The 57,671-nt window shown below is 67.1% G+C and carries 48 protein-coding genes and 4 pseudogenes (1 of these 52 running past the window's edge); 29 read left to right on the forward strand and 23 right to left on the reverse strand.

Features of this window, described 5'->3' with window-relative positions:
- Positions 1–50: 50 nt before the first annotated feature.
- Positions 51–570, forward strand: a pseudogene (locus IPK27_17935) (Sua5/YciO/YrdC/YwlC family protein).
- 722 nt (positions 571–1,292) lie between these two features.
- On the opposite strand, the gene IPK27_17940 reads toward IPK27_17935, so the two are convergent.
- The 6 genes from IPK27_17940 to IPK27_17965 all read right to left on the reverse strand — a co-directional run bounded on the left by IPK27_17940 (position 1,293) and on the right by IPK27_17965 (position 5,041).
- Positions 1,293–1,532: a hypothetical protein gene (locus tag IPK27_17940; GenBank protein MBK8069429.1), complete on the reverse strand. Its 240-nt coding sequence runs from the start codon at positions 1,530–1,532 to the stop codon at positions 1,293–1,295.
- Positions 1,533–1,806: 274 nt separating this feature from the next.
- Positions 1,807–1,989, reverse strand: coding sequence for a hypothetical protein (locus IPK27_17945; GenBank protein ID MBK8069430.1), 183 nt, complete (start codon positions 1,987–1,989; stop codon positions 1,807–1,809).
- Positions 1,990–2,101: 112 nt separating this feature from the next.
- Positions 2,102–2,347, reverse strand: coding sequence for a hypothetical protein (locus IPK27_17950; GenBank protein MBK8069431.1), 246 nt, complete (start codon positions 2,345–2,347; stop codon positions 2,102–2,104).
- Between the two features lie 575 nt (positions 2,348–2,922).
- Complete coding sequence (locus tag IPK27_17955; GenBank protein ID MBK8069432.1) at positions 2,923–3,444, reverse strand: MFS transporter; 522 nt, start codon at positions 3,442–3,444, stop codon at positions 2,923–2,925.
- Positions 3,441–4,091 (reverse strand): MFS transporter, encoded by a 651-nt coding sequence (locus IPK27_17960; GenBank protein MBK8069433.1) that lies wholly within the window; start codon positions 4,089–4,091, stop codon positions 3,441–3,443. The genes IPK27_17955 and IPK27_17960 overlap by 4 nt, the downstream gene beginning before the upstream one ends.
- 5 nt (positions 4,092–4,096) lie before the next feature.
- Positions 4,097–5,041, reverse strand: a complete 945-nt coding sequence (locus IPK27_17965; protein ID MBK8069434.1) for a DUF808 domain-containing protein — start codon at positions 5,039–5,041, stop codon at positions 4,097–4,099.
- 164 nt (positions 5,042–5,205) lie between these two features.
- Between IPK27_17965 and IPK27_17970 the strand changes: the two genes are divergently transcribed.
- Positions 5,206–5,772: a hypothetical protein gene (locus IPK27_17970; protein ID MBK8069435.1), complete on the forward strand. Its 567-nt coding sequence runs from the start codon at positions 5,206–5,208 to the stop codon at positions 5,770–5,772.
- Positions 5,773–5,776: 4 nt separating this feature from the next.
- Entirely contained in the window at positions 5,777–6,562 is a 786-nt protein-coding gene (locus tag IPK27_17975) for a HAMP domain-containing histidine kinase (GenBank protein MBK8069436.1), read from the forward strand.
- 236 nt (positions 6,563–6,798) lie between these two features.
- Here the strand turns inward: IPK27_17975 and IPK27_17980 are convergent.
- The 3 pseudogenes from IPK27_17980 to IPK27_17990 form a co-directional block, all read right to left on the reverse strand.
- Positions 6,799–8,215, reverse strand: a pseudogene (locus IPK27_17980) (ATP-binding cassette domain-containing protein).
- A gap of 164 nt (positions 8,216–8,379) precedes the next feature.
- A pseudogene (locus IPK27_17985) lies at positions 8,380–9,004 on the reverse strand (2OG-Fe(II) oxygenase).
- Positions 8,997–9,550: pseudogene (locus IPK27_17990) on the reverse strand (NUDIX hydrolase). Before IPK27_17990 ends, IPK27_17985 begins: the two co-directional pseudogenes overlap by 8 nt.
- A 183-nt stretch (positions 9,551–9,733) precedes the next feature.
- On the opposite strand from IPK27_17990, the gene IPK27_17995 reads away from it, so the two are divergent.
- Positions 9,734–10,651 (forward strand): hypothetical protein, encoded by a 918-nt coding sequence (locus IPK27_17995; protein MBK8069437.1) that lies wholly within the window; start codon positions 9,734–9,736, stop codon positions 10,649–10,651.
- Positions 10,611–11,066, forward strand: coding sequence for a hypothetical protein (locus IPK27_18000; protein ID MBK8069438.1), 456 nt, complete (start codon positions 10,611–10,613; stop codon positions 11,064–11,066). The genes IPK27_17995 and IPK27_18000 overlap by 41 nt, the downstream gene beginning before the upstream one ends.
- Before the next feature lie 9 nt (positions 11,067–11,075).
- Here the strand turns inward: IPK27_18000 and IPK27_18005 are convergent, their stop codons facing one another.
- Positions 11,076–11,990, reverse strand: a complete 915-nt coding sequence (locus tag IPK27_18005; protein MBK8069439.1) for an exodeoxyribonuclease IX — start codon at positions 11,988–11,990, stop codon at positions 11,076–11,078.
- Entirely contained in the window at positions 11,990–12,583 is a 594-nt protein-coding gene (locus IPK27_18010) for a nitroreductase (protein MBK8069440.1), read from the reverse strand. The genes IPK27_18005 and IPK27_18010 overlap by 1 nt, the downstream gene beginning before the upstream one ends.
- Positions 12,584–13,301: 718 nt before the next feature.
- Between IPK27_18010 and IPK27_18015 the strand changes: the two genes are divergently transcribed.
- From IPK27_18015 to IPK27_18025, 3 genes are all read left to right on the forward strand, one after another.
- Positions 13,302–14,858 carry a Re/Si-specific NAD(P)(+) transhydrogenase subunit alpha gene (locus IPK27_18015; protein MBK8069441.1) on the forward strand — a complete coding sequence of 519 codons (1,557 nt, stop codon included), beginning with the start codon at positions 13,302–13,304 and terminating at the stop codon, positions 14,856–14,858.
- An 11-nt stretch (positions 14,859–14,869) separates the two neighbouring features.
- A complete protein-coding gene (gene pntB, locus IPK27_18020; GenBank protein ID MBK8069442.1) occupies positions 14,870–16,282 on the forward strand; it encodes a Re/Si-specific NAD(P)(+) transhydrogenase subunit beta in 1,413 nt (470 codons plus the stop codon).
- Between the two features lie 92 nt (positions 16,283–16,374).
- Positions 16,375–17,076, forward strand: coding sequence for an NAD(P)(+) transhydrogenase (Re/Si-specific) subunit beta (locus IPK27_18025; protein ID MBK8069443.1), 702 nt, complete (start codon positions 16,375–16,377; stop codon positions 17,074–17,076).
- Between the two features lie 9 nt (positions 17,077–17,085).
- Here IPK27_18025 and IPK27_18030 read toward each other — a convergent pair whose 3' ends face one another.
- Positions 17,086–17,529: a hypothetical protein gene (locus IPK27_18030; protein MBK8069444.1), complete on the reverse strand. Its 444-nt coding sequence runs from the start codon at positions 17,527–17,529 to the stop codon at positions 17,086–17,088.
- Between the two features lie 65 nt (positions 17,530–17,594).
- A complete protein-coding gene (locus IPK27_18035; GenBank protein ID MBK8069445.1) occupies positions 17,595–20,690 on the reverse strand; it encodes a diguanylate cyclase in 3,096 nt (1,031 codons plus the stop codon).
- 123 nt (positions 20,691–20,813) lie between these two features.
- Here IPK27_18035 and sufT point away from each other — a divergent pair, with 123 nt between their 5' ends.
- Together sufT and IPK27_18045 are read left to right on the forward strand one after the other, a co-directional pair.
- Complete coding sequence (gene sufT / locus IPK27_18040) at positions 20,814–21,365, forward strand: putative Fe-S cluster assembly protein SufT (protein MBK8069446.1); 552 nt, start codon at positions 20,814–20,816, stop codon at positions 21,363–21,365.
- A 104-nt stretch (positions 21,366–21,469) separates the two neighbouring features.
- The gene (locus tag IPK27_18045; GenBank protein MBK8069447.1) at positions 21,470–21,979 is read left to right on the forward strand and encodes a macro domain-containing protein; all 510 of its coding nucleotides are present in this window, start codon (positions 21,470–21,472) and stop codon (positions 21,977–21,979) included.
- A gap of 147 nt (positions 21,980–22,126) precedes the next feature.
- On the opposite strand, the gene IPK27_18050 is transcribed toward IPK27_18045, so the two are convergent.
- The 3 genes from IPK27_18050 to IPK27_18060 all read right to left on the reverse strand — a co-directional run bounded on the left by IPK27_18050 (position 22,127) and on the right by IPK27_18060 (position 29,621).
- Positions 22,127–22,381, reverse strand: a complete 255-nt coding sequence (locus IPK27_18050; GenBank protein MBK8069448.1) for a hypothetical protein — start codon at positions 22,379–22,381, stop codon at positions 22,127–22,129.
- Positions 22,382–22,394: 13 nt separating this feature from the next.
- Complete coding sequence (gene pbpC / locus IPK27_18055; protein ID MBK8069449.1) at positions 22,395–24,461, reverse strand: penicillin-binding protein 1C; 2,067 nt, start codon at positions 24,459–24,461, stop codon at positions 22,395–22,397.
- A gap of 258 nt (positions 24,462–24,719) precedes the next feature.
- Entirely contained in the window at positions 24,720–29,621 is a 4,902-nt protein-coding gene (locus IPK27_18060) for an alpha-2-macroglobulin family protein (GenBank protein ID MBK8069450.1), read from the reverse strand.
- A 293-nt stretch (positions 29,622–29,914) separates the two neighbouring features.
- Here IPK27_18060 and IPK27_18065 point away from each other — a divergent pair, with 293 nt between their 5' ends.
- From IPK27_18065 to IPK27_18085, 5 genes are all read left to right on the forward strand, one after another.
- Entirely contained in the window at positions 29,915–31,063 is a 1,149-nt protein-coding gene (locus tag IPK27_18065; GenBank protein MBK8069451.1) for a hypothetical protein, read from the forward strand.
- A complete protein-coding gene (locus IPK27_18070; protein ID MBK8069452.1) occupies positions 31,057–34,647 on the forward strand; it encodes a DUF11 domain-containing protein in 3,591 nt (1,196 codons plus the stop codon). The genes IPK27_18065 and IPK27_18070 overlap by 7 nt, the downstream gene beginning before the upstream one ends.
- A gap of 18 nt (positions 34,648–34,665) precedes the next feature.
- Positions 34,666–36,684, forward strand: coding sequence for a caspase family protein (locus IPK27_18075; protein MBK8069453.1), 2,019 nt, complete (start codon positions 34,666–34,668; stop codon positions 36,682–36,684).
- A gap of 100 nt (positions 36,685–36,784) precedes the next feature.
- A complete protein-coding gene (locus IPK27_18080; GenBank protein MBK8069454.1) occupies positions 36,785–37,330 on the forward strand; it encodes a DUF1249 domain-containing protein in 546 nt (181 codons plus the stop codon).
- Between the two features lie 151 nt (positions 37,331–37,481).
- Positions 37,482–38,204 carry a CsgG/HfaB family protein gene (locus IPK27_18085; protein ID MBK8069455.1) on the forward strand — a complete coding sequence of 241 codons (723 nt, stop codon included), beginning with the start codon at positions 37,482–37,484 and terminating at the stop codon, positions 38,202–38,204.
- 418 nt (positions 38,205–38,622) lie between these two features.
- Here the strand turns inward: IPK27_18085 and IPK27_18090 are convergent, their stop codons facing one another.
- The 5 genes from IPK27_18090 to IPK27_18110 all read right to left on the reverse strand — a co-directional run bounded on the left by IPK27_18090 (position 38,623) and on the right by IPK27_18110 (position 44,950).
- Positions 38,623–40,851, reverse strand: coding sequence for a hypothetical protein (locus IPK27_18090; GenBank protein MBK8069456.1), 2,229 nt, complete (start codon positions 40,849–40,851; stop codon positions 38,623–38,625).
- Positions 40,848–42,605, reverse strand: coding sequence for a pseudouridine synthase (locus IPK27_18095; GenBank protein ID MBK8069457.1), 1,758 nt, complete (start codon positions 42,603–42,605; stop codon positions 40,848–40,850). The genes IPK27_18090 and IPK27_18095 overlap by 4 nt, the downstream gene beginning before the upstream one ends.
- A gap of 220 nt (positions 42,606–42,825) precedes the next feature.
- A complete protein-coding gene (gene scpB / locus IPK27_18100) occupies positions 42,826–43,482 on the reverse strand; it encodes an SMC-Scp complex subunit ScpB (protein MBK8069458.1) in 657 nt (218 codons plus the stop codon).
- Positions 43,482–44,336 carry a segregation/condensation protein A gene (locus IPK27_18105; protein ID MBK8069459.1) on the reverse strand — a complete coding sequence of 285 codons (855 nt, stop codon included), beginning with the start codon at positions 44,334–44,336 and terminating at the stop codon, positions 43,482–43,484. The genes scpB and IPK27_18105 overlap by 1 nt, the downstream gene beginning before the upstream one ends.
- Positions 44,333–44,950 (reverse strand): threonylcarbamoyl-AMP synthase, encoded by a 618-nt coding sequence (locus IPK27_18110; GenBank protein ID MBK8069460.1) that lies wholly within the window; start codon positions 44,948–44,950, stop codon positions 44,333–44,335. The genes IPK27_18105 and IPK27_18110 overlap by 4 nt, the downstream gene beginning before the upstream one ends.
- A 151-nt stretch (positions 44,951–45,101) precedes the next feature.
- On the opposite strand from IPK27_18110, the gene IPK27_18115 reads away from it, so the two are divergent.
- From IPK27_18115 to IPK27_18125, 3 genes are read left to right on the forward strand one after another with little or no spacing between them, the layout of a single operon-like run.
- Positions 45,102–45,377, forward strand: coding sequence for a BolA family transcriptional regulator (locus IPK27_18115; protein MBK8069461.1), 276 nt, complete (start codon positions 45,102–45,104; stop codon positions 45,375–45,377).
- Positions 45,374–46,183 carry a peptidyl-prolyl cis-trans isomerase gene (locus IPK27_18120; protein MBK8069462.1) on the forward strand — a complete coding sequence of 270 codons (810 nt, stop codon included), beginning with the start codon at positions 45,374–45,376 and terminating at the stop codon, positions 46,181–46,183. The genes IPK27_18115 and IPK27_18120 overlap by 4 nt, the downstream gene beginning before the upstream one ends.
- A 39-nt stretch (positions 46,184–46,222) precedes the next feature.
- Complete coding sequence (locus tag IPK27_18125) at positions 46,223–46,876, forward strand: methyltransferase domain-containing protein (protein MBK8069463.1); 654 nt, start codon at positions 46,223–46,225, stop codon at positions 46,874–46,876.
- 27 nt (positions 46,877–46,903) lie between these two features.
- Here IPK27_18125 and IPK27_18130 read toward each other — a convergent pair whose 3' ends face one another.
- Positions 46,904–47,734, reverse strand: coding sequence for a PhnD/SsuA/transferrin family substrate-binding protein (locus IPK27_18130; GenBank protein ID MBK8069464.1), 831 nt, complete (start codon positions 47,732–47,734; stop codon positions 46,904–46,906).
- 29 nt (positions 47,735–47,763) lie between these two features.
- Complete coding sequence (locus IPK27_18135) at positions 47,764–48,642, reverse strand: folate-binding protein YgfZ (protein ID MBK8069465.1); 879 nt, start codon at positions 48,640–48,642, stop codon at positions 47,764–47,766.
- A gap of 45 nt (positions 48,643–48,687) precedes the next feature.
- On the opposite strand from IPK27_18135, the gene IPK27_18140 reads away from it, so the two are divergent.
- From IPK27_18140 to IPK27_18190, 11 genes are all read left to right on the forward strand, one after another.
- Entirely contained in the window at positions 48,688–48,864 is a 177-nt protein-coding gene (locus IPK27_18140; GenBank protein ID MBK8069466.1) for a DUF1674 domain-containing protein, read from the forward strand.
- A gap of 96 nt (positions 48,865–48,960) precedes the next feature.
- On the forward strand, positions 48,961–49,341 hold the full coding sequence (gene sdhC / locus IPK27_18145; GenBank protein MBK8069467.1) for a succinate dehydrogenase, cytochrome b556 subunit: 381 nt from the start codon (positions 48,961–48,963) through the stop codon (positions 49,339–49,341).
- An 11-nt stretch (positions 49,342–49,352) separates the two neighbouring features.
- On the forward strand, positions 49,353–49,748 hold the full coding sequence (sdhD, locus tag IPK27_18150) for a succinate dehydrogenase, hydrophobic membrane anchor protein (GenBank protein MBK8069468.1): 396 nt from the start codon (positions 49,353–49,355) through the stop codon (positions 49,746–49,748).
- The gene (locus IPK27_18155) at positions 49,745–51,535 is read left to right on the forward strand and encodes a succinate dehydrogenase flavoprotein subunit (protein ID MBK8069469.1); all 1,791 of its coding nucleotides are present in this window, start codon (positions 49,745–49,747) and stop codon (positions 51,533–51,535) included. The genes sdhD and IPK27_18155 overlap by 4 nt, the downstream gene beginning before the upstream one ends.
- 98 nt (positions 51,536–51,633) lie before the next feature.
- A complete protein-coding gene (locus IPK27_18160; protein ID MBK8069470.1) occupies positions 51,634–52,419 on the forward strand; it encodes a succinate dehydrogenase iron-sulfur subunit in 786 nt (261 codons plus the stop codon).
- 168 nt (positions 52,420–52,587) lie between these two features.
- Positions 52,588–52,815 carry a succinate dehydrogenase assembly factor 2 gene (locus tag IPK27_18165; protein MBK8069471.1) on the forward strand — a complete coding sequence of 76 codons (228 nt, stop codon included), beginning with the start codon at positions 52,588–52,590 and terminating at the stop codon, positions 52,813–52,815.
- Positions 52,781–53,227, forward strand: a complete 447-nt coding sequence (locus IPK27_18170; protein ID MBK8069472.1) for a hypothetical protein — start codon at positions 52,781–52,783, stop codon at positions 53,225–53,227. The genes IPK27_18165 and IPK27_18170 overlap by 35 nt, the downstream gene beginning before the upstream one ends.
- A gap of 2 nt (positions 53,228–53,229) precedes the next feature.
- Complete coding sequence (locus IPK27_18175; GenBank protein ID MBK8069473.1) at positions 53,230–54,474, forward strand: lipoprotein-releasing ABC transporter permease subunit; 1,245 nt, start codon at positions 53,230–53,232, stop codon at positions 54,472–54,474.
- Complete coding sequence (gene lolD / locus IPK27_18180; GenBank protein ID MBK8069474.1) at positions 54,467–55,153, forward strand: lipoprotein-releasing ABC transporter ATP-binding protein LolD; 687 nt, start codon at positions 54,467–54,469, stop codon at positions 55,151–55,153. The genes IPK27_18175 and lolD overlap by 8 nt, the downstream gene beginning before the upstream one ends.
- A 19-nt stretch (positions 55,154–55,172) precedes the next feature.
- On the forward strand, positions 55,173–57,476 hold the full coding sequence (locus IPK27_18185; protein MBK8069475.1) for a DNA internalization-related competence protein ComEC/Rec2: 2,304 nt from the start codon (positions 55,173–55,175) through the stop codon (positions 57,474–57,476).
- 157 nt (positions 57,477–57,633) lie between these two features.
- Positions 57,634–57,671: the 5' end (the start) of a hypothetical protein gene (locus IPK27_18190; protein MBK8069476.1), read on the forward strand. 1,138 nt of this gene lie beyond the right edge of the window; 38 of the gene's 1,176 nt are visible here — the first part of the coding sequence; the start codon lies at positions 57,634–57,636; its stop codon lies off the right edge, out of view.

Genomic DNA, 57,671 nt, shown 5'->3' on the forward strand with positions numbered 1-57,671 from the left:
GCATCTTCGCAGCCAAGGGACGTCCGCGGATCACCCGCTGATGATCGTGCATCTGGCCAGCGTGGACCGGGTGGGCGACTGGGCGGGCGAGTGCCGCCAGCGCGCGCGCTGGCAGAGCGTTCTGGCCCGGCCCGCTGACGCTGGTCCTGCCCCGCCGGCCCGACCTCCCGGTCAGCCTGCTCGCCGGGGACGGGCTGGACACCCTCGCCGTCCGCCAGCCGGACCACGTTCTGGCCCTCCCGCCTGCTGCACGCGTTCGGCGGCCCGCTCGTCGCGCCGAGCGCAAACCGGTCCGGCCGCGTGAGCCCGACCACCGCCGCGCACGTGGCCAGCGAGTTCGCCGGTGTCGACCTGCTCGTCCTCGACGGCGGCCCCTGCACGGTCGGCCTGAGTCGACGGTCGTCGTTCAGGCGGGCGCTGCCGCTGTTGCGCCCGGGCGAGCATTGCAACCAGCGCCATCAGAAGCCCCGGTGGTTGGTCGCTGGCACTGCGAGGATGCTGAAGGCCCGCTTTGCGCGAGCGGGCGACTCGCCAGCGCACTACGCGCCCGGCAAGCCACGCTCAGACTGAGTGGCGCCATCGAGGGTGGCGCGCTGTCTCAACGATGCGGGCGCCGACATCGCTTTATGGCTGGTCAGCGGGACCCTTGCCGCAAGGCTGCAATAGTGGACCAGCACCACGCCGACCCGGCCGGCTGGCCGCAGGCTGTGCATACGCGCTGCATCGCTGGATGCAGGCCCGGCCGCGCCGTAATGGTGGTGCTGCCGCCGGTGGTGAGACTGGGCGGCGGTGCACGATCAGCTGAGCCGCGCGGCAGTACCCGGCGGCGAGATCGTGCCCTAAACCAAATCGCGCACCGTTCGCGTCTGCATGCCGACGCGCTGTTCCTATCGCTTCCGCGCCGTTTCGAACCGCGGACCGACCCGAAGGAGAGCCGACAATGAACAAGCTGCGTCCGGAAGATCTGGCTGCTGGCCGCGGGCCTGCTGCTGCCGCTGACCGCCTGCAACACCCGTGCGGGGCGTAGGCAAGAACCTCGAAGCCGACCAGAAGATCGGGAGACACCGCGAAGAAGTGAGCCTCAGGGCAGCGGCGCCGGATCAGCGCGCCGCCGCCAGGCTCCAGCGCACCGCGATGACGAAGTCACCAGCGACACCGCAGCCAGATCGCCCCACAGCCAGGTGGTGCCGCCGATCTCCTCGGCCAACATGCGCGCGCGTCCGAAGCCGGGTGCAGCGTTCGATGGTGTCGCTGAAGATGTCGTGGCACGTACAGCAGGCTCATCACGCCGATCAAGCGCAGCGGCGAATAGTCGCTGGCGACCGGCGGTAGCCAGCGGGCGATGACCAACATCGCGGCGGCCGTACCGATGCCGTAAGCGAGCCCGAAAGGCATTGCCGCATAAAAACACGGTGGCGAAGCGCCATGCACAGCGCCACGCTGGCGAGGATCGCGCGGTCATGCCGGCTGCGGCTGCTGGCGACCAGCAGCGCAGCGCCGATCACCAACGAGCCGAGGTAGCCGGCGCTCAGGGTCGAAGCGGTTTCCGCCCGCGCTCGGCACCTCGCCGCCGCGGTCGACCGTGACTTGCATCACCACGACCCACCGCCAGTCAGCGGAGTCATCGCCGCGTGTGCGGACTCGTGGAAGAACACCGCGAGGTTTCCAGCGGCGCGGTCAAGCCGAACCGCGGAAATACGCGAGGCACTGCGGCGACCAGGCTCAGGCCGGCAAGTATCATCAGCGGATGCGGTTCAGGAGTGCCGACGGACATCAGGGCGACCTGCGCGTGGACGGATCAGTAGATTACAGGCTATCAAACGCGAAAGGCAAGCAGATGGCCCGCTTCCGCGTTTCAGGCGTGTTGCGAGACTCGTCCAGCGCTCCCTGGCTCAGGGCGCCAGCGGAAAGCGCCACCAAGGCTTCGCCGGGCGGGTTATCGTGCTCGCGCACCAGGCGCAAATCAAGCCGACCATTGCCGAGGTTCACCAACGGCGCCTGCGGCGTTACCGCCAATATCGACATCACCGGCCCGCGTTTTCGGCAATCACCACATCCTCGATATCCGCCGTGCCGTAGTTCAGGACGGTGGACGCCAGCGTTACGCCTTCATGGCGGCGCAGGCTGAACTGCCCTGGAAAGTGGTCGAATTCAGCCAGAGCTTGCCCCAGTTGACGATGGTGCCGGCATCGCGCGAGGCGCCGGCCACCGTGTTGAAGCTGATCTCGCAATGCGACAGGCGCATCTCGCCGTAGTTCTCGACGATGGCCGAGGCGCCGCGCGCGGTGCTGTCGACCAGCGCCACCCGGCGCAGTTCGGTGGTGCCGTGGTTGCGGATCGAGCCCATCGAACCTTCCGCGAGGATGACCTGCTCGAGTCGCAGATGACCCGTTTCGGCGACATGGAACAGGCGAAATCGCTGTTGGAATAGCGCCGCAGTTCGGCGCCGTTGCCGCGGATCACGATCGGCGTGGTGATCTCCGGCAGCGCGGCCTTCTGGTTCTCGGCATTCACCTTGTCCAGCGAGTACAGCCCACGCTCCAGGGTGATGATGTCTGCTTCGGGTGTCTGATTGGCGGCGTTGATCGCGGCGACCAGGCCATCGGTCGATTCGACCGGGAAGATGGTCGTCGATTGCGCCGAGGTCGACACGAGCAGACCGGTGAGGGTGGCGGTGAGCAGGGTGCGATTCAGCGTCATGCGGTTCTCCTGGCACGAGATGTGGCGGATGAATGCATCATGAACCACAAGGTTTAGTGCGATCCATCAGCGGGCGCCGAAATGTGACGGAAATCGCGGCAAAGGCGCGAAAAATCAGACGAACGGCCAGATCCGCGAGAGCCTGACCCCACGGTCAGGTATGGGTCTGAATGGGAGTCGCGGCGATTGATCGCATATATCGAACGGGGTGATTCGAAATCGTCAACATTCGTGCGCGTCGCGCCTTGGCAGGCTCACCCGTGATGCGAGCAGCGCCCCGGCCAGGGAGATCGCCGCGGCGCCAAGAAAGCTCGCACGGCCATCGCCGAGTTCCCACAGGGCGCCCGCCAGCAATGCGCCGAGTACGCCGCCGAGGCCTGAGCTGAACCCGTACAGCAAGCCCTGACCATGCACGCCGGTCCGCCCGGGAAAGAACTGGCTGATCGCCTGCATGCTGGTGCTGTGGAAAGCGGCGAAAGTGAAGGCATGCCCGAGCTGCGCCAGGCCGATCGCCAGCGGGTAGTGCGGCAGCATCGCGGTGACCACCCAGCGCAGGCTGCCGATGGCGAAACAAACGACCATCAGCCGCCGCGGATCGACTCGCGCCTGCAGGCGCGGGATCACCAGGAACATGCCGATCTCGGCGATCACGCCGATCGACCACATCAGTCCCACCGCCTGCGGCGCGTAGCCGTGCCGGTCCAGGTGCAGCGACAGGAACACATAGAAGGCACCGTGGCTCAACTGCATCGCCAGGGCGGTGGGCCAGGAAGATCCAGAGCGGACGCTCGCGCCAGCGCGGCAGCACATCGGTGCGGAAGCCGCCGCCGGACTCCTTTGCCAGCGTCGGCGCGTCGTCGTTGATCCACGCGCCGCCACCAGCAGCGCGCGAACACCGGCAGCAGGGTGGCGACCAGCCAGCCGTAGCCGAGGATCTGAGCAGCCAGCCGAAGCCCAGGTTGGCCAGCACGAAGCCCACGGATCCCCACACCCGGATGCGCCCGTAGGCCGATTTGCGCTCGCCCAGTCGCGCGAGCGTGAGCGCCTCGAACTGCGGCATGATCGCGTTGTAGACGCTGGCATAGGCCAGCATCACCAGCACCACGCCCGCAAAACCGAGCGGCAGCAGGAACAGCGCGAAGCAGGCCAGCGTAGCCAGGCGCGCCCGCGCGCAGCACCAGGATCGGACGGGCCGCGCGCGCGGTGGCCAATCCCCACAGCGACGGCGCCAGCACGCGCGAGCCGTACCACAGGCTCATCACCACACCGATCTGCCAGGCGCTGAGCCCGCGCGTCTCCAGGTACGGCGCGAAATAGGGGGCGAAGGCGCCCAGCGCGCCGAGGTAGGCGAAATAGAACGCCGACAGCCGCCAGTAGGGAACGCCAGCCAAGGCGGTCAGTGCGCGCTCGCGCCCTTCTTGCCGAACAGCTTCTTGCCCAGGCCCACGATCGCGAGCACGATCGCACCTGCAATGATGCCGATGATGGCCTCCAGGGCGATTGCGGTCAGCAGGTTCAGCGCGCTGCCGCTGGCGCCGGCCACCGCGCTCGCATGTTCGACGAAATGGTGCAGCGCCGGCACGCCATGGACGATGATCGCGCCGCCGACCATGAACATCGCCGCGGTGCCGAGCACCGACAGCGACTTCATCAGCAGCGGCGCCGCGCGCAGGATCAAGGCGCCGAGCTTGCGCTGCAGCACCTTGCCCGCGCCCTCCATGCGGTTCAGGTAGTAGCCGAAGTCGTCCAGCTTGACGATCGCACCAACCAGGCCGTAAACGCCCACCGTCATCAGGATGGCGATGGCGCACAGCACCGCGACCTGCTTGCCGAAACTCGCGGCGGCCACGCTGCCGAGCGTGATCACGATGATCTCGGCCGACAGAATGAAGTCGGTGCGCACCGCGCCTTTGATCTTCTCTTTCTCGAAGGCCACGAGGTCCACTTTCGGATCGGCCACCGCGTGCAGCAGTTCCTTGTGATGCTGCTCGTCTTCCGCCGGGCTGTGCAGGTATTTGTGCGCCAGCTTCTCCACGCCCTCGTAGCAGAGGAACAGGCCGCCGAGCATCAGCAGCGGGACGATCGCCCACGGCGTGACGGCGCTGATGGCCAGCGCCGCCGGCACCAGGATGGCCTTGTTGATCATCGAGCCCTTGGCCACCGCCCAGACCACCGGCAGCTCGCGTTCCGAGGCCACGCCCGCCACCTGCTGTGCGTTGAGCGCGAGGTCATCTCCGAGCACGCCGGCGGTCTTCTTCGCGGCGACCTTGGTCATCACCGCGACGTCATCGAGCAGCGTGGCGATGTCGTCTAGCAGCGCGAACAGGCTGGAACCGGCCATGGCGAGTCTCGCAGGCAGAAGGATGGCCGCGGAGCATAGCGGCTGGCGCATGCCCCTGCGGTGTGGCCGATGTTCCGGTCTTCGCGCGCTTTGCAGGCGCAGGACGGCAGACTACGCATCGCCGGGTACCCGCCTGGCGCCCGAATCGACCTTGGATCGGATCCATGCCTCATTCCAGACCCTCCGGCCTGCGCGCCAAGCTCGGTGTCGCATTCATCCTGCAGGCGGGCCGCCATCTCCTGCGGTACGTGCTCGGCGTCTACGCCGCCGCGGCGGTGCTCGAAGACGTGCTGATCAAGCGCGCGCTGCGCGAGGAGACTGCGCACTACGTCCAGTTGCTCGAACGCAATCCGGTGCACCTGACACCGGATACCCACAACATGAAGGGCTACATGCAGCGGCCTGGCGACACCGACGAGGTGATTCCGGACAACCTGCGTGGCCTCGGCCCCGGATTTCACGTCCTGCGGCAGGGCGGGAGCCGGGCGCTGGTGTTCGTGTCCGATGCCAAGCCGGGCCGGCTGTTCCTGGTGATCGACCAGGCGCACATCGGCCAGCTCGCGCTGTTTTTCGGCCTGATTCCGCTGACCCTGGTGCTGCTGTTCATCTACCTCGCCACCTGGCTTACCTACCGCCTGTCGCGGCGCGCCATTTCACCGGTGATCTGGCTCGCCAGCGAAGTGCGCGGCTGGGACCCGAAGAATCCGGACTTCAGCACCCCTGGCCCCTGAGCGCATGCCACCCGGAGATCGAGGGCGAGACCGAGGCCTCGCGGAGGCCATCTATGGTTTCGGCAAGCGCATCGGCGAGTTCGTCGAGCGCGAGCGCATCTTCACCCGCGACGCCAGCCACGAGCTGCGCACGCCGCTGACGGTGATCAAGATGGCCAGCGAGGTGCTCATCAGCGACGGCCAACTGGACGACTACGGCATGCGCAACGCACAGCGGATCGCCGCCGCCGCGCGCGACATGGAGTCGCTGATCGAGGCATTCCTGCTGATGGCGCGCGAGGCCGAGAACGCTCTGCCGGCGGACGATTTTGCCGTCAACTCGGTGGTGCACGACGAGATCGAGCGCGCCGAGGCGCTGGTCGGCGACAAGCCGATCAAGCTGGAGCTGGTCGAGCGTGCGCAGTTCCGCCTGCACGCGCCCTCCAAGGTGGTCGCGGTGCTGATCGGCAACCTGATCCGCAATGCGGTGGCCTACACCGACCAGGGCCACGTCCGGGTCACGGTGGAACTCGGCATGGTGACGGTCGAGGACACCGGCGTCGGCATGTCCGCGGAGGACCTCAAGCAGATCTTCCAGCCCTTTTTCCGCGCCAAGCACGGGCGCCGTGGCGGCCATGGGGTCGGACTGACCATCGTCAAGCGCCTTTCCGATCGTTTCCAGTGGCCGATCGAGTTCGAGAGCGAGCCGGGCAAGGGGACCACCGTGCGCGTGCGCTTCCCCATTGCGCCCAGGTCAAGTGCGCGAGCGATCCGCGCGCCTGAGGAGGCCGCACCGAATTGGCGGAAATGACTGAACAAGAGACGTCTTGTCCGCAAAGGACGCAAAGGGCGCAAAGGAGAGCCAGTTTGCTGTAAGGCCTGCGTTGGAGATCGATGGCGACCAGGCAATCACACTCGTTGCAATGACCACAGCGTCAGCGCAGGACGCACAGAACATCTGACCGGCTTTCCTTTGCGTCCTTGCTTCTCCCCTTTGCGTCCTTTGCGTCAAACGCTCTTTGGTTCGTCCGGGCAAAGGCGCGAAACTCACACCAGCTGCAACCGCGCCAGTTCGGCGTACAGGCCGCCCTGGGCGAGCAGTTCCTCGTGGCTGCCCTGGGCGACGATGCGGCCGGCGTCGAGGACCACGATGCGGTCCGCCTTCTTTACCGTGGCCAGGCGGTGCGCGATCACCAGCGAGGTGCGACCGGCCATCAGGTGTTCCAGCGCGTGCTGCACGGCGCGCTCGCTCTGCGCGTCGAGCGCGCTGGTGGCCTCGTCGAGCAGCAGGATCGAGGCGTCGCGCAGCAGCGCGCGGGCGATCACCACACGCTGCTGCTGCCCACCCGACAGACGCACACCGCGCTCGCCAAGATACGTGTCCAGTCCCTGCGGCAGCGCGGACAGGAAGTCCCAGGCCTCGGCCGCGCGGGCGGCGGCTTCCACTTCCTCGCGGCTGGCTTCGGGCCGGCCGTAGCGGATGTTCTCCAGCGCGCTGGTGCCGAAGATCACCGGATCCTGCGGCACCAGGGCGAACAGGCGGCGCAGGTCAGCGACGCGTAGTTCGCGCAGGTCCACGCCGTCCACCCGGATGCAGCCCTGGTCGGGATCGTGGAAGCGCAGCAGCAACTGGAACAGGGTGCTCTTGCCGGCACCGGACGGTCCGACCAGGGCGACGGTCTCGCCGGCACGGATTTCGAGGTCGATGCCACTCAGCGCCGGCGTGTCCGGGCGCGAGGGATAGCGGAAGCCGACTCCGTCGAAGCGGATCGATTCCCGGATCGCAGTCGGCGCCGCGTCCGGAGTAGCGGGATCGGCGATCTTCGGCGTCATCTGCAGCAGTTCGGCGAGCCGGCCCATGGCGCCGGATGCGCGCTGCACATCGCCCCAGACCTCGCTGACCGCACCCACCGAGCCGGCTGCCATCACCGCATAGAGAACGAACTGGCCAAGTTCGCCGCCCGACAGCGTGCCCGCCAGTACCTGCTTGGCGCCGATCCACAGCACCACCGTGACCGCGCCGAACACCAGCACGATCACCGCCGCCGTCAGGCTGGCGCGCATGCGAATGCGGCGCTTGGCCGTGGCCAGGGTGCGCCGTACCGCATCGCCGAAGCGCGTCGACTCGCGCGCCTCGGCCACATTCGCCTGCACGGTGTGGATCGCATTGAAGGTTTCGCCGGCAATCGCCGACGAATCGGCGATGCGGTCCTGGCTCTCGCGCGAGAGTTTTTCCACGCGACGCCCGAAGATCAGGAAGGGCAAGGAAATAGCGGTCTACATAGGCCGCATTCGCCTTGGAGAAACCATGGTCGATCATCTGCCCGATCGCGCTCGGCAGGGACAGCGAGGCCACCGATGCCACCAGCAGGAAGCCCAGGGCGCCTGCGATCAGGCCGCGATAGGGGCGCAGGAAGGGCGCGAGCGCCGCCAATGGCTTGATCGATCGGGACTTTTCGGACACGGATTGGGCGACGTTTGGCGCGCGGCGCCGGGGAACCGCTGTTCATGGGGGCGGAACCGACCGACGCAAGTGGCCAGGTGCGCCCGCGGAGCGGCGGTCGGATGGGCCATCGGATTGCCCCTGGCGGCCGCAGAACCTGACTCGCAACGCGTCCGGAGGATTCCCTACAGTGGCAGCGTCCGCGCCGTCCGCCGGCGCATCCAGCACGCCACGCTGTAGCGATCTCGTTGCGTTGCCAGTACCTCGTGTTCGATTTCGCCGCTCAGGAACAGCACCAGTTGCCCGGGTTCCGGTGCGATGTCGATCGAGACCTCGCCGTCCGGGCCTTCCAGGTAGATGCGCAACTCGCCACCAAAACGCGGTTGCCAGGGGTCGCCGAGGTGGATCACGGCGGAGACTGCGCGCGCGTCCTCGTCGCGGAAACGGTCGAGGTGGCGGCGGTAGGCGCCTCCTGGTGGATAGTGGGCAAAATGCGCTTCGCTCGCAATCAAGCCCAGGTACAGGCGCTCATTCAGTGCGGAGCGCAGGCCTTCCAGGCGCGCCAGGAGGACGCCGGACGCACGGCGCCGGATCGTCCGGTTCCAGCCACTGGATCGAATCACCGCGTACCTCGGTTGTGCGCAGGGTGGCATTGCCGCGGCCCACGCGCGCCGGGGTCAGGACGCCTGCGGCGGCGCGCGACCTGGCGGTGTCGAGCAGTGCCTGCCGCAAGTGCGTGTCGAGCCAGTCGCCCACCACCAGCCAGCGGTCGGTGGCGAGGGCGTCGGCGATCCGGTCGTGGTCAGTCACGCGCGTGCGGCTCACCGCGGGCGTCGCGCTCCAGGAAGTAGATGCCGGCGTAGACCTTTGGATCCACGGCGTAGCCTTCGGCCATGCGCTCGGCGACGAAGCGGGCGACGCCGGCGCGCGGTACCTCGTGCACCGTGATGTTCTCGTCCCCGGCACCGCCGCCCGCGTGCACGCGCGTGAGGCCGGTGGCGCGCACGAAATGCATGACCTCGGTGGTCATGCCCGCAGAGCTGGACCGGCCATGATCGACTCGATGTGTTCGGCCTGCCAGCCGGTTTCCTCCAGCAATTCCTGCGCTGGGCGCTTTCGCGCCAAGACTCGTCGGCGAAGGCGCCTCATCGCCGATCAGGCCGCCGGAAACTCCAGGGTACGCGACTGGATCGGGATGCGATATTGCTCGACCATGAGGACGGTCTCCGCGGGCGTGATCGCCACGATCACAACCGCACCCTGGGGGTTCAGTCGCTCCGCGTACTCCCAGTTCCCGCGCCGACACAGGCGAAGGTGATGGCCGGCGTGAAGGACCTGCGAAGACTGTTGGGACATGGGCGGGAACTTTTGCTGTGGTCGAGAGTCAGCTTGCAACCGCGATAATGCCATTGCCGCCGCTCGCTCCAGCGCGACGCGTGCCTTTCCTTCGTCTGCAGTCACTTTCGAACCGGATCCATGAACTCCAAGACTCTGCTGATCAGCCTGTCCGCTGCCGCGCTCTGGTGCGCAGCCTCCTCGGTGTCCGCCCAGGCCTTGCGTCAGGCACCGCCGCCGTTGCCCACCGATACCGAGGTCGAGCTGGCAAAGATCAGCGATATCAACGAGTTGATGCGCCGCGCTGACGAGTGGAAGGGCAACAAGGATTTGCGTCGATACACCTATGCCATGGAGCGCCTGCTGAAGTTGCGCCCCTACAGTCCGACCTTTCTGTACCGGCTGTCGGAGGCGTACGCGATGCAGGATCAGAAGACCAAGGCATACAACCTGCTGATCCAGGTTCAGAAACAAGGGCTGGCGTTGAACCCGGAGGCGGACAAGGATTTCGACCCGATCCGCAACACCCAGGTCTTCCAGTACGTCATCGACGGACTCAAGGTAAATGCCACGCCCTTCGGTGAGGGAAAGGCAGCGATCACCCTGAAGGATGCGCCGGAGCTCATCGAGAGCGTTGCTTATGACGCCAAGCGCAAGCGCTTCCTGGTCGGCAGCGTACGTACGGGTGAGATCATGAGCGTAGCGATGGACGGCAGTGTCAACCTGTTCACGTCGCCGGTCCGCACGCCGGCGCTGCGGAGCGTTTTTGCGCTCGCCGTGGACGACGCCCGCGGTTTCCTGTGGGTGGGTACGGCCGGGGCGCCGCAGTATGAGAAGCACCGCCCAGAGGAACTCGGCGGTGCGGCGCTGCGGAAGTTCGATCTGGCGAGTGGCAAGATCCTCGAAGCCTATCCGATGGCACCCGGTGAGACCCCACGGATGTTCGGCGCGATCACGGTTGCCGCCAACGGGACGGTCTACGCCACCGACGCGATTTCGAACGTGGTCTACCAGGTCCAGGGCGGCGAGATGCGCACGTTGTTCGCGGTATCCCGGATCGACCAGCCTGCGTGGTCTGGCGGTGAGTCCGGACCAGCGGTACCTCTACTTTGTGGACTATGAACTGGGATTGCGTGTCGCGGACCTCAGCAAGAGCGAGATCCGCGAGCTGGCGATGGACTTGCAGAATCTGGGTGGCATCGACGGCCTGAGCTACTACCAGGGCCAACTGATCGCCGTGCAGAACGGCACCATTCCCACCCGCGTCATTCGCATCAAGCTCGGTGACGACCGCGTCTCCGTCGTGGGCGTCCAGCCGCTGGAAGCGAACAAGGACGAACTGGTGATGCCGACCTTCGGCACGTTGGTCGGCGATGACTTCTACTTCATCGCCAACAGTCAGCGTGACGTCTACGCAGCGGATGGCAAGCCGATGGAAGGCGTGCTGCCGGAAGATCGCGTGCTGTACAAAGTGTCGGCACGATTCGCCTGGGAGACGGCCGTGAAGGGTGGCCAGGTGGGCGCTCCGGCGAAGTAAGCGCCGGGGTCATGCCGCGCCGGCGTGGCGGGCCGCGATGGCCTCGGCACGCCGGCGCAGGAAGGGGCCGAATCCCAGGTTGTCGAAGAGCGTGCGCAGGGCGTCCAGGTCGGGCGCCCGCGGCTTCAAGGCGGCAAGGTCCGCTGGCACCGGTGCCTCGCAATGGATGGCACTCAGGCGTCGCGACAGATAGGCCTGCTCACGTTGTGCCACAAGTCTGGCCTGCAGCGCCTTTGCACCCCGAATACCGATTCTCTCGACTTCATCGATGCGCCGGTAGATCTCGTCGAGATCTCCGAAATGCTGCAGCAGCCGGGCGGCACCCAACTGCCCGATGCCGCGCACGCCGGGGATGTTGTCGATCGGGTCGCCGGCCAGTGCGAGCAGATCGACCATTTGCTCAGGCCGCACGCCGAAGCGCTCCTTGACCGCTTTGCGATCGAAGCGACGGTCGCGCCCGAAATCCCATTGTTCGTCGCCTTCACCCAGCAACTGGGTCAGGTCCTTGTCGGCCGAGATGACCAGGACCGGGTGCCCGTGCGTGCGCGCCACGCGCGCCAGCGATCCGATCAAATCGTCGGCTTCGAAGCGGGCATCCGCGTGCGTGCTGGCGCCGAGGTGCCGCGCGATCGCGCGGCAGTGCGCGAACTGGCGCAACAGCGCCTCGTCGGGCGGTTCGCGATTGGCCTTGTAGGCCGGGTAGATTTGCTGGCGAAAGCCGCTGCCCAGGGATTCGTCGAAGCAGACGGCGAGGTACTTCGGTCGCAGGTGTTCGAGCAGCTGCAGCAGGAAGCTGGCGAAGCCCTGCGCCGCATGCGTCGGCCAGCCCTCGCGATCGCGCCAGTCCGGCGGCAATGCATGCCAGGAGCGGAAGATGTAGAGACTGGCATCGACGAGGCAGACGCGATCGCCGTTCCCTCCCATCACAGTGCCGGCATGTCGGCCGGCCGCCAGTCGCTGACGATCTGCTCGTAGCGCGGGCGCTCCCGGTCCGGGACGTCCGCCTTCGGCGTGCCGACATGGATGAAGGCCACCACACGCTCGTGCTCCGAGAGGCCGAGCAGGCGCGTGGCCTGCGCATCGTGTGCTGGCCACCCGGTGACCCACTGGGCGCCGTAGCCGAGTGCGCAGGCGCCAATCAGCAGGTTCTGCGCCAAAGCGCCGGCGGACAGGAGTTGCTCCACCTCCGGGATCTTGTGCCCGGGCGTGATCCTTGCGATGACCACCAGCGACAGCGGCGCATGCGCGAAGCGGTTCAAGTCCTTGTGCCGGGTGGATTCGTCGAGTTCCTCGCCGCGCGCCTCGCGTAGCGCCACCAGGGCGCTTCCGAGCGCCGGACCGGCCGCTCCGTGGATCGTGAGCAGCCGCCACGGTTGCAATTTCCCATGGTCCGACACGCGCACTGCGGCCTCGACCAGCGCGCGCAGTTCGATCTCGGTGGGGGCGGGCATGCCGAGCAGCTTGGCCGGCGTCGAGCGGCGCGAGGTCAGCGGGTGCAGGCGGGTTTCGATGCTCATGGCGGCAGGGGCGCGCGGCGATGCGCGGAGTCTACGTCGATGGGGCCCGGGACTCGACTCGGGACTCGGGGAAAGTCCCAGTCGCCCCTGCCGGTGCGCTTGTTCGCGCAGCGAACCGTGACTCTCGCAAGATCGCGGACTGTGTATCTGGACGCAAAGGACGCAAAGGACGCAAAGAAGATCAAACGCGATACAGCGTTGGGGTACCCCCGGCACTTGAGGTCTTTGCGTCCGTTGCGTCCTTTGCGTACTCAATCACAGGTCGTCGTTTGGCGCAGGAAGAAAATTTCATATAATTCAACAACCTGTGGCATGTTCGGTGAAAAACGCAGGGAAAAGGTGCCTTGGCGAGATCTGGCGACCCTGCCTGGGAAGGTGCTCCCCGCTGCGTTCTCTCCGCTCTTCCACTCCGCTCTCTGCGTCCTGCTTCTGGCATCGGCCATCCGCATCCCCAGTCCAGGCCGGTTGAGGCCTCGGCGCGCTTGGGATGCTGTCGCCGTGTGTGGCAGACTCGTGAAGATCGATGGACCCCGTCCGGGGATCGATCGAGGGCGGAATCGTGGGGGTTCCCGTTGCTCCAGCGCTGTGTAGTTCCCGGGCTGCCGGCTCCGCCCGGGCGCGCCACCCGTCATCGATCCGGCGAGTCTTCGTGTTGCGCCTGGCGCTTGCAGTCCGCACCGTTTTTGCCATGCTGACGAAACGAGTTAGGGAGAACTGAATGTCACTGACTATCGGAGTTCCAAGAGAGATCGTCGCAGGCGAAAAGCGCGTCGCGACCGTCCCCGAAGTGGTCGAGAAGCTGATCAAGCTGGGCTTCAAGGTCGCGGTCGAAGCGGGCGCCGGCGATGCCGCCAACTGCAGCGACGACAGCTACCGCGCTGTGGGCGCCAGCATCGTCGAGGCCGCGCCGCAGTTGTGGGCGGAGTCCGACATCGTCTTCAAGGTCGCCGTTCCGACCACCGAGGAAGTCGGCCTGCTGCGCGAGGGTGGCACCCTGATCGGCTTCATCTGGCCGGCGCAGAACCCGGAACTGATGCAGCAACTGGCCGCGAAGAAGGCCACGGTGCTCGCCATCGACTCGCTGCCGCGCACCCTCAGCCGCGCGCAGAAGATGGATGCGCTGACCTCCCAGGCGGGCGTTGCCGGGTATCGCGCGGTGATCGAAGCCGCCAATGCTTTCGGCCGCTTCTTCAACGGTCAGATCACGGCTGCGGGCAAGGTGCCGCCGGCCAAGGTGTTTATTGCCGGCGCTGGTGTTGCCGGCCTGGCCGCGATTGGTACCGCCGCGGGCTTGGGCGCCATCGTGCGCGCCAACGACACGCGCGCGGAGGTGGCCGACCAGGTGGTCTCCCTCGGCGGCGAGTTCGTCAAGGTCGACTATGAGGAAGAGGGTTCCGGTGGCGGCGGCTACGCCAAGGTGATGAGCGAGGGCTTCCAGAAGGCCCAGCGCGAGATGTACGCCAAGCAAGCGCGCGAGGTGGACATCATCATTACCACCGCGCTGATCCCGGGCAAGCCGGCGCCGCGGTTGATCACCGCGGACATGGTCAAGAGCATGAAGCCCGGCAGCGTGATCGTCGACATGGCGGCCGAGCGTGGCGGCAACTGCGAGTTGACCGAGCCCGGCCAGGCGGTGGTCCGGCATGGCGTGACCATCGTCGGCTACACCGATTTGGCCAGCCGCCTGTCGAAGCAGTCGTCCACCCTGTACGCGACCAATTTGTTCCGCCTGACCGAAGAGCTGTGCAAGACCAAGGACGGCAAGATCGACGTCAACATGGAGGACGATGCCATCCGTGGCCTGACGGTCATCAAGAATGGCGAGATCACCTGGCCGCCGCCGGCGCCGAAGGTGGTCGCGGCGCCGCCGGCGGCGAAGCCCGCCGCACCGGCGCAGAAGAAGAGCGGCGGCCACGGCAAGGCGAGTGAGCCGGCATCGGCGAAGGCCACCGCCGGGATGTTCGCGGCCGCGGCACTGATCTTCTGGTTCATCGGCGCGGGCGCGCCGCCGGCCTTCCTCGGGCACTTCACGGTCTTCGTGCTGGCCTGCTTCGTCGGCTACATGGTCGTCTGGAATGTCACGCCGGCGCTGCACACGCCGCTGATGAGCGTCACCAACGCCATCAGCAGCATCATCGCGATCGGCGCCCTGATCCAGGTGGGGCCGGAGGGCCTGATTCGCTGGCTGGCGGTCACTGCCATCGCACTGACCGCGGTGAATATGTTCGGCGGATTCGCCGTCACGCAGCGCATGCTGCAAATGTTCCGTAAGTAGGGGATACGCGAATGTCTGCGAGTCTGGTCACTGTCGCCTATATCGGAGCGATCATCCTTTTCATCCTGAGTCTCGGCGGGTTGTCCAACCCCGAGACCTCGCGTCGCGGCAATCTCTACGGAATCATCGGCATGACCATCGCCGTGCTGGCCACGGTGTTCGGTCCGCGCGTGACGATGGCCGGGATTCCGTGGATCGTCGGCGCCCTGGTCGCGGGCGGTGCGGTCGGCCTGTATGCCGCGCGCACCGTCAAGATGACCCAGATGCCCGAGTTGGTCGCGCTGATGCACAGCCTGGTCGGCTTGGCGGCCTGCCTGGTCGGCTTTGCCAGCTACATCGATCCGTCCGCCTCGGCGGGGCTCACGGATGTCGAGAAGACCATCCATGAGGTCGAGATCTACGTCGGCATCCTGATCGGCGCGGTCACGTTCTCAGGCTCGGTCATCGCCTTCGGCAAGCTCTCCGGCAAGATCGGCGGCAACCCGCTGCTGCTGCCGGGTCGCCACTGGATCAACCTCGCCGGCCTCCTGGTGGTGATCTGGTTCGGGCGCGAGTTCCTGCATGCGCACACGGTGGCCGAGGGCATGACGCCGCTGATCGTGATGACCACGGTTTCGCTGCTGTTCGGCATCCACATGGTGATGGCCATCGGTGGTGCGGACATGCCGGTGGTGGTCTCGATGCTCAACAGCTACTCGGGCTGGGCGGCGGCGACCGGCTTCATGCTCAGCAATGACTTGCTGATCGTGACCGGCGCGCTGGTGGGTTCGAGCGGCGCGATCCTGTCGTACATCATGTGCACGGCAATGAATCGCAACTTCATCAGCGTGATCGCCGGCGGCTTTGGCACCACCAGCGGGGCTGCGGCCTCGGCGGGTGCCGCCAAGCCGGCGGGCGAGGTGGTGCCGATCAGCAGCGCCGAGACCGCCGAACTGCTGCGCGAGGCCAAGAGCGTGATCATCGTGCCGGGCTATGGCATGGCGGTGGCGCAGGCCCAGCACACGGTGTACGAAATCACCAAGCACCTGCGCGAGAAGGGCGTCAACATCCGCTTTGGCATCCACCCGGTGGCGGGCCGCATGCCTGGCCACATGAACGTGCTGCTGGCCGAGGCCAAGGTGCCCTACGACATCGTCCAGGAAATGGACGAGCTGAACGACGATTTCCCGAACACCGATGTGTCGATGGTGATCGGTGCAAACGACATCGTGAATCCCTCCGCGCAGGACGACCCGGCCAGCCCGATCGCCGGCATGCCGGTGCTCGAGGTGTGGAAGGCGAAGACCTCGATCGTGATGAAGCGCAGCATGGCCTCCGGCTACGCGGGCGTCGACAACCCGTTGTTCTACAAGGAGAACAACCGGATGCTGTTCGGCGATGCCAAGAAGATGCTGGACGAGGTCCTGGCTGCGCTGAAGGGCTGAGGCCGGTTGCCGCATCGGGGGCCTCTGGTGATGCGCCTGCAGAGGCTCCCGGCTGCAGCTGACACGCTGCGCGGATTGCGGCGTGTGCGGCCATGATCGCCGCCATCGATTGGCTCCTGCCGCTGCTCGCCACCGCGGTCGCCGCCAGCGCAGTCTGGATCCATCGCCGACGCGCTGGCGTCAAGCAGCTTGTCGCGTCGCACGTCGCATTCGCCGGGGGCACGGCGTTGGTGATCGGTGCTGTCGGACTCTTCCGGGCGGCGGCGGCTGCGAAGGCAGCCACTGGGCTGGTCGAGATGGAACAGGCGGCCGGAGAGTTCGGTTTCGCGCGGGCATTGCTCGCGTTGGCCGGTGTGCTGACCGGTACGACGGCTCTTGCCGTTTCGCTGGTGGTCCTGGCCAGGCTGAAGTGGAACTCCCGCGCGTTCCGTTTCGGCGGTCAGTGGCGCCTCAACCTGCTCCTGCTGCTCGCCGCTGGCGTGCTCGGCGCGATGGCCGCCGTGCAGCTGGATGAGCGATTGATCATCGGGTTTGGCCTTGTCTGCCTTGCCTTGGGCGTGGGCGTGGCGCTGCCGGTTGCGCCGGCTGACTTCTCTCGCGCGCTCTGGTCCGGCGCTGCCATGGCAGGCCTGGCATGGGTGTGCACAGGACTCGCGCTGCGTAGCCCGGTGTTTGCCATCGCGGGCATGGTGGTCGGTGTCTTCGGCGTGCTGCGGATCCAGGCGGCGATAGTGGCGGAGGGCTCGATCCGCGACGCGCTGGCCGGCCATTCGGAACCCTCGGTCCGCCCTTGACCGCGCCCGTCAGCGGCGCCGCGGCCGGGAACTCGCGCCTTCGCCTGGTATCCTCCAGCCGAGCACCAAAGCGAGCGCCACGGCGATGGCATAGCTCGCCATGTCGGCGGCGCCCGCGTGCGCACGCGTCACTGCCCAGGCCATGTCGATGCCGATCACGCGGATCGCATCTGGTAGTTCCAGGCCCATCTGGCCGGCGATGAATCCCGCCGCGATCAGGTAATTCGCATGCGCCGAGGTCAGCAGCACCAGCAGCGCGCAGACGAGCGCCCGCAGGGCGCCCGGCGGGTGGCTGTTGTAGCGCAGCAGAGCCGCCAGCAGCAGCGCGGCGAGTGGCGCCATCCATGCGGCGTGATTGCCCGCGGCGAGCGCCAGCAAGGACCACAGCGCGCCGAGTGCTGCCGCGGCGAGCAGCGCCGCACAGGTGCCGAGCAGGAAATTGAGCAGGCGCATGGATCCAGGGCCAACCGCGGGCGCCGCATGATGCCAGCACAGCGGTCCGGCGTGCCGCCCCCTTGTCAGTGCGTGTCCTGTCCGCCGGGGCGGGGGCGGGTGCGCTGGTAGGTTTCCAACGCCACCAGGCCGGCATGGGCCAGTTCGCCCAGACGGCCGCTGACCCCGCCGCGGAAGTCGCGAGCACGCGCATGGGCGCGGGCGTGCACGATCGCCCAGCCGTTGCGTTCGCTCGATTTGATGAGGTAGAGCGCGGCATCGGCCAGCTCCAGCGCCAGATTCCAGTCGTCGCTGTCACTCTTGTCGGCCAGCGTCGGGAACAGCGCATAGCCGATCGACGCCGTCAGCCGGGTGCGCAACGCACCGCTGGGCGCAAACTCTTTCTGCGAGATAAGGCTGCGCAGGCGCTCGCAGAACTGCGCCGCGTCCGCGATCGATTCCGCTGGCATCACCAACATGAATTCCTCGCCACCCCAGCGCAGCGGGATGCCATCCTCGCCAGCAAACTCAAGCAGCAAGGAAGCCAGTTGCCGCAGTACCTCATCCCCGGCGAGATGGCCGTGGACGTCGTTGATGCGCTTGAAATGGTCGAGGTCGATGAGCACGAAGGCCAGGCGGCGCTGCACGCCGTCGCCGGCCGCGCGGCGCCAGTTACCCATGTAGTGCGCAAGGAAGCGCCGGTTGCGCAGCCCGGTCAGCGCGTCGGTGTGAGATTCCTCGACGAGCGCACGGTTGGCTGAGCGCAGGCGCTCGTTGGCGCGGTCGAGATCGGCGGTGCGCTGGCGCACCAGTTCCTCCAGTGCGTGCTCACGACGCAGCGTCCGTTGCCGGTATCCGAGCCAACCGAGCACCAGCAGCGCCAGGGACAGCAGCACCAGCAGGGCCCGGAACCACCACGCCCGGTACCACGGCGGCACCAGGCGGAACTCGATGGTCGCCGGGTGCGGACTGTCGAGCCCCGCACTGCTGGTGGCCACCACCTCGAAGCGGTAATGGCCGGGGGCGAGGTTGGTGTAGTACGCGGTCCTTCGCGAGCGCGCCGAGCGCCAGTTGTCGTCGTAGCCCTGCAGGCGGTAGCGGAAGCGCAGGCCGGTCGGGTCCTGCAGCGCCAGTCCGGCGTACTGGATCGTGACGTCGCCGCTGCGCCCGTCCAGGGTGAACGGCCCCGGGCCTTCGTAGGTCACGCCGAGATGCTCGATGGATTCGGCGACGATCGGTGGCGACAAGCCGCTTCGCCGGACCTTGGCCGTGTCCAGGCGGAGCACGCCGTCCAGGGTCGGCAGCCATAGCTCGCCATTGCTGCGTGCGATGCGCGCCTGCGCGCCACCGTTGCAGCAGCGAGAGCGCAGTGCGCCGGCATGGCTGTCGCCGGTCTGGACGATCATGTCGCCAAGCACCCGGCCCCCTTCGGCGTGATATCGATCCAAGTCACCGTGGGCGATCCGGTAGACGCCCTCGGGACTGGTCACGTAGACGAAGCCGCTGTCGCTCGCCAGTGCGAACGCGCTGTTGTAGGGCAACCCTTGCCGGGTGGTGATCTGGCGCAGGCTGTCGGGTGCGCCGACGAACAGTCCGGCATCCATGGTGGCCACCAGCAGCTTGCCATTGCGCCAGGGCAGGATCGCGGTCACCAGCGCGGGTACCAGTTCCGCCGGTTGGTCGATGCGACGAAAGCGACCGTCGATGCCGCGGTACAGCCCGCGCTCGGTGCCTACCCAGAGCTCGCCACGTTGCGACTGCGCAAGGGCCCGGATCCGGGTCTCCATCAGGCCACGTTCGGCTGCATGCAGGCGCAGTTCGCCTTCGTCCTGCTCGTACAGGCCCTGGCTGGTACCGATCCAGTAGTGGCCGGGCGCCTCCTCGACCACCGCGCGGATGCCCGCCCGGGCCAGCGGTTCCCAGAGCGGATCACGCCGCAGCTCGCGGCCGTTCCAGCGTGCCAGGCCGGCGCGCGTGCCGATCAGCAGGTCGCCGTCGCGGGTGCGGAACAAGTTGTAGACAGACGAGTCCGGCAGCTCGCGCGTGCTGGTGATCAGGCGGATGCTGCCATCGGGATCGAGGCGCTCGACCCCGCTGTTGGTGCCGACCCAGAGGCGCCGGCTGTCGTCGGCCACGACACTCCAGACAAAGGGATCCGACAGACCGTCTTCTACGTTGAAGCGCGCCACCCAGCCATTCCACACGCGGGCCAGGCTGTGGGTCAGGCTCCCGATCCACAGATTGCCCTCGCGATCTTCGAAAAAGGAAGCGATCCACGCGGTACCGGGGAGATTCGACGTCAGGCACGGCTCCAGTCCACGACGCGGGTGATAACGCCATGCGCCTTCGGTAGTGCCGATCCACAGGTTGCCGTCGCCATCGCGATAGAGCGCTTCGACGCGGTGCTGCGCCAGTGGGGCAGCCCAACCTGGCTGCACCCAGCGCGTATCGTCGAGCTGGAGGATGCCGCGACGGGTTCCGGCGTAGAGACCTTCCGGCGCGGCCAGGAGCGCGGTCACTGCCGGCGCTTCGTTTGCTCCCGGCAATGGGTACAGGCGCACGCGCGCGCCATTGATCTCGTGCACCTCGCGGTTGCTTGCGGCGTACACCGTGCTGCCGTTGCGGGCGATCGCACTCACCGGGAGATCGCGCAGGCCCAGCAACTGCACGCCGGTGGCATCGATGCGGTACAGGCCGCGGTCGGTTCCAGCCAGCAGTTGGCCGTCGATGTCGTTGGCCAGGGCCGTGACCGCGACATCGCGCCCCGGTTGCAGCTCGATCCCGGCCCACAGACTGTCCTGGTAGCGAGTCAGTCCGCGTGAGGATGCAAACCAAAGGCTGCCGTCGCTGCCCAGATGTACCTTGTCGATGATGTTTGCACGCAGCGCTGGCGTATTCTCGACGTTGTAGACACGAAAGCGCACGCCATCGAAACGGGCAACCCCGTTCTGGGTGGTCAGCCACAGATAGCCGGTGGCGTCCTGGGTGATCGCCAGCACCGAGAGCTGCGGCAGGCCGTCCTCAATGCTCCAGCGGTCATGGATGTACTGGCGGAAGGGCTTGTCCGGATCCAGCGCCCATCCGGGCAGGGACCACAGGCAGAGCAGGAGGCACCACCAGACCCGCGGCCCGGGCAGGCGCGTGCGGGGAAACGTCGCGGTGGCCGCTAGGCTTGCCTGCACGGTTCCATCCGGGATGGTTGAATGCGCGATTGTAGTCAGAACCTGCAGCCGCGACATGCGGTCGCAACATCCGCAGCGCAGGCGCGATCGGCCATCGCGCGGCAACAACGAGATCAGCACGACATGTACAGCAGAACCAGCGAACCGGTGAAATTCGAACGCAACTGCGCCGCAGTGATGGTGCCCAGCGGCGATGCGGTCGAGCTGCCGGCCGGCAGCGTCGGTTACATCACGCAGGCACTCGGCGGCGCCTTTACGGTCTATGTCGAGGGCAACCTGTTCCGCATCGCCGGACAGGACGCCGACGCGATCGGCAAGACACCACTGCCCTTGCCGGCCCTGGCCGAAGGGGCCAGCGATGCTGACGTCGAGGCCTTGGTCTGGGACCAGCTGCGCACCTGCTTCGATCCCGAAATCCCGGTCAACATCGTCGAACTCGGACTGGTCTACGAGTGCAACCTGTTCCGCCTGGACGACGGCCACCGGCGGGCGGAGATCAAGATGACCCTGACGGCCCCGGGCTGCGGCATGGGGGAAACCCTGGTGAGCGACGTGCGCTCCAAGGTCGAGCTGATCCCCACGATCAGCGAGGCCGATGTCGAGCTGGTGTTCGATCCGCCCTGGAACCAGAACATGATGAGCGAGGCGGCCAAGCTCGAAACCGGGATGCTTTAGGGAACCGCGGAACCATTTGATCGGGATCAGGACGCGGGCCTGCGCGCGCTTGCAGCATGGGTCATCCGCCGGCCATGCCGGCTCATTCCCGGAGCGAGAATCCCATGATCCGATTCGTCAGTGGCGACATCCTGTTGAGCCAGGCGCAGGCCATCGTGCATGGCGTGGCGCCGAACGATCCTTTCGCCCACGGGCTGGCGCATGAACTGCGCGAGCGTTGGCCGTCGATGTACAAGGATTTCCGCCACTTCTGCCAGACCCGCCATCCCGAGCCCGGCACGGCGTGGACCTGGAGCGGGGCGGGCGACACCCACGTGATCAGCCTGTTCACCCAGGAAGGCAGCTATGGGCATGGCGCCAAGCCCGGTCGCGCGACGGTCGCGCACGTCAACCACGCGCTGCGGGCGCTGGTCGCGGAGATCCAGCGCGAGGGCTACCACAGTGTGGCCCTGCCACGTCTGGCGACCGGGGTTGGCGGGCTCGACTGGGCCGATGTCGAGCCGCTGATCGAGGCGCACCTGGGCAAACTCGAGATTCCGGTGATCGTCTATTCCCAGTACCGCGCCGGCGTCGCGGCCGACGAAGGCCTGGCGAAACGCGCCGCCTTGTCTTGATGCCACGAGCGCCCGGCCATGCCGGACGCTCGCTGGGCGTCGCTGAGGCTGAAAGGAGATGCTTGACCGCGCCTTGGTTTCCGGTGCTTCCCCCAAGGGGCGATCGGACCGTTGTTTCCTGGGTCAATGGAAAACGACCGGCGGATTTCAATTCAAGAACGTCCGCACGCGCACGCTGGCGGATCTCCCGGCGGCATCCAGGGCCACCAGGTGCTGGTCTCCGCAGCTGTCGAGCTTCAGGTCCAGCGGAGCCGAACCCTGCGTCTGGCCAGCCAGACGGTCATTCAGCAACCACTGGATCTGGCCGTCCGTCCCCAGGGCCTGCACCCGCACCGTGATCGGACCGCTGCGGTTGCTCGGGGTGCGCAGCACGCTGCCGTCGTTGATGCCAGCGATACGCAAGCCCGTGCTGTATTCATCCGGTGTGCAGCCTTTCGCCAAAGGTGGCAACTCGCTGCGCTGGCGGGTCGCTTTGGAAAGCCAGGGGTAGGCGAGCGCCGGCCAGCGCGCCACGGTGACCAATAGCGCGTCCGCCCGGTGGCAGCTCAAGTTGCGCCGCAGCGCATCCGGATCTCGCCAGTACTGCAGCAGGCCGCCACGCCAGGTATCGATTTCGCGATCGGGGAAGGTCGGTGGCAGCGTGCCGGCCAGAACCCAGGCAGGCCAGCGCCGATGGCAGTGCGCGGGCTCGGTGTCGGCCTCGCTGCGCCCTGAGCGGCCAGCAGATCGGAACTTCGGTCACGCTCGCCGGTGGTGGTGCGAGATCGCGCGTGCGCCGGCTCGGCAGGCTGTCGGCGATCTCGATCAGCAGCGGCAGCGCAGTGATGGCGCCGAACTGGCCGGGCAGGGGAGTGCCGTCGGGACGCCCGATCCAGACGCCCAGAGTGTACTCGGGCGTCACCGCCAGCGCCCAGCTGTCGCGGAAGCCGTAGGAGGTCCCGGTCTTCCAGGCCAGGCTGACGCGGCTGGCGGTGTCGAAGCTGCGCGTGCCGAGGTTGTCGTTGGGGTCGCGCTCGAGCATGCGGCGCACGATCCAGGCGGCTCCCGGACTCATGAGGTAGCGCGATTGCAGCGGCTCCTCCAGCCTGAGGCGTGGCCGCGCCGCGAGTCCGTCGCGCGCCAGCGCGAGATACGCGCCGACCAGTTCCTCCAGCGTCGTCGCGCCGCCGCCCAGGATCAGCGCGAGGTTGGGCACGGCACCGTCGGCCATGCGCAGCTTCAGGCCGGCGTTCTCCAGCGTCGACGCAAAGCGCACCACGCCGACGCGGTCGAGCAGGTCCACGGCTGGCACATTCAGCGACAGGCGCAGCGCCTGGGTCGCGCTGACCGGGCCCTGGAAGCGCTCCATGAAGTTGCTCGGCTGGTAGCCGTCGAAGGACTGCGGCGCGTCGATCAGCAGGCTCATCGAATGGATCAGGCCCTGGTCCAGCGCCATCCCGTAGAGAAAGGGCTTGAGGGTGGAGCCGGGCGAGCGCGCGGCCATGACCATGTCGACGTGGCCAGCACGCGTGGTATCGAGCAGGGCGGCGGAACCGACATAGGCCAGGGTCTCGGCGCTGGCATTGTCGACCACCATCGCGGCCACCGAGTTGCGCTCCGGCAGGCGGCGCAAATGCGCCTCGACGCGCGCCTCGACGCGCTGCTGCAGCGCGGCGTCGATGGTGCTGCGCACGATGCCGCCGGCATCGGCGCGGGCGCGCAGTCGCTGAGCCAGCAGGGCCGCGCGCATCGGCGCGCGCAATTGGCGTGCGCCCACCTGCTCGATGCGCGCATCGTCGCCGCGAGCTGCGCTCCACTGGCCCAACTCGACCAGGCGCGCGATCACCTTGTCGCGCGCGCGCTGCGCCGCCTGCGGATGCCGGTCCGGCCGCAGCCGGCTGGGCGCCTGCGGCAGCACCACCAGCAGCGCGGCCTCGGCATCGCTGAGTTCGCCCACGGGTTTGCCGAGGTAGGCGTGGCTCGCGGCCTGGACGCCCTCGATGGCACCGCCGAAGGGCGCCAGGTTGAGGTACATCTCGAGGATCTGGCGCTTGTCGAAGCGCCACTCCAGTTGCAGCGCGCGCCACGCCTGCATGAGCTTGCCGAGCGGCGTGCGCGGGATCGGCTCCAGCATCCGCGCAACCTGCATGGTCAGCGTGGAGCCGCCGGAGACCACCCGGCCGTTCATGGTCGCCTGCGCCAGCGCGCGGACCAGGCTCGCCGGATTGACGCCCGGGTGGCGGAAGAACCAGCGGTCTTCGTAATGCAGCAGCGCGGCCAGGTAGGCCTGCGATACCTCGTCCAGCCGCACGCGGTAACGCCAGACCCCATCGCGGTCGGCAAAGGCGCGCAACGGCGTCCCGTCGCGCGCCAGCACCAGCGTGCTGCCGGGCGCGTCGATGCGCTCCAGCGGCGGTGGAAACAGGCGGTCTGCGGCATGGACCAGCGCTGCGGCGAGCAGCGGCAACCATGCCCAGCGGGAGCGCAGCCAACGGGTGCTCATCGTTGAACGGCGCTGGTTGTTGGCGGCAAGAGCCGATGGGCGTAGCCCGGAGTGCGCGCACCGCGCGCTCTCCGGGTACTTGCCGCAAGCACCCGGAGAACCGCTGCGCGGTACTCCGGGCTACGCCACGGAAAGGATCGCGCGCGGAGCCCGCTCCCACAGGGCGGCGGCGTGCCGGCTCTGGCTGCCAACAGCCGACAACCAACAACCAACAACCAGCCTTGCACGCTCAAGAACACAAGCCGTCCCCGCCACTCCTCACGGCCCAGGCGACACCACCTTCAGCCGCGAGGCCGGCGTGCCGGTGATCGCGCGGAATTCGGGGCGGTACATGTCCTCGACGAAGGTCGCCGGGATCAGGAATTCGCCGGGCGACACCGCGCGCACCAGATAGTACAAATTGACCTCGCCGCCGGCTTCCAGCGACACCGCGGCGATATAACGGTCCTCGCGGTACTCCTGGAAACGCACATTGGCCGAGTAGCTGCGCCACTCGTCGAGGTTGGTGCCCTCGATCACCAGATCTGCCAGCTGTTTGCTGTCCATCAGGTTGAGGTTCTCGATCTCCAGGCCGCCGGGCAGCGCATCGATGACCAGCGCGTCGGCCAGGCGTTCGCTGGCGCTCACCTTGATGTGGACCACCAGGCCCTCGCCCTCCTTCAGGGTGTCGCCTTCGAAGGCGCTGCCATCATGGCGATACCAGTTCACGTCGAGGCTGACGCCGTTCGCCATCGCCGCGGGCGGGGTGGCGGCGATGCCGACCGTGTCCTGCACCAGGAAGTAGCTGGAAGCGCTGTCGATGGCGAGCCGCGCGCCTGCGTTCAGGTCCTCGATGACCAGGTCGCGCGAGAACCAGCCCGTGGTGGCGAAGCCCTCCTCGATACCGCCGATCGCCAGTTTGCCGCTCAACTTGTCGGCCTTGCCCGCCAGCGCCCGCGCCAGTTTGACCAGTGCCAGCGAGTCGTGGGTGCCGATCCAGCGGGTGGACTGCGCTTCCTGGCCGACCTTGAGCACGCGCTGGCGCTCGGCGTCGCCGAGGAAGCCGTGCTGGGCGGCCAGTGCGAGCGTGCCCGCGCGGTCGCCGAGGCCGCTGAAGTAGTCGCCCCAGTAGTCGTTGCCGCGTGCGTAGATCTCGCCGAAGGCCAGCTTGGCCGCAGCGTTGGCGCGCTCGCTGTCGCCCGCGAGTTTCAGCGCCACCGCCAGGCGCATCAGCGGCAGCGGGCCGCGCGCCTTGTCCTTGCTGTTGTCGTAGACGTTGCGCAGGGTCCCGAGCGGCGCCTGGTTGACGCGTGCCAGCACCATGCCGGCGTGCGCGTTGAAGCCGATGCGCATGTGATCGCCGATGTCGCCCCAGCCGCGATCCCAACTGATCGCGCCGCCGGACAGCAGGTCTTCGCGCAGGCGTTCCAGCGATTTCTGCATCACTCGCGCCGGCACCGTGAAGCCAGCCGCCTCGGCGTCCTGCAGGAACTCGACCACATAGGGCGTGATCTGCGGATCGGAGTAGTCGCTGCTGCCGGGCCAGAAACCGAAATGCCCGTTGTCCAGTTGCATCGAGGCGATCCGGTCGATCGCGAACTGCACATTGGCGCGGCGCTTTTCGGCGTCGACCGCCGGCATGCCCAGCGCAGCCGCGCCGGCTTCGTCCAGCAACACATAGGGGTAGCCCTTGCTGGTGGTCTGCTCGATGCAGCCATAGGGGTATTCGAGCAAGTCGCCGACCAGCTTGCCAACCGGCAGCGGCACCCGCGTCGACGCGCTGACGCGCGAGCGCACGGTGGCCGGCAGCAGGCCCTGGGTGTTGGCCGCGAGATCCACATTGCCCGGGCCCTTCAGTTGCTCGACCCGCGAACGGCGCTCGGTGGGGTAGGGCGAGCGCACGTTGATTTCCCATTCGCGCACCAGCCGGATGTCGCCGGCGCTGGCCTCCAGGCGGAAGCGGCCGATGCCGGTGTCGCCCAGCGCGTTCAGCGGGAAGCGCAGGGTGCTGCGGGCATTGTCGGCCAGCGTGAGTTTGCGGCTGGCGTCGCCGATGGCGATCGGCGAGTCCGCGCTGAACTTCACCTCGACCGCCTGGCTGGCGCCGGAGAGGTTCTGCAGATCGAGCGTCAGCGTGGCGCGGTCGCCCGGCGCCATCACCCGCGGCGTGCTGACTTCGGCCACCAGCGGCGCGCGCACCAGGGTTTCGGTGCTGGCCGCGCCGTAGCGGTCGGGACCGAACACCAGCGCGGAGACGCGCAGTGCACCGTTGAAATCGGGTACCGGCAGCGACACCTCGGCCTTGCCTTGGGCATCGAGCTGCACCCGGCCGCTGAACAGGTCGACGGTCAGCACCTTGGCGGTTGGACGGCGCGCCTGCGGCAGCCCGGGAATCGCGAGGTCGCCGCCGAACTTCAGGCGCGCGCGCTCGCCCGCCAGCGCCTCGATGATGCGGCCGTACAGGTCGTAGGCGTCGATGGCGTAGCGGCGCTTGCCGAAGAAATGCCTGACCGCATCCGGCAGCGCGAACTGGGTGATGTTGAGGATGCCCTGGTCGACCGCCGACACCGTCATCTGCGCCTGCTGGCCGGCCAGCGCCGGTGCCGACACCTGCACCTTCAGCGGCTGGTTCGGACGCATCTTGTCCGGTGCTGCGATCTCCACCGCGATGGTGCGGTCGCTGCGGTCGATCGGCACGTGGGCGATGCCGACTGCGCGCGACGGCGTGATCTTGTCGCTCGCGGTGCCCGGACGGAACACCAGCGCCGTGAGATAGACATCGTGGCGCTCCCAGCGCTCGTCGACTGTCAACCTGAGCGTGGTGCCCGAAGGCTTGGCGTCGAAGGATTCGCTGTGCAGCAACTGGTCGGTCTCGACCAGCAGCAAGCCGGCGCCCGCATGCGGCGGGGTCACCGTCAGGGTGACGGTGTCGCCGGCGCGGTATTTGCTCTTGTCGAGCGCCAGCTTGACTTTGTCCGGGCGCGCATCCAGGCCGCGGTTGTCGTCGTCATAGCTCCAGCCCGCGGTGAACGGGAAGCGCGTGGTCAGCCCGGTGGCAGGATCGGTGATCTCCAGGCGGTACGGGCCCCAGTTGACGGTGAAGCCGATCTTGCCCGGCGCCTCGCCGGGAAGGTCGAGGGCACGCTGCTCGACCTCGACGAATCGCTGGGTGTAGTCCACCCGCCAGCCGAGCGAGTTGTCGTAAGTCCAGGTGTAATCGCGGTCCTCGCGGATCAGCTTCGCCTGCAGTCCGGTGGCGGGCACGCGCTTGCCGTCGGCATCGACCTTGAGCACCTCGAAGGCGGCTTCCTGCTGGCTGGACAGATTGTCGGGATCGAACAGCGGGCGCACCCCGACCAGTTGCCCGGCCGGCCACAGGGTGCGCTTGAGGATCCGCGAGACCGGCCGGCCGCCAGTCTCGAACAGGCTGCCGATCACCGCGACCGAGATCGGCCCGTTGACCGCGCCGGGTTCCAGCGTCAGCGACTGCTGCAGGCGCCCTTCGGCATCCAGCGTGGCGTCGATCGCATCGACCGGCTCCTTGGCCGGCGGATTGACCGGATCGCCGAAGACATAGCCTTTGAGGCCCGGCACCGGCGCGGCGTCGACCGCGTACACCACCTGGGCGGTGAAGCGGTTGCCGGCCGCGGGCGCGCCGTACAGGTAGGCACCCTCGATGGCCAGGTCCAGCGCATCGCCCGGCGCGAGGCGCGCTTGCGCGGTGTCGAGGTTGAGCTTCATGCGCTCGGGGAGGAATTCCTCGATGCGCAGATCGTAGCCGTGCACGGCGCGCTTGCCGGCTGGATCCGGGCTGACCTCCAGGCGCCAACGGCCGGTCGGGACATCGCCCGGCATCGCGCGCTCGTACAGGTAGTAGCCGCCCTCCTGCGACTGCAACTGCGCGGTCGCATACGGACGTCCATCGGGTTGCTTCAGGGTGGCGAACAGCGGTTGCGCGCCGGCCAGCGGCTTGCCGTCGAAGTCGCGCAGCAACGCAGCCACGCGCAGGGGTTCGCCGGGGCGGTAGAGATCGCGCCCGGACCACAGGAACACGCTGACGTCCGCTGCGGTGCTGCCTTCGACCGCGAATTCCGACAGGTCCAGCGCCGGCTGGCTGAAGGCGAGCAGCGAGAGGTGCTCTGCGCGCCGCCCGACCAGCACATGGCGGCTGTCGATGCGGTAGTCCAGCGCGAGCGTGCCGTCGCCGTCGGTTTCGCCGCTGGCCACGACCGCGTCATTCTCGTCGAGCACTTCGATGGCCACCCCACCGAGCGCCTCACCATCGGCCAGCGACCGCGACAGGACCCAGAGCTGGTCCCGATGGACGCGCGCGTGCAGTCCGATATTGCTGCGCACGAAGTAGGTGGTCTGGTACTCGCCCTCGAAGCTGGCGGTGGGCTTGAGCAGCGCGAAGTACAGTCCCGGCGCCGACAACTCCTCGATCTGGTGCACCGGCAGGTGCGAGGTCTTGCGCTCGTTCGGGGCCGAGTTGATCACGAAGCGGTTCAGGTAGACCGAGTCGGCCATCCCGCGCAGCTCGTCCAGGCCCCAGTAGCCGCGCCGTCCGCCGCCCTGGAACTCGGCCAGGAAGCGGGGCAGGGAAGAAGCGCGCACGCGGAAGAACTCGACGTCCACCTCGGCGACGTTGACACTGAGGATCGGCAGCCCATCGGTGCCCTGGCTTGGCAGGATGCTGCCCTGGCTGGCGAATCCAGCCGCCGGCGGCAGATCGACCGATTGCACCTGCTGCTTCTGACCGGCGGCGAGTGTGCTCCCGTCGGCCGCACCCACCCCGGCCAGCACCTCGACCGTGAAGCTCTGTTCGGCGCTGACGTTGGGGAAGCGCGCCGCGCGGTAACCGTCCTCGAACACCCAGGCGCCGTCGACCGCTTTGCCGTCCTTGTCGCTGACCTTGAGGTATTGCGACAGGTCCTGCGCCTCGGCCAGCGGGCGCGAGAAGCGCACGGTCAGGGCTGGCCTGCCCTCGCTCGACTCACCGGTGATCGAGGTGACCACGAAGCCGGCGGCCGGCGCGGGTTCGCTGGTCGCGGATGCGGCTGGCGGCGCATTCACGGTGTTCGGCTGGTCGCCACAGGCGCTCAGCAGGAGGATGCTGAGCAGCAGCCAGATAGATGCCAGCTGGCGGACAGCCGGAAGTTCATTCGCGGCTCGGCGGGACATGGCGCGACTCCAGGGCAATGCGGTTGGACGCATTGTAGGGAGTGCGCCGCGCTTGCACGATGCGTTTGTGCTGGCTGCCACCGCGCTGCCCGCGCACTGCCCGGGTGCAAGCCGGAAACGCGCGCGCGGTGTCCCGCAGGCGCGCATCCGTCCGTTTGCAGCTTGGACAGGATGTTGCAGATGGCGCCACGCTTGCTACTGCGGCGCATTCAGCGTGAAATGCGCAGCATGGCGACAGCATGCTCAAGGGGATCAGGGTGAATCAGGGCCGACTGGGAACTTGGAGGGCGCGGGTGCGTCGCGCGGGTATGGCGTGGTGGACGCTCTGTCTGCTGTGCCTTGCGGCGGCATCACCGGCGCTGGCGCAGGTGGATCTGGTGGTGACGACCAGCGACAGCCCGGATCCGGTGGTGGTCAACCAGCAAGTCGAATACAGCATCAACATCGGCAACCTGGGCGGAGGAACCGCCACCAGCGTCACGGCCGATGTCTTTTTCTCTCCCACGCTGAGCTATGTACCCCAGGCGACGCCAGGCTGGACCTGCATCCTCGACGGCGGGGTCGGATGCACCCTGGACAGCGGCGCCATCGTCGGCGGCGGCAACGCGCCGGTGCTCTCGTTGCGCTTCGCCGCACCCGCCACGCCGCAGTCGGTGCAGATCAGCGCGACGGCGTCATCGGCCATCACCGACCTCAACCCGACCAACAACACCAGCGTCCAGCCCACCCAGGTCATCGCCGGAACGGCGGATCTGAACCTGTCGGTTGCCGCCAGCAGCTCGGGTGCAACGGTCGGCGATCCAGTCAGCTTCACCCTCAACGTCGGGAACGCGGGGCCGGGTAGTGCCGCCAGTCTGCAGGTCGACGGATCGCTGAGCGGCTCCTTCATTTTCAGCAGCTTCGGGGCTTCCCCGGCGTGGAGTTGCAGTCATTCCAGCGGCTCGATCGGCTGTACCTACATCGGCGGGGCACCGTCAGGTACTCTGGCGAGCGGCATCAATGCCGCGCCCATCGTGGTCATCGGTATTGCCGGACCCGCGGCAGGAACTGCACAGTTGTCGGCAACCGCCACCTCGGCCATCACCGATCCCACCCCTGCCAGCGGTAGCGCATCGATCAACGTGACCGCGCCGGTGATCTCGGTGGACCTGAGCCTGTCCAAATCCGTGGTCGGCGTGCAACCGGTCCCACGGGGTGAGCCGTTCACCTTCCGCCTGGTCGCAAGCAACTCGTCGGCGAGTAGCCAGACGGCCAGCGAGGTCCTGGTCAACGATACCCTGCCAGCCGGAATCTCCCTGCAATCCTTCAGCGGTGCAGGCTGGAGCTGCAGCGGAGCCGCAGTCTGCAGTTATGCGCCCACCCTCGGGATAGGTCAGTCCAGCGTGCCGCTCGACCTGGTCGTGACCTACGACGATCCGGTTCCTCGGGCGGAACCATGGTGACCAATGTCGCCCAGGTCAGCGCTGCCGAGCCCGATCCCAATCCCGGCAACAATGCGGCGAGCGCCGACGCCAGTATCCGCGCGAGTGCCGATCTCGGCCTGCAGTGGACCGGGCCCGCCAGCGTATCCGCGGGTGCCAGCTTCAACGTCGATCTGAGCGCCAGCAATGCCGGACCAGACACCGGCACGGATGTAACCGTCAACGCCACGATCGCCAATGGTTTCGCTATCGACGTGGTGAGCGGCGGAGCCGATTGGTCGTGCCTCGCTTCTGGCCAATCGATCACTTGCCAACGTCCGACGATGCCGCCAGGAAGCGGGTCCGTGGTCAGCCTGGGGTTGACTGCGCCGGCTGGGGAGAGTGGCCCGATCACGCAGTTTGCGCAGATTTCCGCCAGCAGCTTCGATGCCGTGAGCATCAACGACTCCGCGAGTCTTCCGATCTCGGTGTCGTCGGCGTCGGCCGCACTCTCATTGCTGAAGACCGATACCATCGATCCGGTCCCGGTGAACGCCGAGTTTGAGTACGAATTGACCGTGACCAACGAAGGCGGAATCGCACATTCGGGGGTGACCGTGACGGACAGCATGCCTGCCAGCGTGCGTTACCTTGGCTTCAGCGGCGGCGGATGGAACTGTTCCGGCGACAATGCCCTTGGAGCCACGGTCACCTGCAGTTTTGCGCCCAGCCTGGCGCCTGGCGCCATCAGTGCAGTGCGTCTGCGGGTCAGCGGTGCCGCTGCCGGCACCGTCATCAACAGCGCCCAGGTGCGCTCCAGCCAGTCCAGTGAAGGCGCCGTGGCCACCCACTCGACCACGATCACGGAGAATGTGGCGCTGACCTTGAGCAAGCGCGCGCGGGTCGCCAATGTCGCGCTCGGGGCCATTGCCGTCTTCGACCTGACGGTCGGCAACACCGGGCCGGGCGATGCCGGCGAAGTCGTGTTGGTCGACGATTTGCCCGCTGGTCTGGAACCGGTCAGCGCGAGCGGCGACGGCTGGGCCTGCACCACCGCCGGCGCACGCATCGAATGCCGTCGCGCGTCCCTGGCGCGGGGAACGACCAGCCCGGTCGTCATCGAAGCACGCACGCGCGTCGCTGGCAGCTTGACCAATCAGGGCAGTGTCGTCAGCGGATCCCTGCCGCCGGTCGTGGCCAGGGACACCATCACTGTCGCCCCGGCGCCATTGGCAACCGCAGATCTCGCTATCGACCTCAGCGACAGTGTCGATCCGGTCGCATCCGGTGAGGAGTTCAACTATCTCGCGAACGTGCGCAATCTGGGTCCGGATCCGGCCGGGGACGTGCGTGTGCAATTCGTGTTGCCGGCGTCGTTGCAGTCGGTAGGCAGCGTCACACCAGGCTGGAGTTGCCAGGGTGGGGCGGCCCCGGTCTGCTCGCTGGCCACCGCGCTGGCTGCCGGCGCGGAAGCGCAACTGGCGCTGAGCGTGCGCGGCATTGGTGGCGGCAGTGCGATCGTGTCTGCCTCCATTGCCAGCAGCGCCGCGGACCCCGTGCAAGGCAACAACAGCGACAGCGAGAACACGCTCATCGAGAACACGCCGACCGGCGCGGACATCCAACTGAGTGTCTCCGCGCCCTCCGCAGCGATCGCCGGGAGTCAAGTCGAATTGGTCGCGTCGATTCGCAACCTCGGCCCCGCATCGGCTGCCGCCGTCGTATTGCGCTCGCAGTTGAGTGGAGCCTGGGGGCTGACGGGTGGCACCGGTCCCGGCTTCACGTGCACGGTTGCCGGCGCCAACGTGGAGTGCATTGGAGGCTCTCTGGCAGCCAATGAGAGCGTGGAACTGCGCCTGCAGGGTTCTGTCTCGCCTGGCGCGGTCGGAAACTTGAGCGCGATCCTGACAGCCTCCTCCGCGACGGTCGATCCGGGTACTGCCAACAACGCGGTGAGCGTAGGCCTTGTCGCGACCGCCGCCCAGGGCGCCGACCTGGCAATCACCAAGGCCGACAGCGCCGACCCGGTCGTCTACGGCGAGCGTTTCAGTTACACCTTGACCGTGCGCAATCTCGGGCCGGCAGCCGCAAGCGGTGTCGTGATCCGCGATCCCTTGCCCGCAGGGCTGAGTTTCGTCAGTGCGGCCGGCGCGGGGCTGACGTGCACCGGTGGTGCGGCGGTCGAGTGCCGTGCCGCGGCGCCGCTGGCTTCCGGGCAACAGCTGGTGGTGACCGTCACTGTCGACGCGCCGACCACCGCGGGCACCATCACCAACGAGGCGACGGTAGAGGCCACTACGGCGGATCCGGTCCCGGGCAACAACCGGGCAACTCAGACCACCGGCGTCAATGCGCCCGAGGGCAATGCGGCCACCGAGATCCTCGGCGCGGGCACCCAGGGCGACGGTGTCGCCGGCGCGGCGGTGACGCCGGTAGTGGCGCTGTGCGACGGCTCCACCGGCCAGATCTCGGCCCTGTGCGACGCGCTGTTGGGTGGCGCCGCCAGCGGCAACACGGATGAGGTCAACCAGGCCCTGCGCTCCCTGTACCCGGAAGAGGTGCTGTCGCACCATGCGTCCCTGAACCAGTTGGGGACACAGCAGGCATTCAACATCGACCAGCGCCTGCTGGAGCTGCGCAATGGCGGCGGCAATGGCCTCAGCATCTCGGGCCTCAGCGTGGTCAATGGTCGCCAGGTGATCCCGTTGGGGCTGCTGCAGGGTCTGTTCGAGGACGAGGAACCGCAGATTGGTGGCCCCGGCGACCTGATCAGTCCGTGGGGTTTCTTCGTGAACGGAAGCATCAGTCGCGGCGACCAGGAAATCGACTCGGACGAGCTCGACGTCGTCCAGGATTTCGACTCGGTCGGGATCACGGCGGGCGTGGACTACCGGCGTAGCGCGCGCTGGGTGCTCGGCGGTGCGATCGGCTACAACAAGTTCGAATCGCAGCTCACCGATGCGGGTGGCCTCGATACCAGCGGATTCACCCTGACCGGTTTCAGCGCCTGGTACCTCAACGACACCACCTATGTGGACACTCGCCTCAGCTATGGCCGGATCGACCTGGATCAGAGCCGCCGCCTGCGTGTCAACCTTACCGGCTTCACCCTGGATGAAACCCTCGAGAGCAGCACTTCGGCGACCCAGATGCAGTTCGCAGCCAGTGTCGGCCACCACATCAGCCGTGGTGCGTGGACCTTCACGCCGAACGGCTTCATCCGCTACATGCGCAGCAGAGTCGACGGTTTCTCCGAATCCGGCAGTGATTTCGCGGTCAGCTACAGCGACCAGACGGTCACTTCGACCGTGTTTGGCGCCGGACTGCAGGTCAGCCGGGTGATCAGCCTGAGCAACGGCGTGCTGACGCCGCAGTTCGACCTGGTCTGGAACCAGGAGACCGGCAACGACGACACCGTGATCGACGCGGCCTACGTCGGTGGCAATCCCGGCGAGTTCTTCCGCCTGCGCCCGGAAGACCCGGACAAGAGTTACGGCAGCGTCGGCTTCGGGCTGGTCTACATCCTGGCCAACGGCAAGCAGGCCTACATGCAATTGCGCCAGAGCATCGGCGTGGACGGGCTGAGCCAGTCCACGGTGAACCTCGGCGCCCGTTTCGAGTTCTGAGGGACAAGGAGCAAGCACATGCCACGAGCACCCGAATCCGTTGCGATCCGCCCTCCCCGGGGCTGGCGGCGGCTCGCCCTGACGCTGGGCAGCGCGCTGGCGGTGAGCCTGCTCGGCAGCGGCCCGCTGCTGGCCAAGAAGACCGAGTTGCCGCAGGGTGCGATCAGCGTCGACGAGTTGTACGTGGTCGATTGCCTGCTGCCGGGCCAGGTGCGCCAGCTCGGCGGCAACTTCACCTACCTCTCGGCGCGCCGCCCGATCCGCACCACCGCCAAGGACTGCGCGATTCGCGGCGGCGAATACGTCGCCTACGATCGCGCCAACTACGCGACGGCGCTGAAGGTCTGGCTGCCAGCGGCCAAGGAAGGCGACGCCAATGCGATGAACTATGTTGGCGAGATCTACGAGCAGGGGCTGGGCGTAGAGCCTGATTACGCCACCGCAGCGGAGTGGTTCCGCCAGGCGGCGGACAAGGGCCACTCATCTGCGATGATCAACCTCGGCAGCCTGTACGAGTCCGGCAAGGGCGTGCAGCAGGACATGACCCAGGCGATGAACTGGTATCGCAAGGCTTCCGGCCTGTCGACCGGTACCCTGGAACTGGTCACCGAGGAAGAACAGGCCAAGCGGCGCGCAGCGGCTGAGGAGACCGAACGCTTGCGCGGGGAGGTGGAACGCCTGCGCAGCCAGCTCGACAACACCCGGGCGCAGCTCGGCCAGCAGAAGGCGGAACTCGACAAGTCGCGCGAGGCGCTTTACGGCGCGCGCGCCGAACTGGCCGCGGCCAAGTCGGACCAGGGCAAGGCGGCAGCGGCGCAACAGCGCATCGCCGAACTCGAGAAGAAGATCGCCGACCAGGAACTGGCGGTGGACGCCTCGCGCGCCGAGTCCGACAAGGTGCTTGCCTTGATGGGCGTGGACATGACCCAGCGCGGCCCGGCGCCGGCGGGCACCCAGCCCAAGATCCAGCTGATCGCCCCGAAGCTGGTGGCCACCCGCGCGGGCGTCCTGGCGGCGCCGCTACTGGCCGCCGTGCCCAGTTACCAGGTGGTCGGCCGGGTCTACCCGGCGCAGAGCCTGAAGGCCCTCAAGGTCAACGACCGCGATTTCAAGGACAAGGTGGATGCCGATGGTCTGTTCCAGATTGACCTGGACCTTGCTGCCGGCGACACCCCCGTCGAGATCCAGGCGATCACCAACGACGGAATGAGTTCGGTCGAGAGCTTCCTGATCACGCGTGATCGAGGCGGCGCGGCCGCCGCCAAGCGCGTCACCAGCAAGCTGTTCCAGCGCCGCATGCGCGACGACCTGGGTACCTTCCACGCACTGGTCATCGGAAACGATGCCTACACGGCATTCCCGGCACTGAAGACCGCGGTCGCCGACGCCGATGCGGTCGCCGACCAGTTGCAGTCGCGGTTCGGCTACAAGGTCAGCAAGCTCACCAATGTCGGCAAGGAGGCGATCGTCGCCAAGCTGGCCGAGCTGACGATGGGAATGAAAAAGACCGACAACCTGCTGATTTATTACGCCGGCCACGGCCAGATCGACGCCGAGGGCAAGGGCTACTGGATCCCGGTGGATGGTGGCGCTGACAATCCGGCCAGCTGGATCAGCAACGATCAGGTCAATGACTTCCTGGGCGCGTCGGCGGCCAAGCACGTGATGGTGGTTGCCGATTCCTGCTACTCAGGGACGATGTCCGGCAATGCGATCCGTCCTATACCGCTGGACGCCAAGGAAGAAGACCTGTTGTTCATCTCGCGCGTCAAGGCGCGCACGGTCATCACCTCCGGCGGACTGCAGCCGGTGCTGGATGACGGCGGCAGCGGCCACTCGATTTTTGCCCATGCGTTCCTGACTGCGCTGAAGCAGGCTGATGGACTCGCGGAGGGCTATCGCCTATACGAGGAGGTTTCGGAACTGGTCGGTCAGCGTTCGGCCATCGCCCGGCTGCCGCAGCGCCCGCAATACTCGGCGCTGCGCCATGCGGGCCACGAAGGCAGCGAGTTCTTCTTCCTGCCGCGTGAGGCCTGATCGGGGTTGAATAGCGCGGGCCCCGCCCTCAAGCAGGGCGGGGTCCGCCGGTTCATGCAACCCGGCGCTGACCCCGCATCGAGGCGACGCCCGGATCATGATGAAGACGAACCCCCTGCCGAACCCCTTCGAGTGGTTGCTCGGCCTCTACACCGACAACTTCGAGCGGCTGCAGCGGCTGGTAGATGCCCGCCAGATGGTGCCCGGGCGCTACGTGAACGAGAGGCAGGGGCAGCCGGCACTGGTACTGGACCTGCTGGAGCAGCAGCCTTACACCACGTTGCTGCGGCTCAGCGTACGATTCGCCGAATCGGAGCCAGCCGAGGATCCAGAGTCCTACTGGCGGGTCTATCACGACGCGCGCCAGGCCGAGGTGACCCACTGCCGCGTCGACGCGCACCGGGTGCGCCTGTTCGCACCGAACACCCCTGCACGCCTGATCGCGCAGTATCGTCGGCGCATGAACAACTTCGCGAACAAGTGGTTGGAGCACCTGCTTCAGGGTGGCTATGCCGCGCACGCCTGGCATCTGCAGGGTCCGGTGCCGGAATGGGATCGCCGCCTGGTGATTGCGCCCGGCGCCGAAGATGAAGCCGAGGAACGTAGCCCTCGCCGGAGTGCGCGTCGGGTCGCGAGTTCGGCCTGAAGCGCGACATTGCTGTCCTGATCCGACGCAACTTTCCGTTTACAGGTTGGTCGAACGCGGGCCGGCGTGTGTGCGTTCGTGCCCGGTTTCGCGTTTGCACATAGAATGACTGTAACCGCCGTTGCGGCGGCATGGCCTTGAGGACGAATCGATGCGAGCAATCTGGTTGTGTGGTCTGGCGATGGTCGGTGGTCTGGCGGCGACGCCGGATCTGGCGTTGGCGCGCGGCGACAAGCCCGTGCTCGCGGTGATCGAGTTCGAAAACCAGTCGGGTGCAGGCTGGTGGCGCGGCGGTGTGGGCTGGGAACTGGCCGGCATGCTGAGCAACGAACTGTCGGCGACTGGCGCCTTCAAGGTACTCGAGCGCGAGCAGATCCGCGCTGTGCTGGACGAGCAGAATCTGGCGGCCTCGGGTCGCGTGGCCGCGGGTACCGGCGCCAAGATCGGTCAGCTGACCGGGGCGCAATACCTGGTCACCGGCACTGTGACGGCCTATGAAGAGGAAACCGCGAGCACCGGCGGCGGCATCAGCTTTGGCGGTGTCTCGGTGGGCGGCAAGAGCGAAAAGGCCTACCTGGCTGTCGACCTGCGCGTGATCAACGCCACCACCGGCGAAGTCGACTACACCCGCACCATCGAGGGCACTGCGAAGGGCGGCGGCATGAGCCTCGGCCTGTACCGCGGCGGTTTCGGCGGCTCGCTGGCCAGCGAAAACAAGACCCCGGCGGGCAAGGCCATCCGCGCCGCGCTGGTCGAGATCACCGATTACCTCGAGTGCGCGATGGTCAAGCAGAACCGCTGCCTCGATGAGTACGATGCCAAGGAAGAGCGTCGTCGCGAAAAGACTCGCGGTGCCCTGGACCTGGATGATTGATGTTGTCTTGCCGCTGCGGCCTCAGTGCCGCAGCGGCATCACCCTCTGACGCGAGATCCGGCGTCAGGCGCTCAGCGACGCGCGCACCCTGGTACCGGGTCCGGGGGTGGTGGTGGCGCTGAAGCCGCGACGAAAATGAACCGAGGGACGTTCTGCGTCAGGTTCCGGCCATCTCCTTCTCGCAACTTGCAGCGAGCGCGTCTTCCGGCCTGAGCTGAGAGCCTGCGGCGAGGGTTTGGAGAGGATGCAACTGGCCCGACGGCGGCCATTGCGCTTGTGCTACGGCGCCCGGCGCGCGACCGAGGAACACGAGCTTCTCGTCTCTGCCTCGGTCTCCTTTGCGCCGGCGCATTTCCGCATTGCATCCTGATTCCGGTCCGTCATGCATTCCTTGCGGATCGGTCGCACCATTGAGGCTTCATTCGAACCCATTCGCGAACAGGTTCTGCGCGGTCACCGTCAACTGGAAACTGGTATCGGTGAATGCGCCGCAATTGTCGGCGGCGCGCACACTGATGGTGTGCGATCCCAGCGGGCCCGCGTTGCTGATCGTGATCACGCCGGTGCTGTTGCTGACGCTGATGGTGCCGCTGAAGGTCGCCTGTGGCAGCAGCTGGATACTCGCAATTGACCCGTTGTCACTGGGCCCGGTCGCGGGGTTGATGGTGCGTCCGCCACTCAGCGCGACGCTGCTGGCGGCGTAGGTGAGTGTGGGATTCGTGTTGGGGTTGACATTGACCTGCAAATCGCCCGTTCCTTGCAGCGAGCCATCGCTGACCTGGAAACGCAGGGTGCCGGCATTCGCGGTGCAGTTGGCCGCAATGGTGGCGCTGATGCTGCCGCCGGCATTCACGATCGATGCCGCAGAGACCCCTGTGGACGTTCCACCGGCGATCTGAGTTACCGTCAGACTGCCGGCCGCGGTCTGGCCGTCGATGACAGTTCCGATGACCACCGCGGCGCCGGCTGCGCTGCCGCGCTGGCGCGTGATTGCGGCTGATGGCGTGAACGTCGGTGCCGTATTGCCGCTGCCGATGGTGAAGTTTGCTGCGGAAACACCCGCCGGCGCGGTGAAGTCGTGCTCGCGCACTCGAATTCGTCCTTGGGTGGTCGGCGTGTTCGGCACCATCCAGGTGAAGCTGCCCGTGTTCGCGATGTCGCTGGCAATGACACTGGAGAAGGTCGATCCGGCGTTGGTCGACAGCTCGATGGTCACCCGCCGGCTGAAACCCGCCGGGTTGGTCCAGGTGATGTTGACGTTGGATCCTGGCGTGAGCGTGCCGCTGGCGGGCTGCACATTGCTGATGTTGTCGCCGGTGGCATCGTTGTTGGCGTCGCGGAACCAGCCGATGTCGCGGAGCAACTGGCGAGTGAGGTCACCGGTGAGCGGCAGGCCGGTGTTGATTGCCGGTTCCATCAGAAGGTTCGGGCTCGCCGTGGTGTTCCAGTGCGATACCGATGAACCGGGTTGGATCGGGTTGGGTGTGAACAGTTCGACCCGACCGGTTGCAGCATCGCGCGCCGCGCTCAGGAAGGACGAGGCGATACGCACATTCGCACCGTCCCACAGCAGGTCGTTGGTGTTGATTGCGGATGCCGCGCGTTGTGCCTGATTCATCTGGAACCAGGTGGCATTCTGGTCGCGGTCGAACATCAGGCGCGCCCAGACGTCAGGCTGGCTGTTGAAATAGGCACCGGTCGCTTCGTCGGTGAACGTAAGGAAACCGAGACCATGTCCAAGTTCGTGCAGCACGACGACGAGCAGATTGATCGTCCCGGCAGGCGTGGCATTGTCGAAGCCGTAGTAGAAACCGGTGCCTGCACCCAGGCAGCCAGTGTCCACGCTGCTGTTGAAGGTCGCGCCAATGTCGTTGTTGGCGCTCAGGTCGCTGTTACTGATCTTGTTGGCCAGCGCGGCCGGGTACCAGGTGCTTGCAAAGGGGACATTGGCGAAATCCCGGTGCGCGGTGTTCGGCCCCGCTGAACCCAACACACCGCCGCTGCTGCTGCACGGCGAGAGCGGGTCGAAGTTGGACTGGACGCGGATGGTCTGCGTGCTGTCAAGGAAGGCAGCCCAGATTCCAGCGGCCTGGTTGAACACGTTGAGTCGCTGCGCGCCGAGGGTGGTTCCTGGGTTGCCACCAATCGGGGCACGGGCGGCGGTTGAATTGAAACCCTCATCGGCGCCGTCGGCATTGACGATGGTGAACGTGCTGCTGGCCGGTGCAGCTGGCAGGGCTTTCGACTGTTCGATCAGATTCCAGATGTAGGCGTACTCGGCGGCGCTCATGCCGTGTCTTGCTGCCAGACCATCATCGACCGGCGCTGGCGCTGGAGAGGCCAGTTTGGCGCCAGTGTCGAGATCGCGGCCAAGGAATCGGTTGGCTTCCACCACGCTGCCGACGCATTGCGCGCGCAATTCGCCGCTATCGCTCTGTGCGCCGAGATGCACATGACGAAAGCGTCCGTCGAGGTCGACGGAAACCCCGCCGCGGGCGTCCGCTCGCGCCAGCAGTCCGGCGCTCGACTTGCTGGTGAGCCCGCGGATGCTGTCTGCCAGCGCGCGATCATCCGAGCTTCCCGCGGAGACTGCCGCGCTGGCGCTGAGCAGCAGCCCGGTCATCCAGACAATGGACCGATTTCTCATGGTTCAATCACCTCCACGGTTGCGCGGGCCGGATGGTTTGCGCGGGCCGGATCCCGTGCCGCGTGGACCTCCCGGTCCGGAGCGCGCTCCGGCGGGTGTGCGTGCGGCCGGTCCACGACCGCCTGGCTTCGGGCCGCGCGGGGTGGCACGGGTGTCTGTATTGCCGCGCGGGCCATTGCCCGCCCGGTCACGCGCCGGTCCGGCGGGGCGTGACCGCGGCGCGTCGCCGCGCGGGGCCGGGCGCGCCGAGCCCTCGTCGCGCGCCCATGGACGCGCCGGGCGCGTCTCGCTCGACGTGGTCTTTCCGGCGCCACGGGGGGCGCCAGCGCGGGTTGAATCACTGCGTGGGCCGCGACTGCCGAACTCGCGCGGCTTGTCGCTGCTTGGGCCAGCCGGGCGCGGACCACGGTCGCCGTAGCTGCGCGGCGCATCGCTGCGCGGGCCACGGTCGCCGAACTCGCGCGGCTTGTCGCTGCGCGGGCCGGTCGGACGCGGGCCGCGGTCGCCGTAGCTGCGCGGCGCATCGCTGCGCGGGCCACGGTCGCCGAACTCGCGCGGCTTGTCGCTGCGCGGGCCGGTCGGACGCGGCCCGCGGTCGCCGTAGCTGCGCGGCGCATGCGGGGCCGCGGTCGCCGAACTCGGGCTGGCTGCGGGCCGGTCGGACGCGGGCCGCGGTCGCCGTAGCTGCGCGGCGCATCGCTGCGCGGGCCACGGTCGCCGAACTCGCGCGGCTTGTCGCTGCGCGGGCCGCCCGGACCGCGTGATGTGGCGTTGCGGGCGCGGAATTCCTCGCCCGGGCGCGCGCCTTCGCGTCGCGGCGGGCGGCGGTCCCCGCCGCGCTCGCCGATCGCTTCGGCCGCCTCGCGCTTCCAGTTCGGACGCTCGCCCGGGCGCTTGTCGCGCCGCTGGCCACGTTCGAACTTGCGCGCGGCTTCCACCGGCATGATGCGCAACTCGTTGCGCGTGGTCATCGGCATCTCCACCGATTCCAGCAGGCCCGCGATCTCCTCCGGTTCCAGTTCACGGTACCAGCCGCGCTTGAGGTCCTTGCCCAGTTCGATTACGCCGTAGCGCACGCGCTTCAGGCGGCTGACCTCGGCGCCGACGGCCTCCCACAAGCGGCGCACCTCGCGCTGGCGGCCTTCGCGGATCACCGCCTTGAACCACTTGTTGCTGCCCTCACCGCCGAGTGCCTCGATCTCCTCGAACTTCGCCGGGCCGTCGTCCAGTTCCACGCCCTTCAGCAACTGCTGCAGCGCGCTTTCCGCGACATCCCCGTGCACCCGGCACAAGTACTCGCGCTCGATCTCGCGCGAGGGGTGCATCAGGCGGTTGGCGAGTTCGCCGTCGGTGGTGAACAGCAGCAGCCCCGCGGTGTTGAGATCGAGCCGCCCGACCACGATCCAGCGCGCGCCCTTGAGCTTCGGCAGGCGGTCGAACACCGTGGGGCGACCTTCCGGATCGACCGTGGTGGTGACCTCGCCTTCGGGCTTGTTGTAGCAGAGCACGCGCGGGCCTTCATGGGTCACCGCACGCACGATGAACTCGCGGCCATCGAGGCGAACGGTCTGGCCGTCGCCGAGGGTGTCGCCGATAGACGCCGGCCGGCCATCGATCTCGATCTCGCCGCGCAGCACGCGCTCCTCGATCATCCGGCGCGAGCCCAGGCCCGCCTTGGAGAGCAGCTTCTGCAGGCGCTCGGGCGCGATGTCATTGGCGCCGCGCTTGAGCGACAGGGTAGGGCGGCGTTTCATAATCCTGGAATCCTCGTTGAACGGGGTAGAGTGTGCGGTGATGGTGGTGCAGGGCAAGGCGCAATGAGGCGGAATAGCTAGCCTATTCCAACGAGTTGCAACGCCGCCATGCGCCGCCAGGACCGTGCAATCTGCCCCGTAGCGGAACCACCTGAAAGATAACGGCATTGAGTCGCACGAGGGTCATCTGAATGATCCACAGGTGACGCTTGCATAGCGGTCAATCGAGGATTCCAGGATTACTAGCGTGTCTCCGTGGAAGGGGCTTCGACCGCGGCGACTGCGATGACGCCGGGGCAGCGTCTGCAGCGGGCTTGCTGTCGGGAAAACTGAGTTCGGGTTCCATCGCGTCGAGATCGCGGATCTCGGCCAGCGTGGGCAGCTCATCCAGGCTGCGCAGGTTGAAGTAATCGAGAAAGGCGCGCGTGGTGCCGTAAAGCGCCGGGCGCCCGGGGACATCGCGGTGGCCGATCACGCGGATCCACTCGCGTTCTTCGAGGGTCTTGATGATCTGGGTGGACACCGCGACGCCGCGCACCGCCTCGATCTCGCCGCGCGTGATCGGTTGGCGATAGGCGATCAGTGCCAGCGTCTCCAGCAATGCGCGCGAGTACTTGCTCTGGCGCTCGGTCCAGAGCCTGGCGACGTGCGCATGCACGCTGGCACGCACCTGGTAGCGGAATCCGCTGGCAACCTCGACCAGTTCCACGCCGCGGCCTTCGCAGTCGGCTGCGAGCGACTCCAGCGCCTGGGCCAGTTCGGTGTGGGTGTGGCGGCCGTCCTCGTCGAACAGCTCGGAGAGCTGGGCGATGGTCAGCGGCTGACCCGCCGCCAGCAGCGCAGCTTCCAGGATCGGCTTCAGCATCGCCGGTTCCATCAGGCAGGTTCCTCCAGATCCGGTTCGCGCGCGGCCAGCGAGCGCAGGTAGATCGGCGCCAATGGCCGGTCCTGCACGATTTCGACCAGCCCGGCCTTGCCCAGTTCGAGCATTGCAAGAAAGCAGACCACCACGCCGAGACGGCCTTCGGTGGCGGTGAACAGCGCGCTGAACTCTATGAATTCCCCGCTGCCGAGCGCGTCCAGCACCTCGGTCATCTTCTGCCGTACGGACAATGGTTCGCGGCGGATCTGATGGCTGATGTAGAGATCCGCGCGATTGAGCACGTCGCGGAAGGCCAGCAACAGTTCCTTCAGGTCCACTTCCGGCGGCACCACGTGGACCTTGCGCTCCGGCACATAGGCGGTGGCCTGGTGCGTGTCGCGCTCCATCCGCGGGAGGGCGTCGAGATCCTCGGCGGCCTTCTTGAAGCGTTCGTACTCCTGCAGGCGGCGCACCAGCTCCGCGCGCGGATCGGCTTCCTCGTCCTCGCTCGCGGGTGGTCGCGGCAACAGCAGGCGCGACTTGATCTCGCACAGGATCGCGGCCATCACCAGGTACTCGGCGGCCAGTTCGAAGCGCAATTCGCGCATCATCTCGATGTAGCCGATGTACTGGCGCGTGATCGCCGCGATCGGGATGTCGAGGATGTCCAGGTTCTGCCGGCGGATCAGGTACAGCAGCAGATCGAGCGGGCCCTCGAAGGCTTCGAGGATGACTTCCAGTGCGTCCGGCGGGATGTAGAGGTCCTTGGGCAGCTCGTAGAAGGCCTCGCCGCGCACCACCGCGAACGGAATCTCCGCCTGGCGCGCGGTGGCGCCATCCGGTTCCGGCGTGAGCGTTTCCGCATTCATTCCCAGTCCACCGGGCCGCTGCCGTGGCGCAGCACTTCATAGGGCTGGTCGATCATCGACACCACGGTCGTCGGGTCGACGCCGCAGGGGCCGCCGTCGATGAACACATCGACGTGCGCATCCAGCGCTTCCACCAGCTCGTCGACCTCCATCCCGTGCAGTTCCTGGTTCGGCAGCAGCAGGCTGGAGCTGAGGATGGGTTCGCCGAGAGATTCGATCAAGGCCTGGGCGACGCGGTTGTCCGGCACGCGCACGCCGATCGAACGACGCTTCTCGGTGGCCACCCGTTTGGGCACCAGCGAGCTGGCCGGCAGGATGAAGGTGTAGCTGCCAGGAACGTGCGCGCGCATCAGGCGGAAGGCGGCATCGTCCACCCGGGCATACTGTCCGATCTGCTTGAGATCGCGGCAAGCGAGGGTGAAATTGTGACGCGGCTTCAACTGGCGCAGCCGCACCACGCGATCGAGCGCATCGCGGGCATCCAGCGCGAAACCGACGGCATAGCCGGAATCGGTCGGGTAGACCACCAGCTCGCCCGCGCGCAGGGTCGCCACGGCCTGGTCGATCAGGCGCTGCTGCGGCGAAACCGGATGGATGATGATGCGGCGTGACATGCGTGAGCGGCTGGTCGGCGGTGGCTGGCAGGCGCCGCGAGGCAGCGTCGCGGGAAAAGAGCGGGAGTGTACCGGACGAAGCGGATTCCGTACCATGCGCGACCGCATTGCCGCCAGCAGCCCCGTTCATGTTCGACCACGAGCCCCGCCAATGACCGCCAGCGATCGCATCCAACGAATGCGCGAACGCCTGGCGTTGCTCGCACCCAGCGACATCGCGATCGTCGACGACAGCCACAAGCATGCAGGCCACGCCGGTGCGCGCGATGGGCGTGGTCATTTCAGTTTGCGCATCGTCGCGGATGCCTTCCGAGGCCAGCGGCCGCTGGCCCGCCACCGTCTGGTCTATCAGGCGCTGGGCGACCTGATGGACACCGATATCCACGCCCTGGCGATCCAGGCCCTTGCACCCGAGGAACAGGCATGAAGAAGCTCCCGTTTGCAGTCGCAGGCGCGCTGCTGTTCATTTTGGCTGGTTGCGGCGGCGGCGATGTGCCCGCCGACACACGCCTGGTAAGGCTGGACGGCGACAGCAGCAGCCTGAAGGTGAACGGAGAGGCGATTCCGGAGGCGCTGGTGCAGGCCTACGCGCGCAAGCGCGGCTGGGAACTGCGCGACCCGGGTCAGCGTGAACAGGCTTACGATCAGTTGGCCGAGTTGCTCGCGGTGGCTATGGAAGCGCGCAAGCAGGGCATGCTCGACGATGCCCAGGTCCTCGCTGACCTGGAACTCGAGCGACTGAATCGCCTGAGCGGCTTGATGATCGAGCGTGGAACGCAGCCGGTGAGGGAAGAGGACCTGCGCGCCGCCTATGACCAGGAACTAGCCACCACTGGCGCCGAGGAAATGCTGGTTGCGCATATCCTGGTCGACAGTGCCGAACGCGCACAGCAGGTGCTGGCCGCGCTCCAGTCCGGCAGCAGTTTCGACGAACTCATCACGGCGCAGGCTGGGCAGCCGGGCGTTCGCGATGCCAAGGATCTGGGCTGGGTTCGTCGTACCCAGTTGCCTGCGGCGCTGGTGGATGCGCTGTCCGCGTTGGCGCCGGGCGCCTACACGCCGCAGCCGATCGCGAGCGAATTCGGTTTCCATGTGGCGCTGCTGCGTTCCAAGCGTCCGTTCAACGCGCCGCCCTTCGAGCAGGTGCGCGAGGGCATTCGCAGCTCGCTGGTGCGCAAGCGTGCCCTGGATCTGGGCCGGCAGATCAAGGAGCAGGCAAGGATCGAACGCTGAGAGCGGTCCCAACGGCACATTGGCAGGTGGTGATGGTCCTTGCTAACCTGCGGCGAACATCATCTGAAGGCAGTCATGCAACCATCCCTGGAAAGCGCGTTGAGCCGTTGGCGCGTCGGAGCCTCGCGCAACTGGCTGTTCTTTCGTCAATGGTTGCGTGCGCCACTGACCACTGCCTCGGTGGTGCCGAGCAGCCCGCGTCTTGGGCGGGCGATGGCACAGGCGCTGCCCGCGGGTGTCGGGCGGGTGGTCGAGTTGGGGGCCGGGACCGGCGCTATCACGCGCGAATTGCTGCGCCACCGTGTGCGTCCGGAAAATCTGCTCGTACTCGAGCTGAACCCGGAACTGCACGACGATCTGCGCATCGCATTTCCGCGCTGTCCGGTGGTGTGTGGCGATGCCCGCGACCTGCCACGGATCTTGTCGGGCATCGACGGTTTCGACTCGGGAATGGTCGATGCAGTCGTCAGCTCCCTGGGTTTCCTCTCCATGCCGCCGATACTGGTGGAACAGATCGTTGCAGCAGCCTTCGATTGCCTGCCCGCGGATGGGATGATGGTGCAGTTCACTTACGGGCCGAAGTGCCCGGTGCCCGCTGCAACCTTGCAGCGGATCGGGTTGACCTCGCAGCGGGTCGACTTCACGCTGATGAATCTTCCGCCCGCTTCGGTGTACGTGCTGCGACGAATCTGATGCGCGGCCCGGCTCTCGCGCGCGACTTCAGCGCTTGTTGTAGCCGTAGAAGTTCTTGAGCATCAGTTCCGAGCCCTTGTACTCCGAGGCTGCCGCTTCGACGAACTGCTGCATGCCCAGCTCGTTCAGCACCTCGTACAGGTTCTGGTCCTCGTGGAGCTTGAGCAGCGCCTCCCGGACCGCCGTCTTCACCTCGTCAGGGACATCCGGTGAGGCGGATACGGCCGGCCCGGGGAATTCGCGCGTGGTGATCACGGGGATCAGATTCGGATACTGATCGCGCAGCCAGGTGGGCACCATCGCCGCATCCGCCTCGCCAGCGAAAACGATTTCCACGGTGTCGCGCCATGAGGTCGCCAGAGAGCGCAGGTCCGGTTGTTGCATCGGGTTCGGGAAGTACTCGAGCAACAGCGCAAAACCCAGATTCGGCGCCGGCATGGTGACCGTGCTGCGGGCAACAAAGGCCTGCACGTTGCCTTCGGCGACGTCTTCCTGGGTCAGCAGCGAGTAGCTCGACGGAATCGACGACTTGACGATCGGGACGTATCCGTAGCGCTGGATCCGGAAATCCGTGAAGTGCGCCTCGTCGAAAACGAAGTGCAGATCCTTGCGGTTGCGGAGGTCGTTCCAGTAGAAGGCGTAGTTTCGCGCGACCACAAGCTTGAATGTCTGCCCAGTGCTGGCATTGAGGTAGTTGATCAGGGGTTCGTATACCTCGCGGGCGCGCTCGGGGGTGTACACCGGCTCCACCGCGAAGTTGTAGTCAGCCGCTGATGCCGGAATGGCGAGGGAGCAGCCGGCAAGCGCCAGCCCGATCCCGATTGCCTTGAACAGACCGCCGCGTTGCTTGTGGGACATGGTGCATCTCCCCCTGGAAGACAACTCGGTCATACCACTTTCGATAGCGAAACGCTATGCGCTGGATGGGGGGTGCAGCTTCCATTCAGTGATATGTCGCCGATCGTTTCACTGACGTCGCTTTCGATGACGAATGTTGCGATGTTGGCGCCGTCCGGAGTGTGCAAGGGCGCCCCTTTGGTCGCCGATTCGAGCAGTACTGCAAGGCCTGCGCCCGCCGAATCCGACGCGATCAGTGTCCCCGAGGCGGCCTCACTGTCGCCAGGGACCAACTCACTGCCAACCAGCGACTGCGTGGCTGCCCCCGCTCGCACGCGCGCCAGTCGCCGCTTGCTGCGACCGAGGTAGTGCGTGCGCGCGATCACTTCCTGCCCCGGGTAGCAGCCCTTGCGCAGCGAGAAGGCATTCAGGCGATCCAGGGCGAGCATCTGTGGCAAGAAGCGTTCGCTGGTCGCCGGCAGCAACCAGGGAATCCCGAGTGCCACTTGCTCGTCCCACAGGTCGATGGGTAATGGCGGCGCTGTAGTGCTCGCAGGCAGGGTGCGGACGCGCCAGCAGAATGCGGCGTGCTGCCAGGTGCGGGCATCGGCAGCGCGGGTCGAATCTCCGGCGTCCGCGGCGATCTCGGCGTCTGCAAGAGCGAGCGTGCAGCGCGCGCGCAGGCGGTAGCGCTGCAGTCGCTCCAGCACCGGTTGCGCCAGCGCCTGCGGCAACAACAGGCGGAACTCGTCGTCGCCGGTGCGCGCGAGCAGCAGCAGCGCCTGCAACCGTCCATCGGCGCCGCAGTATCCGGCGAACTGGCAGGCGCCCGTGGCCAGCGACTTGACGTCGCTCGTCAGTTGCGAGTGCAGGAAGCTGCCGGCATCGCTGCCGTGCACGAGGATTTCAGCAAATCGTGGCGTCTGCATGACCGACATTGCAGTAGTCTTCGACTGGGACACCGGAGCATACGGATGACCGCATCGACCGATCCAACGCCGGCTGACGGCGAACATCCTGGGTACACCCGGGAACCCGCGCCCGATGTGCCGCTGACACAGGGGCGTGTGCGGGAGTTTGGTGGCCGAGCGGGTCCCGATCCGACCCGCTACGGCGACTGGGAGAAGAATGGTCGTTGCATCGACTTTTGACGCATCGTCGTCGTAACGCTATACCGCGTCTCGGGCCGGCAGACTGCCGGCAACGATGGCCCGGCAACTGCCGGGTCAAAGCCTCGGGGATACAGGATGGCCACTCGCTCGCGTCCGCTCTCACCGCACCTGCAGGTCTACCGTCCGCAGCTGACTTCGGTGTTGTCGATCACCCATCGCGCCACCGGCGTGGCGCTCGCTGCGGTCTCGCTCGCGCTCATCTGGGGTCTGGTGGCGCTCGCCATCGGACGCGAGACCTTCGAGCATTTCATGACCTGTGTGGACGGCAAGCTGGGCCGGCTGCTCACCGGCGCCTTCGTGTTCTGCCTGATCTACCACCTGCTCAATGGCATCCGTCACCTGGCTTGGGACACCGGCTGGGGGCTCGACCTCAAGCGCGCTTATGCCACGGGCTGGTCGCTGGTCGTCCTGGCGCCGCTGCTGACGGCAGTCGCGTTGTGGTGCCTTTGGACCTGAGGAGCGCGTCCATGACTGATTTCCGCACACAGCTCAAGATCGTCCGTGGTCACGGGTCGGCTCGCGAGGGCGCCGCGCACTGGTGGATGCAGCGAGTCTCCGCAGTGGCGTTGGTTCCCCTGTCGATCTGGTTCCTGACCTTTGCCGCCAGCGTCCACGGCGCTGACTACCTGGCCATCCGCTATGCGATCGGGCAGCCGCTGACGGCGGCGCTGATGCTGGCCTTCATCTGGGCGATGTTCTACCACGCCTATCTCGGCCTGCAGGTGGTGATCGAGGACTACATCCACCAGCGCGTGCTCGAAGTCGGGCTGCTGGTGGTCATCCGTCTCACATTTGCACTGGCAGTGATGGCTGGAACGGTTGCCGTCATGCGTCTGGTCTTCCTTGCGGCTGAGCCACTATGAGCGAGTCCTACAAGATTCAGCACCACCAGTACGACGTAGTCGTCGTCGGTGCCGGCGGCGCCGGCCTGCGCGCGACCATGGGCATGGCCGCCAAGGGCCTCGCCACCGCCTGCCTGACCAAGGTGTTCCCGACGCGCAGCCACACGGTGGCGGCGCAGGGCGGCATCAGTGCGGCGCTCGGCAACATGGGCGAGGACGACTGGCGCTTCCATTTCTACGACACCATCAAGGGTTCCGACTGGCTCGGGGACCAGGACGCCATCGAGTACATGTGCAAGGAAGCGATTCCGGCCATCATCGAACTCGAGCATTACGGTGTGCCGTTCTCGCGCACCGAGGACGGCCGGATCTACCAGCGTCCGTTCGGCGGCATGACCACGCATTACGGCAAGGGCACCGCACAGCGCACCTGCGCCGCGGCGGACCGCACCGGGCACGCGATGCTGCACACGCTGTACCAGCAGTCGCTGAAGTTCGATGCGCGCTTCTACATCGAGTACTTCGCGCTCGACCTGATCATGGACGAGGATGGCGCCTGTCGCGGCGTGCTCGCCTGGGACCTGGCCGAAGGCACGCTGCACATGTTCCACGCGCACCAGGTGGTGCTGGCCACGGGTGGTTACGGCCGCTCCTACTTCTCCTGCACTTCGGCGCACACCTGCACCGGCGACGGCAACGGCATGGTGCTGCGCGCCGGCCTGCCGCTGCAGGACATGGAGTTCACCCAGTTCCACCCGACCGGCATCTACGGCGCCGGCTGCCTGATCACCGAAGGCGTGCGCGGCGAGGGTGGTTATCTCACCAACTCGAAGGGCGAGCGCTTCATGGAGCGGTACGCGCCCAACGCCAAGGACCTCGCTTCGCGTGATGTGGTCAGCCGCGCGATGACGATGGAGATTCGCGATGGCCGCGGCGTCGGCAGCGAAGCGGACCACATCCACCTGCACCTGGAGCACCTCGGCCCCGAGGTGATCCACGAACGCCTGCCGGGTATCGCCGAGACCGCGCGGATCTTCGCCAACGTAGACGTCACGCGTGAGCCGATCCCGGTGCTTCCCACCGTGCACTACAACATGGGCGGCATCCAGACCAATGTGCACGGTGAGGTCGTCACCATCCGCAATGGCAATCCGGATGCGGTGGTCCCGGGCTTGATGGCGATCGGCGAGGCCGCCTGCGTCTCGGTGCATGGCGCCAACCGCCTGGGCTCCAATTCACTGCTGGACCTGGTGGTTTTCGGCCGCGCCGCGGCCAACCGCGCCGGCGAGGTGGTCAGGGCGTCGGCGCCGCACAAGAAGCTGCCGAATTCCGCCTACGACAAGGCGCTCGGCAACTTCGACCGCCTGCGCCACGCCAAGGGCAGCACGCCGACCGCCGACATCCGCCTGGCCATGCAGAAGGCGATGCAGAACCACGCCGCGGTGTTCCGCACTGGCGAGTCGCTGCAGGAGGGTTGCCGCAAGGTCAGCGAGATCAACCGCAGCTTCAGCGACGTGCGTGTCTCGGACCGCTCGCTGGTGTGGAATTCGGACCTGGTGGAGACGCTGGAACTGCAGAACCTGCTGGGCTGCGCACTGGTGTCGATCCACTCTGCGGAGAACCGCAAGGAAAGCCGCGGGGCGCACGCGCGCGAGGACTACAAGGACCGCAACGACGAGGAATGGCTGAAGCACACCCTGGCCTACGTCGACGAGGCCGGCAAGGTGAACTTCGACTACCGGCCGGTGCACCTGTACACGCTGACTGACGAAGTGGATCCGGTGCCGCCAAAGGCGCGGACGTATTGATGTAGCGGTCAAAAGTGAAGAGTGAAAAGTGAAAGGACGCGTGCCGGTGCTGGATGGCACCGGCCGATCCGGGCGCAGACTGCAAGGGGCACGATCCAATGGCCGAATTCACGCTACCGAAGAACTCGAAGGTCCAGCAGGGCAAGCTCCACGCGGCCAAAGCCGCCGGCGGCAAGCTGCGACGCTTCAAGGTCTACCGCTTCGATCCGGACAGCGGCGCCAATCCGCGCACCGATACCTATGAGGTGGACCTGGCGTCGTGCGGGCCAATGGTTCTCGACGCGCTGATCAAGATCAAGAACGAGATCGACCCGACGCTGACCTTCCGCCGCTCGTGCCGCGAAGGCATCTGCGGCTCGTGCGCGATGAATATCGACGGCACCAACACGCTCGCGTGCACCAAGGCCATCGACGAGGTCAAGGGCGAGGTCAAGATCTACCCGCTGCCACACATGCCGGTGGTCAAGGACCTGGTTCCGGACCTGTCCACCTTCTACGCGCAGTACGCTTCGATCCGCCCGTGGATCCGCACCCAGTCCTCGCCGCCGCCGGACCGCGAGCGCCTGCAGTCCCCGTCAGACCGCAAACTGCTCGACGGTCTGTACGAGTGCATCCTGTGCGCCTGCTGCAGCACGTCTTGCCCGAGCTACTGGTGGAATGGCGACCGTTACCTCGGCCCGGCGATCCTGCTGCAGGCCTATCGCTGGATCATCGACAGCCGCGATGAGGACACCGGTGCGCGCCTGGACGATCTGGAAGATCCGTTCCGGCTGTATCGCTGTCACACCATCATGAACTGCACCAAGACCTGCCCGAAAGGGCTGAATCCGGCCAAGGCCATCGCCGAGATCAAGAAGGCAATGATCGCGCGGCGGTCGCTGTAACGCGCGGATGTTCGCCAAGGGAATCGTGGTGTTCGTGGTCCTGGTTCTCAACGTCCTGACGTTGTGGCTGCTGTGGGCCTTGTTCACCGGGCGCATTTCCGCCTGGTTCCGCCGGAACTTCCGGCGGCCACAGTGAGCACGCAAGCGCCGGACGACGACGAGGCCAGCCTGCGCCGTCTGCGCTGGCAGTGCCGGCGGGGCATGAAGGAACTGGATTTCCTGCTGCTGCGCTGGCTGGATGCACACTTCATCGGGGCGTCAGCCTCGGACCGGCATAACTTCGAGCGTTTGCTGAAGGTCGAAGACGACCAGCTCTGGGCCTGGTTCGTCGGGCGCAGCCATTCTCAGGATCCGGAACTCGATGCCCTCGTCCAGCGCATACGCGGCCCCGCTTGACCTCGACCTGCGTCCCGGACGCATGGAAAACGCTGCGCGCTGGCTGATCCTGGCGCTGGCGCTGCTCGGGCTCGCGCAGGCAGATCTGCCGCTGGAACTGCGGCTTCCGGCGGGTGTGCTCGCGATAGCCCTTGCCCTGCGCGACGCCCGCCGCGCAGCGCGCCGCCCCGCGAATCTGCGCTTGCACGCGGACGGCAGCGTCGAATGCGCCAGCGGCGCAGGATGGCTTCCAGCCACGCTGCAGCAGTCGATCCAGTTCGCCGGTTGGCTGCAACTGCAGTGGGATTGCGCAGGCACGGCGCACGCAGCCGTGCTGTTCCCGGACCGTATCGACGGCGCGACGCGCCAGCGCCTGCGCGTCTGGCTGGCGACCCACCGGCCGCTGCCGGCTGGCGTGGGTGTTGCCGCATGAGGCTGTTCCATCCACTGTCGCTGGCGATCGGCCTGCGCTACACAGGCGCCAAACGGCGCAATCACTTCATCTCGTTCATCTCGCTGGTGTCGATGCTCGGCATTGCGCTCGGGGTCACCGCGCTGATCGTGGTGATTTCGGTGATGAACGGCTTCGAGCAGGAACTGCGCGCGCGCATCCTCGGCATGGTCTCGCACGCCACGATCACGGCCTATGGCGAGAACGTGCGCGACTGGCCGAAACTGATCGACGAGGCCAGCAAGGACCCGCACGTGGTCGGCGCGGCGCCGTACATCGAGCGCGAGGGCATGCTCCAGGCGCGGCGCATCAGCGGCGCGATGATCCGCGGCGTGGTGCCAGAGCTGGAGGCGAGCGTTTCCGAAGTCGGCAAGAGCACCAAGGAAGGCAAGTTCGAGTTGCTCACGCCGGGCAGCTATCACATGGTGCTCGGCAGCGAACTGGCGCACACCCTGGGTGTATCGCTGGGCGACTCGGTGACCCTGATGGCGCCGCAGATGCGCGCCACACCGGTCGGCGTGATCCCGCAGATGCGCCGCTTCAAGGTGGTCGGCTTGTTCGAGGTCGGAATGTACGAATACGACCGCGGGTATGCCTTCGTCCATGTCCAGGACGCGGCGAAGCTGTTCCGCGAAGGCGATGGCGTCACCGGCGTGCGCCTGAAGCTGGACGATCTGTTCAAGGCCTGGCGCGTGGCCCAGGACCTCACCACGCGCCTCGATGGGATCTACAGCGTGCGCGACTGGACGCAACAGCACAGCAACTTCTTCCGCGCGGTGCAGACCGAGAAGCTGGTGATGTTCATCATCCTCTCGCTGATCGTGGCGGTGGCCGCGTTCAACCTGGTGTCGACCCTGGTCATGGTGGTGACGGACAAGCAGGCCGATATCGCCATCCTGAGGACGCTCGGCGCCAGCCCGCAGCTGGTAATGACGGTGTTCATGGTCCAGGGCCTCGCGGTCGGCCTGATCGGCACCCTGCTGGGCCTGGCCGGCGGCGTGTCCATTGCCATGAACATCGACGTGATCGTGCCCTTCCTTGAGCGCACGCTCGGATTCGAGGCAATGCCGGGCGACATCTACTACATCAGCAGCGTGCCTTCGCAACTGCGCTGGCCGGACGTGGGCCGCATCGGCGTGCTCTCGGTGGTGTTCTCGGTGGTGGCGACGCTGTACCCGGCATGGCGCGCCGCGCGCACCCAACCTGCCCAGGCGCTGCGCTATGAGTGAACCCGTGATCGCCGCCCGCGGCATCGCCAAGATCTACGCCGAGGGCGATCTGCGCGTCGAAGTCCTCGCCGAGGCGAGCCTCAGCGTCGCGCGCGGGGAGAGCATCGCGATCATCGGCGCCTCCGGTGCCGGAAAAAGCACCCTGCTGCACATCCTGGGCGGCCTGGACCTGCCGTCCAGTGGCGAGGTCGAGGTGCTCGGCAAGACCATGTCGAAGCTCTCCGACCGCGAGCGCGGGCGGCTGCGCAACCAGGCGCTCGGCTTCGTCTACCAGTTCCACCACCTGCTGCCCGAGTTCAGCGCGCTGGAGAATGTGGCGATGCCGCTGATGATCGGCGGGGTCAGCGCCACCGACGCCAGCGAGCGCGCTTCGGCGCTGCTCAAGCGGGTGGGCCTCGGCGAGCGCCTGCGGCACAAGCCGGGCGAACTGTCCGGCGGCGAGCGCCAGCGCGCCGCGGTGGCACGCGCGCTGGTCACGCGGCCGGCCTGCGTGCTCGGCGACGAACCCACCGGTAACCTTGACGAACGCACCGCCGGTTCGGTGTGGGAACTGATGCTCGAGCTGAATGCGGAGATCGGCACCAGCCTGGTGATCGTCACCCACGACCGACGCCTCGCCGCGCGCATGGATCGCGTGCTGGAACTGCGCGGCGGCCGGCTGGCTGCGGCCGAATTGTAGGCGCGGGGCTGGGCAGTCGGTGCGCGCATTCCGACTGCATCCGGCGCATGGATTCGCGTTCGCGCTGGGCTGCTGCTGCGTGCTGCCGCTCGCGGCATTGCCGGGCCGGGCGTCGATTCTGACGCTTGCGGTGCTCGCGCTGGTGCTGGTGCTTTGGACCCTGCTCGGGAGCCGCGCGCGCACGGCATTGGTGCTCGGCGCCAGCGCGTTCGCCCTGGCCGGCTTCGCCTTCGCTGCCTGGACCGGTCAGGTGCGCATCGCCGAGCGCCTGCATCCGGAGCTGGAAGGCGAGGAGATCCAGTTCAGCGGCCATGTCGACGGCTTGCCGATCCGCGAATCCCGTTCGGTGCGATTCGATTTCCTGCCGCTCGTTGGCGAGCAGTCGCTGCCCCGGCGGGTCCGCCTGTCCTGGTATGAGCGGGACATCCTGCCTGCGCCCGGCGACTGCCTGACCGTGGTTGCGCGCCTCAAGCGGCCGCGGGGCGTGGTCAATCCGGCAGGCTTCGATTTCGAGCGGCATGCGCTCGCGCAGGGCATCGGCGCGACCGGATACATCGTGCGCGCGCTGCCATCGACGGGATGTTCCGCGCGCTTCGATATCGATAGCACGCGGGTCACCATTGCTTCGCAGATCGATGCTGCTTTGGAACCCGGACGGGTGCGCGCGACGCTGAAGGGTCTGGCCATTGGCGACACGCGCGAGATCGAGGACAGCGACTGGGATCTGTTCCGCGCGACCGGCACCACGCATTTGATCGCGATCAGCGGCCTGCACGTGGGACTGGCGGCGGCACTCGGCGCGGGGCTGGTCTGGCTGGTCTACTGGCTGCTGCCGGGCCTGGGCCTGCGCTGGCCGCGACCGCAGGCGATGGCGCTCGGTGCGCTGCTGACCGCCGGGTTGTATGCGCTGATCGCCGGGTTCTCCCTGCCCACGCAACGCACCTGGCTGACCATTGCGGCGATGCTGGCCGGCGTGCTTAGCCGCCGCGAACTCGGTTGGTGGACGCGCTATGCGCTGGCGCTGGTGGCGGTGCTGCTGTTCGACCCGCTGGCCCCGCTCGGCGCCGGATTCTGGCTGTCCTTCGGTGCGGTGGCCTGGCTGATCCTCGCCTTTGGCCTGTCCTGGCGCCCACAGGCCAGATGGCGCCTGTGGTTGCTGCCGCAACTCGGGCTGACCGTGGCACTGCTGCCGCTCGGGCTCGCCTTCTTCCAGCAGGCCAGCCTCGCCGCGCCATTGGTCAACCTGCTTGCCGTGCCCTGGGTCACTTTCGTCGTGGTGCCCTTGCTGCTGCTGGCACTGCTGCTGTCGCCGCTGGCTACGCTGGCGGCGCCGGTGTGGCAGCTCGCGGCCTGGCTGCTCGGCGCTTTCGACTGGCTGGTGCTGGCGACCGCGGACTGGCCGCTGACGCGCTGGACCCTGCCGCCGCCATCGCTGCTGGCCTGGGTGCTCGCGCTCGTCGGGACCCTGTGGCTGCTGGCGCCGCGTGGCTGGCCCGGCCGGGCCCTGGGTGCCTTCGGCCTGCTGCCGCTGCTGTGGCCGCGGACGGAACCGTTGCCGGCCGGCGCCTATGAGCTGACCCTGCTGGATGTGGGCCAGGGACAGGCGGCGCTGGTGCAGACACGACAGCACACGCTGCTGGTCGATACCGGTCCCGGATTCCCGGATGGCGGTGACCTTGGCGACCGCGTCCTTGCGCCAGCGCTGGCACAGCTGGGTGTGCGCCGCCTCGACCGCCTGATCGTCAGCCACGACGACCTTGACCATGCCGGCGGTACCGCGAGCTTGCGGCGACGGATTCCGGTCGGACGCATCGACGCTTCGGCGCCGGAGGCGATTCCCGGTGCGCGCGCGTGCCTCGCGGGCGAGCGATGGCACTGGGACGGGATCGATTTCTCGATCCTGCATCCGCCGCCGACGCTGCCCTATCTCGGCAACGAAAGCTCCTGCGTGGTGCGGATTGCCGGCCCCGGGGGAAGCGTGCTGATTCCCGGCGACATCGGCGACGTCATCGAAGGCCGCCTGATCCGAGAGCGCGCCCCGGAACTTGACGTCGACATACTGATCGCCGGGCACCACGGCAGTGCGGGATCCACCAGCGCTGCATTCCTGACGGCGACATCACCCGGCGAGGTCTGGTACTCGGCCGGCTACCGCAACCGCTTCGATTTCCCGCGGGATGAGGTGCGCCGACGCGTGGCGGCCGTCCCTGCTCGAGAGTGGAACACGGCCGATTCCGGTGCCCTGTCACGGCGGCTCGAGGCCAGCCACGTACGGGGTACGGTTTCACAGCGTACGCTCGCACCCAGGTGGTGGCGCGAGTAGCTGCACGTTTCATGGCCAGGCCTTGATGTGAAAATCCTCGGACGGGCAGGGGTCATTGTCATGACACACTCGGTGTTGAGCTGGATTTCCCCTGACTTCCGCGTCACGACCAATTTCCCGACCAGCCCCAGGTACACACATGCCCAGATTCCCGCGCTTGGCCGCATTGATTGCGGCAGCCATTGTCGGCCAGGC

The organism is Rhodanobacteraceae bacterium (assembly GCA_016713135.1).
GTDB lineage: Bacteria > Pseudomonadota > Gammaproteobacteria > Xanthomonadales > SZUA-5 > JADKFD01.

What these genes read in the sequence shown, in the direction of transcription:
- IPK27_17950 (MBK8069431.1), bottom strand. Translation starts at nt 2,347, where the DNA reads ATGGGCTCGATCCGCAACCACGGCACCACCGAACTGCGCCGGGTGGCG.
- IPK27_17965 (MBK8069434.1), bottom strand. Translation starts at nt 5,041, where the DNA reads ATGGCCGGTTCCAGCCTGTTCGCGCTGCTAGACGACATCGCCACGCTG.
- IPK27_17970 (MBK8069435.1), top strand. Translation starts at nt 5,206, where the DNA reads ATGCCTCATTCCAGACCCTCCGGCCTGCGCGCCAAGCTCGGTGTCGCA.
- IPK27_17975 (MBK8069436.1), top strand. Translation starts at nt 5,777, where the DNA reads ATGCCACCCGGAGATCGAGGGCGAGACCGAGGCCTCGCGGAGGCCATC.
- IPK27_18005 (MBK8069439.1), bottom strand. Translation starts at nt 11,990, where the DNA reads ATGGGAGGGAACGGCGATCGCGTCTGCCTCGTCGATGCCAGTCTCTAC.
- IPK27_18010 (MBK8069440.1), bottom strand. Translation starts at nt 12,583, where the DNA reads ATGAGCATCGAAACCCGCCTGCACCCGCTGACCTCGCGCCGCTCGACG.
- IPK27_18015 (MBK8069441.1), top strand. Translation starts at nt 13,302, where the DNA reads ATGTCACTGACTATCGGAGTTCCAAGAGAGATCGTCGCAGGCGAAAAG.
- pntB (MBK8069442.1), top strand. Translation starts at nt 14,870, where the DNA reads ATGTCTGCGAGTCTGGTCACTGTCGCCTATATCGGAGCGATCATCCTT.
- IPK27_18025 (MBK8069443.1), top strand. Translation starts at nt 16,375, where the DNA reads ATGATCGCCGCCATCGATTGGCTCCTGCCGCTGCTCGCCACCGCGGTC.
- IPK27_18030 (MBK8069444.1), bottom strand. Translation starts at nt 17,529, where the DNA reads ATGCGCCTGCTCAATTTCCTGCTCGGCACCTGTGCGGCGCTGCTCGCC.
- sufT (MBK8069446.1), top strand. Translation starts at nt 20,814, where the DNA reads ATGTACAGCAGAACCAGCGAACCGGTGAAATTCGAACGCAACTGCGCC.
- IPK27_18045 (MBK8069447.1), top strand. Translation starts at nt 21,470, where the DNA reads ATGATCCGATTCGTCAGTGGCGACATCCTGTTGAGCCAGGCGCAGGCC.
- pbpC (MBK8069449.1), bottom strand. Translation starts at nt 24,461, where the DNA reads ATGAGCACCCGTTGGCTGCGCTCCCGCTGGGCATGGTTGCCGCTGCTC.
- IPK27_18060 (MBK8069450.1), bottom strand. Translation starts at nt 29,621, where the DNA reads ATGTCCCGCCGAGCCGCGAATGAACTTCCGGCTGTCCGCCAGCTGGCA.
- IPK27_18070 (MBK8069452.1), top strand. Translation starts at nt 31,057, where the DNA reads ATGGTGACCAATGTCGCCCAGGTCAGCGCTGCCGAGCCCGATCCCAAT.
- IPK27_18075 (MBK8069453.1), top strand. Translation starts at nt 34,666, where the DNA reads ATGCCACGAGCACCCGAATCCGTTGCGATCCGCCCTCCCCGGGGCTGG.
- IPK27_18080 (MBK8069454.1), top strand. Translation starts at nt 36,785, where the DNA reads ATGAAGACGAACCCCCTGCCGAACCCCTTCGAGTGGTTGCTCGGCCTC.
- IPK27_18085 (MBK8069455.1), top strand. Translation starts at nt 37,482, where the DNA reads ATGCGAGCAATCTGGTTGTGTGGTCTGGCGATGGTCGGTGGTCTGGCG.
- IPK27_18090 (MBK8069456.1), bottom strand. Translation starts at nt 40,851, where the DNA reads ATGAGAAATCGGTCCATTGTCTGGATGACCGGGCTGCTGCTCAGCGCC.
- IPK27_18095 (MBK8069457.1), bottom strand. Translation starts at nt 42,605, where the DNA reads ATGAAACGCCGCCCTACCCTGTCGCTCAAGCGCGGCGCCAATGACATC.
- scpB (MBK8069458.1), bottom strand. Translation starts at nt 43,482, where the DNA reads ATGGAACCGGCGATGCTGAAGCCGATCCTGGAAGCTGCGCTGCTGGCG.
- IPK27_18105 (MBK8069459.1), bottom strand. Translation starts at nt 44,336, where the DNA reads ATGAATGCGGAAACGCTCACGCCGGAACCGGATGGCGCCACCGCGCGC.
- IPK27_18110 (MBK8069460.1), bottom strand. Translation starts at nt 44,950, where the DNA reads ATGTCACGCCGCATCATCATCCATCCGGTTTCGCCGCAGCAGCGCCTG.
- IPK27_18115 (MBK8069461.1), top strand. Translation starts at nt 45,102, where the DNA reads ATGACCGCCAGCGATCGCATCCAACGAATGCGCGAACGCCTGGCGTTG.
- IPK27_18120 (MBK8069462.1), top strand. Translation starts at nt 45,374, where the DNA reads ATGAAGAAGCTCCCGTTTGCAGTCGCAGGCGCGCTGCTGTTCATTTTG.
- IPK27_18130 (MBK8069464.1), bottom strand. Translation starts at nt 47,734, where the DNA reads ATGTCCCACAAGCAACGCGGCGGTCTGTTCAAGGCAATCGGGATCGGG.
- IPK27_18135 (MBK8069465.1), bottom strand. Translation starts at nt 48,642, where the DNA reads ATGCAGACGCCACGATTTGCTGAAATCCTCGTGCACGGCAGCGATGCC.
- IPK27_18140 (MBK8069466.1), top strand. Translation starts at nt 48,688, where the DNA reads ATGACCGCATCGACCGATCCAACGCCGGCTGACGGCGAACATCCTGGG.
- sdhC (MBK8069467.1), top strand. Translation starts at nt 48,961, where the DNA reads ATGGCCACTCGCTCGCGTCCGCTCTCACCGCACCTGCAGGTCTACCGT.
- sdhD (MBK8069468.1), top strand. Translation starts at nt 49,353, where the DNA reads ATGACTGATTTCCGCACACAGCTCAAGATCGTCCGTGGTCACGGGTCG.
- IPK27_18155 (MBK8069469.1), top strand. Translation starts at nt 49,745, where the DNA reads ATGAGCGAGTCCTACAAGATTCAGCACCACCAGTACGACGTAGTCGTC.
- IPK27_18160 (MBK8069470.1), top strand. Translation starts at nt 51,634, where the DNA reads ATGGCCGAATTCACGCTACCGAAGAACTCGAAGGTCCAGCAGGGCAAG.
- IPK27_18170 (MBK8069472.1), top strand. Translation starts at nt 52,781, where the DNA reads ATGCCCTCGTCCAGCGCATACGCGGCCCCGCTTGACCTCGACCTGCGT.
- lolD (MBK8069474.1), top strand. Translation starts at nt 54,467, where the DNA reads ATGAGTGAACCCGTGATCGCCGCCCGCGGCATCGCCAAGATCTACGCC.